The organism is Chromobacterium sp. CCUG 30098, assembly GCF_059916605.1.
In genome coordinates this window covers 113,139-167,968 of sequence record NZ_JAUCGS010000004.1, presented here as the reverse complement: position 1 = coordinate 167,968, position 54,830 = coordinate 113,139, and the positions used below count along the sequence as shown (strand labels likewise).

The 54,830-nt window shown below is 66.6% G+C and carries 56 protein-coding genes (2 of these 56 cut by a window edge); 15 read left to right on the top strand and 41 right to left on the bottom strand.

The features are described 5' to 3' along the window. The 4 genes in view from QUG03_RS11135 to QUG03_RS11120 are tightly spaced (at most 13 nt apart) and all read right to left on the bottom strand, a layout consistent with a single transcriptional unit that may run on beyond the window. Positions 1 to 77: the 5' portion of a fumarate reductase subunit C gene (locus QUG03_RS11135; RefSeq protein WP_500820000.1), read on the bottom strand. The gene continues 322 nt to the left of window position 1, outside the view; 77 of the gene's 399 nt are visible here — the first part of the coding sequence; its start codon is at positions 75 to 77; its stop codon lies beyond the left edge, outside the window. Continuing rightward, positions 74 to 820: a succinate dehydrogenase/fumarate reductase iron-sulfur subunit gene (locus QUG03_RS11130; protein ID WP_500819999.1), complete on the bottom strand. Its 747-nt coding sequence runs from the start codon at positions 818 to 820 to the stop codon at positions 74 to 76. Before QUG03_RS11130 ends, QUG03_RS11135 begins: the two co-directional genes overlap by 4 nt. Next, complete coding sequence (gene frdA, locus QUG03_RS11125; RefSeq protein WP_500819998.1) at positions 817 to 2,601, bottom strand: fumarate reductase (quinol) flavoprotein subunit; 1,785 nt, start codon at positions 2,599 to 2,601, stop codon at positions 817 to 819. The genes QUG03_RS11130 and frdA overlap by 4 nt, the downstream gene beginning before the upstream one ends. A 13-nt stretch (positions 2,602 to 2,614) precedes the next feature. Next, a complete protein-coding gene (locus tag QUG03_RS11120; RefSeq protein WP_107799876.1) occupies positions 2,615 to 3,940 on the bottom strand; it encodes an anaerobic C4-dicarboxylate transporter in 1,326 nt (441 codons plus the stop codon). A gap of 295 nt (positions 3,941 to 4,235) precedes the next feature. On the opposite strand from QUG03_RS11120, the gene QUG03_RS11115 reads away from it, so the two are divergent. After that, positions 4,236 to 5,699, top strand: coding sequence for a hypothetical protein (locus QUG03_RS11115; protein WP_500819997.1), 1,464 nt, complete (start codon positions 4,236 to 4,238; stop codon positions 5,697 to 5,699). 223 nt (positions 5,700 to 5,922) lie between these two features. On the opposite strand, the gene QUG03_RS11110 is transcribed toward QUG03_RS11115, so the two are convergent. The 3 genes from QUG03_RS11110 to QUG03_RS11100 all read right to left on the bottom strand — a co-directional run bounded on the left by QUG03_RS11110 (position 5,923) and on the right by QUG03_RS11100 (position 8,475). Beyond that, positions 5,923 to 7,248: a methyl-accepting chemotaxis protein gene (locus QUG03_RS11110; RefSeq protein WP_474454088.1), complete on the bottom strand. Its 1,326-nt coding sequence runs from the start codon at positions 7,246 to 7,248 to the stop codon at positions 5,923 to 5,925. A gap of 187 nt (positions 7,249 to 7,435) precedes the next feature. Beyond that, a complete protein-coding gene (locus QUG03_RS11105) occupies positions 7,436 to 7,987 on the bottom strand; it encodes a GNAT family N-acetyltransferase (RefSeq protein ID WP_107799879.1) in 552 nt (183 codons plus the stop codon). Between the two features lie 188 nt (positions 7,988 to 8,175). After that, positions 8,176 to 8,475 carry a hypothetical protein gene (locus QUG03_RS11100; RefSeq protein WP_107799880.1) on the bottom strand — a complete coding sequence of 100 codons (300 nt, stop codon included), beginning with the start codon at positions 8,473 to 8,475 and terminating at the stop codon, positions 8,176 to 8,178. A gap of 441 nt (positions 8,476 to 8,916) precedes the next feature. Between QUG03_RS11100 and QUG03_RS11095 the strand changes: the two genes are divergently transcribed. From QUG03_RS11095 to QUG03_RS11085, 3 genes are all read left to right on the top strand, one after another. Continuing rightward, positions 8,917 to 9,651 (top strand): hypothetical protein, encoded by a 735-nt coding sequence (locus QUG03_RS11095; RefSeq protein ID WP_107799881.1) that lies wholly within the window; start codon positions 8,917 to 8,919, stop codon positions 9,649 to 9,651. Between the two features lie 15 nt (positions 9,652 to 9,666). Next, positions 9,667 to 10,845 (top strand): MFS transporter, encoded by a 1,179-nt coding sequence (locus QUG03_RS11090; protein WP_227104198.1) that lies wholly within the window; start codon positions 9,667 to 9,669, stop codon positions 10,843 to 10,845. 122 nt (positions 10,846 to 10,967) lie between these two features. Beyond that, positions 10,968 to 11,375 carry a VOC family protein gene (locus tag QUG03_RS11085; RefSeq protein WP_107799882.1) on the top strand — a complete coding sequence of 136 codons (408 nt, stop codon included), beginning with the start codon at positions 10,968 to 10,970 and terminating at the stop codon, positions 11,373 to 11,375. 507 nt (positions 11,376 to 11,882) lie between these two features. Here QUG03_RS11085 and QUG03_RS11080 read toward each other — a convergent pair. From QUG03_RS11080 to fliE, 18 genes are all read right to left on the bottom strand, one after another. Next, on the bottom strand, positions 11,883 to 12,599 hold the full coding sequence (locus QUG03_RS11080; RefSeq protein WP_227104199.1) for a glucosaminidase domain-containing protein: 717 nt from the start codon (positions 12,597 to 12,599) through the stop codon (positions 11,883 to 11,885). Then, complete coding sequence (flgN, locus tag QUG03_RS11075) at positions 12,580 to 13,005, bottom strand: flagellar export chaperone FlgN (protein WP_107799884.1); 426 nt, start codon at positions 13,003 to 13,005, stop codon at positions 12,580 to 12,582. Before flgN ends, QUG03_RS11080 begins: the two co-directional genes overlap by 20 nt. Further along, entirely contained in the window at positions 13,006 to 13,275 is a 270-nt protein-coding gene (flgM, locus tag QUG03_RS11070; RefSeq protein WP_048415766.1) for a flagellar biosynthesis anti-sigma factor FlgM, read from the bottom strand. A 102-nt stretch (positions 13,276 to 13,377) separates the two neighbouring features. Further along, complete coding sequence (locus QUG03_RS11065; protein WP_107799885.1) at positions 13,378 to 14,070, bottom strand: Crp/Fnr family transcriptional regulator; 693 nt, start codon at positions 14,068 to 14,070, stop codon at positions 13,378 to 13,380. A gap of 223 nt (positions 14,071 to 14,293) precedes the next feature. Further along, complete coding sequence (locus QUG03_RS11060; RefSeq protein ID WP_227104202.1) at positions 14,294 to 15,277, bottom strand: flagellar motor protein MotB; 984 nt, start codon at positions 15,275 to 15,277, stop codon at positions 14,294 to 14,296. Positions 15,278 to 15,290: 13 nt separating this feature from the next. After that, entirely contained in the window at positions 15,291 to 16,157 is an 867-nt protein-coding gene (gene motA / locus QUG03_RS11055; protein ID WP_107799887.1) for a flagellar motor stator protein MotA, read from the bottom strand. Between the two features lie 17 nt (positions 16,158 to 16,174). Next, positions 16,175 to 16,867: an RNA polymerase sigma factor FliA gene (locus QUG03_RS11050; RefSeq protein WP_107799888.1), complete on the bottom strand. Its 693-nt coding sequence runs from the start codon at positions 16,865 to 16,867 to the stop codon at positions 16,175 to 16,177. Between the two features lie 6 nt (positions 16,868 to 16,873). Next, a complete protein-coding gene (locus QUG03_RS11045; RefSeq protein WP_107799889.1) occupies positions 16,874 to 17,317 on the bottom strand; it encodes a flagellar basal body-associated FliL family protein in 444 nt (147 codons plus the stop codon). 17 nt (positions 17,318 to 17,334) lie between these two features. Then, complete coding sequence (locus QUG03_RS11040; RefSeq protein WP_500819996.1) at positions 17,335 to 18,342, bottom strand: flagellar hook-length control protein FliK; 1,008 nt, start codon at positions 18,340 to 18,342, stop codon at positions 17,335 to 17,337. Further along, the gene (locus QUG03_RS11035; protein WP_235087531.1) at positions 18,339 to 18,626 is read right to left on the bottom strand and encodes an ABC transporter substrate-binding protein; all 288 of its coding nucleotides are present in this window, start codon (positions 18,624 to 18,626) and stop codon (positions 18,339 to 18,341) included. Before QUG03_RS11035 ends, QUG03_RS11040 begins: the two co-directional genes overlap by 4 nt. Beyond that, the gene (gene fliS, locus QUG03_RS11030; RefSeq protein ID WP_048407819.1) at positions 18,613 to 19,005 is read right to left on the bottom strand and encodes a flagellar export chaperone FliS; all 393 of its coding nucleotides are present in this window, start codon (positions 19,003 to 19,005) and stop codon (positions 18,613 to 18,615) included. Before fliS ends, QUG03_RS11035 begins: the two co-directional genes overlap by 14 nt. Before the next feature lie 85 nt (positions 19,006 to 19,090). Next, on the bottom strand, positions 19,091 to 20,434 hold the full coding sequence (gene fliD / locus QUG03_RS11025; RefSeq protein ID WP_500819995.1) for a flagellar filament capping protein FliD: 1,344 nt from the start codon (positions 20,432 to 20,434) through the stop codon (positions 19,091 to 19,093). Between the two features lie 131 nt (positions 20,435 to 20,565). Further along, positions 20,566 to 21,000, bottom strand: coding sequence for a flagellar export protein FliJ (gene fliJ, locus QUG03_RS11020; RefSeq protein WP_081575891.1), 435 nt, complete (start codon positions 20,998 to 21,000; stop codon positions 20,566 to 20,568). Next, positions 20,997 to 22,310, bottom strand: coding sequence for a flagellar protein export ATPase FliI (fliI, locus tag QUG03_RS11015; RefSeq protein ID WP_500819994.1), 1,314 nt, complete (start codon positions 22,308 to 22,310; stop codon positions 20,997 to 20,999). Before fliI ends, fliJ begins: the two co-directional genes overlap by 4 nt. Before the next feature lie 3 nt (positions 22,311 to 22,313). Continuing rightward, positions 22,314 to 23,021: a flagellar assembly protein FliH gene (gene fliH / locus QUG03_RS11010; RefSeq protein WP_500819993.1), complete on the bottom strand. Its 708-nt coding sequence runs from the start codon at positions 23,019 to 23,021 to the stop codon at positions 22,314 to 22,316. Further along, the gene (locus QUG03_RS11005) at positions 23,018 to 24,070 is read right to left on the bottom strand and encodes a flagellar motor switch protein FliG (RefSeq protein ID WP_048415757.1); all 1,053 of its coding nucleotides are present in this window, start codon (positions 24,068 to 24,070) and stop codon (positions 23,018 to 23,020) included. The genes fliH and QUG03_RS11005 overlap by 4 nt, the downstream gene beginning before the upstream one ends. Then, positions 24,054 to 25,757: a flagellar basal-body MS-ring/collar protein FliF gene (gene fliF / locus QUG03_RS11000; RefSeq protein WP_500819992.1), complete on the bottom strand. Its 1,704-nt coding sequence runs from the start codon at positions 25,755 to 25,757 to the stop codon at positions 24,054 to 24,056. The genes QUG03_RS11005 and fliF overlap by 17 nt, the downstream gene beginning before the upstream one ends. Before the next feature lie 12 nt (positions 25,758 to 25,769). Beyond that, positions 25,770 to 26,111 carry a flagellar hook-basal body complex protein FliE gene (gene fliE / locus QUG03_RS10995; RefSeq protein ID WP_500819991.1) on the bottom strand — a complete coding sequence of 114 codons (342 nt, stop codon included), beginning with the start codon at positions 26,109 to 26,111 and terminating at the stop codon, positions 25,770 to 25,772. A gap of 469 nt (positions 26,112 to 26,580) precedes the next feature. Here fliE and QUG03_RS10990 point away from each other — a divergent pair, with 469 nt between their 5' ends. From QUG03_RS10990 to QUG03_RS10955, 8 genes are all read left to right on the top strand, one after another. Continuing rightward, on the top strand, positions 26,581 to 27,447 hold the full coding sequence (locus QUG03_RS10990) for a FliM/FliN family flagellar motor C-terminal domain-containing protein (protein ID WP_474454095.1): 867 nt from the start codon (positions 26,581 to 26,583) through the stop codon (positions 27,445 to 27,447). Between the two features lie 31 nt (positions 27,448 to 27,478). Then, on the top strand, positions 27,479 to 27,841 hold the full coding sequence (gene fliN / locus QUG03_RS10985) for a flagellar motor switch protein FliN (protein WP_107798657.1): 363 nt from the start codon (positions 27,479 to 27,481) through the stop codon (positions 27,839 to 27,841). After that, positions 27,841 to 28,605, top strand: a complete 765-nt coding sequence (gene fliP, locus QUG03_RS10980; protein WP_233246655.1) for a flagellar type III secretion system pore protein FliP — start codon at positions 27,841 to 27,843, stop codon at positions 28,603 to 28,605. Before fliN ends, fliP begins: the two co-directional genes overlap by 1 nt. Before the next feature lie 25 nt (positions 28,606 to 28,630). After that, on the top strand, positions 28,631 to 28,903 hold the full coding sequence (gene fliQ / locus QUG03_RS10975; RefSeq protein ID WP_043590304.1) for a flagellar biosynthesis protein FliQ: 273 nt from the start codon (positions 28,631 to 28,633) through the stop codon (positions 28,901 to 28,903). Between the two features lie 2 nt (positions 28,904 to 28,905). After that, positions 28,906 to 29,685: a flagellar biosynthetic protein FliR gene (gene fliR, locus QUG03_RS10970; protein WP_227104215.1), complete on the top strand. Its 780-nt coding sequence runs from the start codon at positions 28,906 to 28,908 to the stop codon at positions 29,683 to 29,685. Then, positions 29,678 to 30,820 (top strand): flagellar type III secretion system protein FlhB, encoded by a 1,143-nt coding sequence (flhB, locus tag QUG03_RS10965; protein ID WP_500819990.1) that lies wholly within the window; start codon positions 29,678 to 29,680, stop codon positions 30,818 to 30,820. The genes fliR and flhB overlap by 8 nt, the downstream gene beginning before the upstream one ends. Next, positions 30,817 to 32,907 (top strand): flagellar biosynthesis protein FlhA, encoded by a 2,091-nt coding sequence (locus QUG03_RS10960; RefSeq protein WP_235087524.1) that lies wholly within the window; start codon positions 30,817 to 30,819, stop codon positions 32,905 to 32,907. Before flhB ends, QUG03_RS10960 begins: the two co-directional genes overlap by 4 nt. Positions 32,908 to 33,381: 474 nt before the next feature. Continuing rightward, positions 33,382 to 34,245: a helix-turn-helix domain-containing protein gene (locus tag QUG03_RS10955; RefSeq protein ID WP_158274251.1), complete on the top strand. Its 864-nt coding sequence runs from the start codon at positions 33,382 to 33,384 to the stop codon at positions 34,243 to 34,245. A gap of 83 nt (positions 34,246 to 34,328) precedes the next feature. Here QUG03_RS10955 and QUG03_RS10950 read toward each other — a convergent pair whose 3' ends face one another. The 16 genes from QUG03_RS10950 to QUG03_RS10875 all read right to left on the bottom strand — a co-directional run bounded on the left by QUG03_RS10950 (position 34,329) and on the right by QUG03_RS10875 (position 52,482). Then, positions 34,329 to 36,131 carry an ATP-binding response regulator gene (locus tag QUG03_RS10950; RefSeq protein WP_500819989.1) on the bottom strand — a complete coding sequence of 601 codons (1,803 nt, stop codon included), beginning with the start codon at positions 36,129 to 36,131 and terminating at the stop codon, positions 34,329 to 34,331. Continuing rightward, the gene (locus QUG03_RS10945; RefSeq protein WP_158274250.1) at positions 36,131 to 36,601 is read right to left on the bottom strand and encodes a putative pterin-binding protein; all 471 of its coding nucleotides are present in this window, start codon (positions 36,599 to 36,601) and stop codon (positions 36,131 to 36,133) included. Before QUG03_RS10945 ends, QUG03_RS10950 begins: the two co-directional genes overlap by 1 nt. 253 nt (positions 36,602 to 36,854) lie before the next feature. Then, a complete protein-coding gene (locus tag QUG03_RS10940) occupies positions 36,855 to 37,115 on the bottom strand; it encodes an acyl-CoA-binding protein (protein WP_019101840.1) in 261 nt (86 codons plus the stop codon). Between the two features lie 341 nt (positions 37,116 to 37,456). Next, entirely contained in the window at positions 37,457 to 38,176 is a 720-nt protein-coding gene (locus tag QUG03_RS10935; protein WP_500819988.1) for an energy transducer TonB, read from the bottom strand. A gap of 96 nt (positions 38,177 to 38,272) precedes the next feature. Next, a complete protein-coding gene (locus QUG03_RS10930) occupies positions 38,273 to 39,007 on the bottom strand; it encodes a thioredoxin fold domain-containing protein (protein ID WP_107800060.1) in 735 nt (244 codons plus the stop codon). Positions 39,008 to 39,031: 24 nt separating this feature from the next. After that, complete coding sequence (locus QUG03_RS10925; RefSeq protein ID WP_227104223.1) at positions 39,032 to 40,183, bottom strand: UbiH/UbiF family hydroxylase; 1,152 nt, start codon at positions 40,181 to 40,183, stop codon at positions 39,032 to 39,034. 11 nt (positions 40,184 to 40,194) lie between these two features. After that, positions 40,195 to 41,358, bottom strand: a complete 1,164-nt coding sequence (locus tag QUG03_RS10920; protein WP_500819987.1) for an FAD-dependent oxidoreductase — start codon at positions 41,356 to 41,358, stop codon at positions 40,195 to 40,197. Between the two features lie 50 nt (positions 41,359 to 41,408). Continuing rightward, on the bottom strand, positions 41,409 to 42,704 hold the full coding sequence (locus QUG03_RS10915; RefSeq protein ID WP_500819986.1) for an aminopeptidase P N-terminal domain-containing protein: 1,296 nt from the start codon (positions 42,702 to 42,704) through the stop codon (positions 41,409 to 41,411). A gap of 87 nt (positions 42,705 to 42,791) precedes the next feature. Further along, entirely contained in the window at positions 42,792 to 43,601 is an 810-nt protein-coding gene (gene iolB / locus QUG03_RS10910) for a 5-deoxy-glucuronate isomerase (protein ID WP_500819985.1), read from the bottom strand. After that, complete coding sequence (gene iolE, locus QUG03_RS10905) at positions 43,598 to 44,518, bottom strand: myo-inosose-2 dehydratase (RefSeq protein ID WP_500819984.1); 921 nt, start codon at positions 44,516 to 44,518, stop codon at positions 43,598 to 43,600. Before iolE ends, iolB begins: the two co-directional genes overlap by 4 nt. Before the next feature lie 14 nt (positions 44,519 to 44,532). Then, the gene (gene iolD / locus QUG03_RS10900; protein WP_500819983.1) at positions 44,533 to 46,398 is read right to left on the bottom strand and encodes a 3D-(3,5/4)-trihydroxycyclohexane-1,2-dione acylhydrolase (decyclizing); all 1,866 of its coding nucleotides are present in this window, start codon (positions 46,396 to 46,398) and stop codon (positions 44,533 to 44,535) included. A gap of 493 nt (positions 46,399 to 46,891) precedes the next feature. Further along, positions 46,892 to 48,853, bottom strand: coding sequence for a bifunctional 5-dehydro-2-deoxygluconokinase/5-dehydro-2-deoxyphosphogluconate aldolase (locus tag QUG03_RS10895; protein ID WP_500819982.1), 1,962 nt, complete (start codon positions 48,851 to 48,853; stop codon positions 46,892 to 46,894). Positions 48,854 to 49,182: 329 nt separating this feature from the next. Then, positions 49,183 to 49,977, bottom strand: a complete 795-nt coding sequence (locus tag QUG03_RS10890) for an ATP-binding cassette domain-containing protein (protein ID WP_486635573.1) — start codon at positions 49,975 to 49,977, stop codon at positions 49,183 to 49,185. Then, the gene (locus QUG03_RS10885; RefSeq protein ID WP_500819981.1) at positions 49,964 to 50,233 is read right to left on the bottom strand and encodes a hypothetical protein; all 270 of its coding nucleotides are present in this window, start codon (positions 50,231 to 50,233) and stop codon (positions 49,964 to 49,966) included. The genes QUG03_RS10890 and QUG03_RS10885 overlap by 14 nt, the downstream gene beginning before the upstream one ends. Continuing rightward, positions 50,230 to 51,375 carry an ABC transporter permease gene (locus QUG03_RS10880; RefSeq protein WP_082150805.1) on the bottom strand — a complete coding sequence of 382 codons (1,146 nt, stop codon included), beginning with the start codon at positions 51,373 to 51,375 and terminating at the stop codon, positions 50,230 to 50,232. Before QUG03_RS10880 ends, QUG03_RS10885 begins: the two co-directional genes overlap by 4 nt. 63 nt (positions 51,376 to 51,438) lie before the next feature. After that, complete coding sequence (locus QUG03_RS10875; RefSeq protein WP_253313953.1) at positions 51,439 to 52,482, bottom strand: sugar ABC transporter substrate-binding protein; 1,044 nt, start codon at positions 52,480 to 52,482, stop codon at positions 51,439 to 51,441. 205 nt (positions 52,483 to 52,687) lie between these two features. Between QUG03_RS10875 and QUG03_RS10870 the strand changes: the two genes are divergently transcribed. The 3 genes from QUG03_RS10870 to QUG03_RS10860 all read left to right on the top strand — a co-directional run. Further along, positions 52,688 to 53,554, top strand: a complete 867-nt coding sequence (locus QUG03_RS10870) for a MurR/RpiR family transcriptional regulator (protein ID WP_235087486.1) — start codon at positions 52,688 to 52,690, stop codon at positions 53,552 to 53,554. Further along, entirely contained in the window at positions 53,544 to 54,542 is a 999-nt protein-coding gene (iolG, locus tag QUG03_RS10865) for an inositol 2-dehydrogenase (protein WP_500819980.1), read from the top strand. The genes QUG03_RS10870 and iolG overlap by 11 nt, the downstream gene beginning before the upstream one ends. A gap of 161 nt (positions 54,543 to 54,703) precedes the next feature. Beyond that, positions 54,704 to 54,830, top strand: the beginning of a protein-coding gene (locus QUG03_RS10860) for a Gfo/Idh/MocA family oxidoreductase (protein WP_235087481.1). Its footprint extends 890 nt past the window's final position; 127 of the gene's 1,017 nt are visible here — the first part of the coding sequence; it begins with the start codon at positions 54,704 to 54,706; its stop codon lies beyond the right edge, outside the window.

The window sequence follows — 54,830 nt, the reverse complement described above, 5'->3', positions numbered from 1 at the left end:
ACCATGTACTCGATGAAGTAAGGGTTCTTGCGCCACCAGCCGTCCATTGGCCGGACATACGGTTTGCGCTTGCTCATTTGCAACCCCCTTTGGGCCGGGCGAAGCGCAGGAAGTAATCCCTGGCCACCGCCGTCTTGTTGAGGTTGACCGCATTGGCCGGGTCCACCATTTTGGGGCAGACCTCGGAGCAATAACCGACCGCGGTGCAGTTGAACACGCCCTCCTGCGCGGCCAGCAGTTCCATCCGCTCTTCGGCCGCGCCGTCGCGCGTGTCCATATTGTAGCGGTGCAGCAGCGCGATGGCGCCGGGCCCCAGGAACGTGTCGTCCAGGCCGTACTGCGGGCAGGCGGCGTAGCACAGCAGGCAGTTGATGCAGCTGCTGAACTGGGCGTACCAGTCCATCTGCGCCGGGGTTTGCAGGGTTTCGCCCTCGGACAAGGGCTTGTCTTCCTTGGGCACGATATAGGGCTGGATGCTTTCCAGCTTGGCGATGAAGTCGTCCAGCACCACCACCAGATCGCGTTCTATCGGGAAGTGATTCAGCGCCTCGATGCGCACCACGCCGGGGTAATCGCGCAGGAAGGTCTTGCAGGCCAGCTTGGGCACCCCGTCCACCATCATGCCGCAGCTGCCGCAAATCGCCTGGCGACAGGACCAGCGGAAAGCCAGGCCGCCGTCCAGATAATCGCGGATGTATTGCAGCGCCTGCAGCACCGACATGTCGTCGCGGTACGGCACTTCAAAGCTTTGCAGCCACGGCTCGCTGTCCTGCTCCGGACGGTAGCGCATCACGGCTATGGTCTTGGTCTGTTCGCTCATGCCTTGCCCTCCTTGGCCGCGGCTTCCGCCGCCAGGCCGGCGGCGCCGTAGGCGCGCACCGCCGGCTGCGATTTGGTGATCTTCACCGCGCCGTAGTCTATGCGCGGCGCGTCCGCGCCCTGGTAGACGGCGAGACTGTGCTTGAGGAAGTTGGCGTCGTCGCGCTGCTCGCAGCCGTCCAGCCGTTGGTGGGCGCCGCGCGATTCGCGGCGTTGCAGCGCGGAATGCGCCATCGCCTCGGCCACGTCCAGCTGGTAGCCCAGCTCGATGGCCAGCAGCCAGTCGCTGTTCCAGACGCTGGATTTGTCTTCCACGTGCACATTGCGGAAGCGCTGTTTCAGTTCCGCCAGCTTGTCGCAGGTGGCCTGCATCGACGCTTCCAGCCGATAAATGCCGCAGCCGGCCTCCATGGTTTCCGCCATTTCGCGGCGCAGTTCTGCGATGCGTTCGCCGCCTTCGCGCGCGCGCAGCGCGTGCAGGCGCGCCTCGGCGGCCTCGGCCTGCCGTTGCAGCGCCTCGCGCCGCGCCGGACGGCGCGATCGCGCGCAGCGGGCGGCTTCTTCGCCGGCCACCTTGCCGAACACCGACAGCTCCGCCAACGAGTTGGAGCCCAGGCGGTTGGCGCCGTGGATGCCGACGCTGGAGCATTCGCCGGCGGCGAACAGGCCGGGCATGGGCGCGGCGCAGCGGCCGTCCACCAGGATGCCGCCCATGGTGTAGTGCACCGCCGGCCGCACCGGAATCGGCGCCTTGGCCGGGTCTATGCCCAGGAATTCCTCGGCCAGCTCGCAGATTTGCGGCAGCCGTTCGCGCAGCTTGGCGTGGCCCAGGTGGCGCAGGTCCAGGTACACCGCGGAGCCCCACGGGCCTTCCACGGTGCGGCCCTGCTGCTGCTCGTACCAGAAGGCCTGGCTCAGGCGGTCGCGCGGGCCCAGTTCCATGAATTTATTGCGCGGCTGGTCCTCGGCCGGCCCCAGGCCGTAGTCCTGCAGATAGCGGTAGCCGTCCTTGTTGACCAGCAGGCCGCCTTCGCCGCGGCAGGCCTCGGTGAACAACAGCCCGGTGCCGGGCATGCAGGTGGGGTGATATTGGACGAACTCCATATCGCGCAGCGGCACGCCGTGCCGGTAAGCCAGGGCCATGCCGTCGCCGGTGACGATGCCGCCGTTGGTGTTCTCGCGGAACACCCGGCCGGCGCCGCCGGTGGCCATCACCACCGCGCCGGCCTCGATCAGCAGGCTGTCGCCGCTGGCGATGTCGATGGCCAGCACCCCGCGCGCCTCGCCGTCTTCCACGATCAGGTCCGCGCAGAAGTATTCGTCGAAACGGCGGATGGACGGGAAGCGGATCGAGGTCTGGAACAGAGTGTGCAGCATGTGGAAGCCGGTCTTGTCGGCGGCGAACCAGGTGCGTTCTATCTTCATGCCGCCAAAGGCGCGCACATTGACGCTGCCGTCCTCCTTGCGGCTCCACGGGCAGCCCCAGCGTTCCAGTTGCACCATTTCCTCCGGGCATTGGGCGACGAAGTACTCCACCACGTCCTGCTCGCACAGCCAGTCGCCGCCGGACACGGTGTCGTTGAAATGGGCGTCGAAGCTGTCGTGCGCCTGCTTGACCCCGGCGGAGCCGCCCTCGGCCGCCACGGTGTGGCTGCGCATCGGGTAGACCTTGGACACCAGCGCGATGCGCAAGGCCGGGTCCGCCTGGGCGGCGGCGATGGCGGCGCGCAAGCCCGCGCCCCCCGCTCCCACGATCACAATGTCTGCTTGGTAAGTTTCCACAAGCTTTCCTCACTTAGAAGTACAAATGCGTCAATCCGTACGCCGCCAGCGTGGACACCCCCACCCCTATCAGCCCCGGCATCATGAAGCTGTGGTTGAGCAGGTATTTGCCGATGCGGGTGGTGCCGCTGCGGTCCATATTGATGGCCGCCAGGTCGCTGGGATAAAAGGCGAAGAAGAAATAGGCGTAGCAGGAGGGCATGATGGCCAGCAGCTGATGCGGGCTCAGGCCCAGCGCCAGACCGAAGGGCACCATGATGGTGAGCGTGGCGGCCTGGCTCTTGACGAAGGCGGACACGGCGAACATCGCCAGCGCGAAGGTCCACGGCGCGTAGGCCACCATGGCCTTGATATTGGCCACCAGCAGCGGCTCGTTGGCCTTGACGAAGGTGTCGCTCATCCAGGCGATGCCGAAGATGGACACCACGGCGATCATGCCGGCGGTGAACACCTCGGAACGGGCGATCACCGCGGCCTTGGCGTTGGAACGGAACAGGATGAAGGCGCCGAAGGCCAGCATCACGAACTGCACCACCGTGGTCATCGGCACCGGCTTGCCCTGGCTGACCGGCAGCCATTGCGGAAACAAGGCCAGCAGCACGATGACGAGGATGCCGGAGAAGAACAGCGCCACCGATTGCCGCGCCGCCGCCGGCAGGGTCTTGTCCAGGGTGGTGACGGATTTTTCCACCGAGGCGCGGAAGTCCGGGTCTTGCATCCGGGCCAGGAATTCCGGATCGCGGTCCAGTTCCACGCCGCGGCGCAGGCTCCAGCAGGCGGCGGCCAGCACGCCCAGCAGGCCGGACGGCGCGGTCACCATCAGGATTTGCCACAGGGTCAGCGGCTGGCCGCTGTGGGCGGTCATCGCCAGCAGCGAGGTCACCGCCGCCGCCGCCGGGCTGGCGGTGATGCCCATTTGCGAGGCCACGCTGGCCATGGCCATCGGCCGTTCCGGGCGGATGCGGGTTTTCAGCGAGACGTCGGCGATCACCGGCAGCAGCGAATACACCGCGTGACCAGTACCCACGCACATGGTGAGCAGGAAGGTGGACAGCGGCGCCAGGAAGGTGATTTGCTGCGGATGGCGGCGCATCAGCCGTTCCGCCTGCTGCACCAGGAAGTCCAGGCCGCCGGCCACTTGCAGCGTGGCCGAGGCGGTGACCACCGCCAGAATGATCAGCATCACGGTGATGGGCGGCTCCGCCGGCGCCACGCGGAACACGAAGCACAGCACCGCCACGCCCAGCCCGCCTATCATGCCCAGGGCCACGCCGCCGCGGCGTATGCCCATCAGTATCGCCGTCAGCAGCAGCGCGAATTGTATCCAGAAAACCCACATGATCTTGTCCCTATTAGCCATTGTTTTTCGCTGTTATAGGGGATTAACAGCATCGGCTAATAGACCTTGATCAAGTCCGGATCACAACGATTTCAAAACAGACCATTGGCATTGAAAACCGGCTGTTTTCAAGCCCTCCAGCCTGCTCCACTGACCTTAATAACGGCTAACCATGATATTCCGTATGGCTATAACTGGGCAGCATGCGGCTTGCGCATGCCCAATTGACGCCAACACCAGGGCAGAGGCCCGCGGCCTTCCCGCCCAGTTGAAGACCCCGTTTGGAGATCTCGTGATGAAACGCCATGAATTGTCCCTGCTCGCCGGCCTGCTGCTGACAGGCTACGCCGCCGCGCAGCCGGTGCCGCTGCCCAATCCCGGCATCCCCGGCTACCAGTTCCCGGAACCGGAATCCACGCTGATGCAGTGGATCAATCAGCCCAGCGCCGCCCATGCCCGCAATATCCACCGCCACGGCTGGGGCATGTGGGCCGCGCTGACCATGCCCAGCGGCCAGACCGAATACGGGCTCGCCAACGCGCCGGTCTATCTGACCTGGCTGACGCCGAACGAGGTGGCCGCCCTGCCCGCGGACGCGGCCGCCAACGCGACGTCGGCCTTGGCGGCGGCTCCGCGCCAGATGCGGCTGCGCGTGCCGCGCCAGTTCATGCGCATTCCCGGCTTCATGGAAAAGCTGCAGGCGCGGCTGGCGGCGCTGAGCCAAAGCCAGGACCAATCCGCCCGCGGCGTGCGCGACACCTCCTCGTTTGAAATGGTGGGCTACGATCCGAGCGCCGCCGCCTTCGCCAGCAAGAACCAGCTGTTTTCCAAGGCGGCGCTGAACAAGCTCTACCAGGCCGGCAACGCGTCGATTCCGGCCTTCCCAAGCACCGCCGTCACCATCAAGCCGGTATACAAGCTGGTCAACAAGGCCAATATGATTCCGGGCACCTCCTTGTATGTGATGCCGGCCTGGCCCGGCACGCCCAAGCCGACGCCGGCGATGCAAAGCGGCGGCTTTCCGGAGGAGGCCTGGCCCGGCTGCGTCTACATCGACGCCAAGAACCCGGGCCGCTCCGCGGCTCAGAGCGTGGATGCTTCCTGTAGCAGCCCCAGCGCCGCCAATACCTTCGGCCTGGGCGACTTCATCCGCATCCCGATCACCGCCGCCAACGCCGCCCTGTTTTCCAGCCTGGCGCAAAACCAGTTGAAACAGCCGGTGGAGCCCGGCGACACCCTGATCCTGATGGCGATGCACGTCACTTCGCGCGAGATGACGGAATGGACCTGGCAAACCTTCTTCTGGACGCCAGCCCCGGCCAAGCCGCCGCTGCCCAGCTCCGTCGCCGTGGCCCAGGCGCGTCCCGCGCAACTGCCCTGGCCGGCGGCGCATTACGCGATGTCCATCGGCTACCAGATGGTGGCGCCCAACCAGCCGGTGAACGGCGGCAAGAGCGTCGGCTCGCCGGTCACGGTGTACAACCCCTACTTGGAGGCCAGCTTCGGCAGCAGCGTCTTCCAGCCCCCGCCGCCGGTGAACGTGGGCATTTACAACCCCAAGACCAAGACCACCTTCCGGGGCACCCTGGGCATACAGAGCAATTGCATGACCTGCCACTCCGGCGCCTCGGTGAAGATGGACAGCACGGTCAAGCCGATAGGCTACGCCACCAATTTCTACATCCCGCGCAATGCGCCCATGTTCAAGGGCAATCTGCAAACCGACTTCCTGTGGTCCATCGCGGACGGCGCGGAATAAGCGGCATGGCCTGAAGACGAACGCCCATCCTCCGGACGGGGGATGGGCGCAGGATACGGCACGCGGTTTCGAGCAGGTTTTTAGAAGCTGTTCAAAGTCTCGCGAGCTAAGACGAGGCAAGGCGAAAACAGCTGAGAAAGCGGAATGTACACGTAGTACATGAGCGCTTCGAAGCCGTTTTCAACGCCGCATCGACGACGCGCAGCAGACATTGAATAGGTTCTTAAGGCGTTTTCTGCGCCTGCACCGCCGAAAAATGGCTGACCACCTCGCTCAGCTGGGCGGTGCTGCTGCGGATCTGGTCGATGGAGGTGCTGGCCACGCCGGCGTGCTCCTCGCCCATCCGCGCCTTGACCTGCATCTCATGGATGCTCTCGCTGGCGGACGAGGTGCCGTTGCGGATGTCGTCTATCATGCCGGCCACTTCCTTGGTGGAGGCGTTGGTGCGCTCGGCCAGCTTGCGCACCTCGTCCGCCACCACCGCGAAGCCGCGGCCCTGTTCGCCGGCCCGCGCCGCCTCGATCGCCGCGTTCAGCGCCAAGAGATTGGTCTGATCGGCGATCTCGTGGATGGTGTTGACGATGGAGGTGATGCGCATGGTTTTGGAGTCCAGATCCTCGATGATCTTGACCGAGCGCTCGGCGCTGTCCGCGATCAGGCTCATCTCGCCTATGGTGTCCTTGATCACCGCCAGGCCGTCGGACGAGGCCGCGTCGGACGCGGCGGACAAGCGGTGCGCCTCCTTCACCAGGTGCAGGTCGTGCTGCGCCGCTTCTTCTTCCTCGGTGATGTCCAGCGCGAACTTGATCACTTTGTAGACTTCCCCCTCGTCGTTGACGATGGGGTTGTAGCTGGCCTCCAGCCAGATGGGCCGGCCCTGCTTGTCGCGGCGCTCGAACTTGCCGGCGATGAAGGTGCCCTGGTTCAGCCGCTGCCACAGCTCGGCGTAGGCCGGGCTGTGCACATAATCGGGAGAACAGAAGATCCGGTGATGCTGGCCGATGATTTCCTGCTCGGTGTAGCCCACCGTGCTCAGGAAGTTGCCGTTGGCGCGCAGCACAATGCCGTCGATGGAGAATTCGATCACCGCCATGGAGCGGCTGACCGCCTTCATGGTGTTGCGGGCCTCCAGCTCGGCTTGCACCGACTTGGTCACGTCCAGCGCGAACTTGACCACCGCCGTCACCTGGCCGGCTTCGTCGCGCACCGGATTGTAACTGGCCTCCAGCCACACGATCTCGCCGTCCTTGGTCACTCGCTTGAAGCGGTCGCTGACGAAATGCCCCTGCTTCAGCCGGCTCCAGAAGGTGGCGTACTCGGCGCTGCTCACGTAGTCGGCCGGACAAAACAGCCGGTGATGCTGGCCTATCACCTCGCTGGCGCGGTAGCCCATCACTTCTTCGAAATTGGCGTTGGCGGAACGCACCACGCCGTCCGGCGAAAACTCGATCACCGCCATCGAGCGGTCTATCGCCTGCAACACGCCCTGCTGTTTATGCAGCTCCGCCACCGTATCCCGCAATTTGCGTTTCAACGCCATATTGAACATGCAGCAACCTTTCCGCTCGAGTCATCGTCCTTGCCGTCAGCGCTCCTCTTCCACTCTTTATTTACAAAGCCGGCCATGCCAATGTCAAACCGTAAAAACACCTACCGCCCCCCGGTGGCCAAAATGCCGGGGCGCGCAAAAAAACAAGCCGCCTTGCGGCGGCGTGACCAGGGCGCTCGCGCGCCGCTCAAGCTTCAGCGTCCGGATCGGTGACCAGCCGCGAGAACATCTTGAAATTGCCCGGCTCGCCGCGCACCTGGCGATAGCCGCGCAGCAAACCCTCGTATTGAAAACCGCTGCCGCGCAGCAATTGCTCGGCGCGCCGGTTGCCGTCGCGCGCCACCGCCTGTACCCGGTACAAGCCGCAACCGACAAAGGCCCAGACCGTGACCGCCTTGCAGGCGGCCTGCCCCAGACCGCGCCCCCAATAGGCCGGCGCCAGGTCGAAATCGATCTCCGCCTTGCGATCCTCCGGCCAGACGGCGTCGAAACCAACCGAACCGGCCAGATTCCCCGATTCGTCGTCCACGATGGCCAGCCGCAACGGCGCGCCCGGCTCGTCGGAGCGATAGGCCTGCACCAGCGGCGCCAGATCCGCCGCCGATTGCAGCTCCCAGCGCAGATGCTGCGCCACCTCGGGCAGGCGCAGATAGTCGTACCAGTCCGGAATATCCAGCATTTCCATGGGACGCAGGCTGAAACCCTGCAGATCGATAGACGGCGGGGTTATCACATTCATCACGAGCACCAGAATGAGGCGGCCGGCCCCCGCGCTTGCAAGCGAGTGGACCCGGCCGCGCTTTATTGTGTACAGCGGGAGACCGCACTCCATTCTAGAAGATCGCTCGCCAATAGAAAGCCTATCTAGGCCCGCTCAAGGTCTTGCGAACAAGAGCGGGACAAGGCGCAAACGGCTGAAGAAGCGGATCAGGCGGTCAAGGCCGGGCTGCCGGCCGGCGCGGCGGGCGCAGGCTGGGGGGCCTGGGCCTGCGCGTTGGCGGCCTGGATTTGCGGGCTATCGCCGGGGCTGAAGCTTTGCGTCACTTTGCCGGTCATCAGAATGCCCAGCACCACGATCACCGAATTGTCTATCGGCAAGGACGGCGAGCCTTTCTGGATCGAGGTGTAGGCCCAGACCAGCAGCACGCCCAGCGCCCACAGCAGGAAAGCCAGCCGCGTGGCGGAAAAGCTGCCGAAACCATCCTGCAAGAATTCAGAAACCTTCATCTTCCATCCTTTCCCGTTGAACCGGCGGGCAGGCCGCCTGCTATTTAGCGATATAGCGCCGCGGCCAAGGGCCGGCAAAACCGGAAAACACTTAGAACCGGTTCGAAAGCCTACTGCGCGTCAGCGATACGGCGTTGAAAACCCCTTCGAAACGCTCATATACCCTTGCACATTCCGCGCTCTCAGCTGTCTTCGCCTTGCCTCGCTCTCCAGGCGTGAAAGCTAGTCTTTAGGCCGGCGCCTTCTCCGCCGGGCTTGGCCATAATACGGAAGGACAAGCGCTCCGCCGCCGCAGAAGCATTCCGTCGCCTGTTTCAAGACGGCCGCCGCGGCGGCCATCCGCCTTCATGCCCGCTCCATATCAACAAGCCGCCGCGCCCACGGGCCGAGCGGCGGTCCGGCTCGCTCTTTGATTGACCCTAACTTGGAAGGAGTCTCGCCATGAGCCTAGACCAAGCCGTATTGGACAGCCCCGTTGTCGAAGACATCGACGCTCAGATCGAAAAAGTGCTGGCCATGATGTCCGCCCGGGACCTGCAGCAGCTGCAAGCCAAGCTGCGGCAGCTGTATCAATTGGAGTATTCCGAAACCGACGCGCATCCCTTCAATATCAAGACCATCATCAAGGGACGCGACATCCGCTTTGCGCGCGGGGTGTCGCCGGCTTCCCGCGCCTTCATGATTCTGCACAGCCTGGGGCATTATTTTTTCATCTGCGCGGCCAGGCGCAAGAACATCGAGCGTTATGACTATATTTACGACCTGCGCGGGGTGCAGACGGCGCTGCACTATTACGAAACCGCCGGCCAGGGCAGCGGCCTGGATCAGCCGCCGCCGATGACGGAGCAGAAACGCAAGGACCGGGTGTCCTTCGAGGTGGGCGCCAACCGCTTTGCCGCCGATCTGCTGGCCGACATCGGCTTTGGCCAGGCGGCGGCGCTGATTCAGCGCTATCAGGTGGGCGACATCAACTACATCCTCGACGTGTCGCGCGGCGGCAAGGCCGCCATCGTGCCCAGCGACCACGACTATCTGCGCCGCTACATCTGCGCCGGCTTGTCCATAGACCCCGACGACGCTTACGATGACGGCGTCTACGATCCGGACGCCTACCGCCGGGACGGCATAGATTGGCAACATATCGAGGATATCCGGCTTGAGATCCATTTCTTCTGATTCTTCCGGCCGCGCATGGGCGGCATAAGCCGTCGCCAGCTGGCCGCCCTGTTCTGCTGCATGTTCATCATCGGATCGGCCGAAGTGGCGGCCGGCCCGATGATGGCCATGATGGGCCGCCATTTCGGCGTGCCCTCCAGCGCCATCGCCTATCTGCCCGCCGCTTACGGCCTGTGCTACGGCGTGTTCGCGCTGCTGGCCGGCCCGCTGTCCGACCGCTTTGGCCGCAGGCCGCCCTTGCAGCTGGGCCTGCTCGGCTTCGCCCTGTGCTGCGCGCTGCTGCCCTCCGCCCCCGGCCTGAACGCGGCCGTCGCGCTGTCCGCGCTGAGCGGGCTGTGCGCGGCGGTGATCCAGCCCAATGCGCTGGCGCTGGTGGCGGACCTGGCCCCGCGCGCCCAGCTGGGCCAAAGGCTGGGCCAGGTCTTCATCGGGCTGATGCTGGCCTTCGTGCTGACGCCGGCGCTGGCCGGACGGCTGGCGGACACCGCCGGCTGGCAGGCCAGTTATTACGCGCTGGCGGCGGCCGGCCTGCTGGCCTGGGCCGCGGTGCGGCGCTGGTTCCGCGCCGACGGCGGCCGCCTGACGGCGGGCGGCGGCTTCCTGGCCACCCTGGCCGGCGCCTGGCGCACGCCCGGCGCGCGGCGCCGGCTATGCGTCAGCTATCTGTGGCTGGGTTGGGTGGCCGGCTTCGGCGCGGTGGTGGCCGAGGTGGCCGCGCGCAAGCTGGCGCTCAGCTCCACCGGCGGCGGCCTGCTGGCCGGCGGCTTGGGGCTGGTGGTCATCGCGGGCAATCTCTGCGGTCCGCCGTTGCAAAGGCGGCTGGGCGAGGCCGCCCTGCCGGCCGCGGCGCTGGCGGCGGCGCTGGGCATCCTGGCCTTCCTGCTGCCCCTGAGCGCGCTGTGGCAACTGGCGCTGGCCGGCTGTCTGTGGGCCTTCGGCTACGGCTGCGCCGGGCCCTTGCACCACGCCCGCTTGAGCACCCTGTCCGAACGCTATCGCGGCACCCTCAATTCCTATCACGCCAGCTTGCTGAACCTGGGCATTTTTTCCGCCGCCCTGTTGCTGGGCCTGAGCAGCGAGCCAAGACCGGTGGCCTGGTTCTGCGCCGCGGCCGGGCTATTGACCCTGGCCGGCGCGCTCTTGCTGCTGCCCTTCGGGCCGGGCTTGCGGCCGGCGGACGCCAAACAGGCCTAAGAAGCTGTTCGAAGGCTATCGTTGGCATTAAGAAATACAATTCCGGCATCCGCTTGCAAATCCGCGCGCCGGACGCATCATGACAAATACAAAACAAAATGCCATGCAACTAAGGAAACGTCATGATTGCCATTCGGGAGATCGACCATATCGTGCTGCGGGTCAGCGACCTGGCCAAGATGGAGCGCTTTTACCGCGAGGTGCTGGGCTGCACGGTGGAGCGCCGGCGCGAGGACTTGGGGCTGTTGCAGTTGCGCGCCGGGCATTCGCTGCTGGACCTGGTGCCGGTGGACGGGCCGCTGGGCCGGGCCGGCGGCCGCGCGCCGGCCGCGGAAGGCCGCAATCTGGATCACTTCTGTTTCCGCGTCGAGCCTTTCGACGAGGAGGCGATACGCGCCCACCTCGCAAGCCACGGCCTCAGCGCCGGGGAAACCGCCCAGCGCTACGGCGCCGAGGGCGACGGCCCCTCCTTGTACTTGCAGGACCCGGAGGGCAATGTCGTGGAGCTGAAAGGCCCGCCCTCCCCTTAGAAGCTGTTTACGATCTGCTGCGCTGCGGCGATACCATAGAACCTGTTCAATGCCTGCCGCGCTTCCTGACGGCGCGGCGAGCGCCGCTTCGGCCCTCTGAGCCGCCTCCGCGGCCGCAAGGCCTGGGCTCCAAGACCCCAAACCGCTGTTGAATCCGGCGTCGCCGCGTCCCCCGTGAGCGGCGTCTTTCGGCGCTAAGCACCGGTTCACAGGCCGCTCCGGCAAACTGGGTCTGGCGGTTTTAAATATTACTGGTTTTGATTTTTTTATTTAGACATAAATACTCTAGTCTAAACCGCTTCGATAATAGGGGGTTTAATCCGCCCGCCCTAATCGCGTTAATTCAAACAACCGTTTGGAGTAAATGCCGAAATTCAAACTGGCATTGAATTGGTATTAAATATCGTCAATGACGCTTATTCGCCGCGCCGGCGGCCGCGCGCGGCGGATATAAAAAACCCCTGAAGCGGACTGCGCCTTCAGGGCTTGTGTCGCGTGAGTCCGCGTTCAAGGCTGTCTGCGAGCCTGAATGCCCGCCGCCACCTTTTGCAGCTTGTCCGCATAGCCCGGATCGGTGGCGTAGCCGCCCTGCGCCAGCGCCTGAGCGAAGGCCTGGGCGTTGCCGCCCACGCCCAGCGCGCCGCGATAACGCGGATTGCCGGCCAGCAGCTGCGCGTAATCGGCGAAGGCGTCTTGCAGGCCGGAGTAAGCTCGGAAGCTTTCCGTCCGCTTCACGTCGCGGCCGTCCACATGCTCGGTGGTCAAGGCGCGGCTGACTTCGCCCTGCCAGCCTTTGCCGGCCTTGATGCCGAACAGATTGTGGTTGCTGCCGCCGTCGGCGCGGGTCAGCGGACGCTGGCCCCAGCCGGACTCCAGCGCCGCGTGAGCGGCCACCAGTTCCGGCGCCACGCCCAGTTTGGCGGCGGCCTGTTGCGCGTAGGGCGCGATGCTGTCGAGAAAGGCTTGCTGGTCCGCGCCGTAGGGCATGCTGCCGCCCAGGGTGGCGTCCTGGACGCGCTGACGCGCCCAAGCGCCTTCCGGCGACAGGCTGGACCAGCTCTCCGAACCGTTTTCGATGAAGTCGCGCACTTCGCTGCGCAGCTGACCGCTCCATTGGTCGGCGAAACGCTCGCCGTCCCCGCCGCCCTGGCCGATCAACGGCAAGGCGATGGCGTCGGCGCCGAAGTCCGGCCCGGCGCCGATGTCATTGCGCACAGTAAACATCGCTGTCTCCATTCAGCACGCGGTTCATCAGGTCTTGCTGCTGTTGCAGCAGCTGGCCGTTGCGCAGGTTCAGGGTCTGGCACAAACGGATCTGCTCCACCAGCGCGTTCCAGCGCTGGCGGCAGGCTTGTTCCGCGGCGGCGGGCAAAAGCTTGAGCACCGCGTCCATCGAGGCGGCGCGGCCGCGGCCCAGCAATTGGCCGGCCAGTTGCAGGCGCTGGTCGCGGCTGGCCTGCAAGGCGTCGCATTGGGCGACGATGTCGGCCCCCAACTGCCGCAGCTCGTCGGCCTGATGCGCCAGCGCGGCGGCGAACTGCTGTTCCAGCAGTTGCTCCAAGCGGCCGTAGCCTTGCAGATCCTGCTGCACGGTGGCCAGCAGTTGTTTGAAGGCTTGCTCGCGATTCATTCAGCGGCTCCGGTGGTATTGCTCCACCAGATCGGCCAGGCGGGCGGCGTCGAAGCGCACTTCGCCGCGCGCCAAGGCGGCGCGCACTTCTTCCACCCGCTTCATGTCGATGTCCGGCAGCGCGCGCAGTTCCGCCACCGCCGGCGCCATGTCCTGGCTCGCGGCGGGCGCGGCGACGGCGGCGGGCGCGCGGGCCGGCGTTTCCGCGGCGGCGCTCTGGCCGCCGACCGCCAGTTCGCGGCGTTGCGACGAGGTCGAATTGATTTGCATAGTTTGGAATCCGTCTGGTTAGGCTGTGCGAGCGGCGCGGCCGCTCGGAGCGGGCCCTGCGGCCCGCCCTTACCCTTTCAAGGCGACAGTCTGAAAAAAAACTTAAAAATTTACCGGTAACATTTTCAGAACGACAATGCGCCGGTTTTCCAGACGGATATAGCGGCCGAACACCAGTTCCTTCAGGATGCGCGCCACCATCTCGCGGGAGGAGCCGATCTGGTCGGCGATTTCCTGCTGGGTCAGTTGCTTTTTCAGCACCATTTCCTCGCCGTCCTGCTCTTCCAGCATTTGATTGATCAGGATGCGCACGCGGCCGTACACGTCCATCAGCGCCAGGTTCTTGGCCTTGGTGGACATGCGGCGCACCACTTGCACCAGATGGCACATGATGCGGGTGCGGGCCTCCGGGCTGTGCGGCAGGCCGTCTTCGGTATCGAACAACTGCATCAGGCTGTCGCGGCTGAACACCAGCAGGTGGCTGTCCTCGTCCGCCGCGCAATTGGAGCTGCGCTCGCCGCTGTCGATGAAGCCGACCATGCCGATCAGCTCCCCGGAAGCGCAGATTTGCAGAATGTATTTCTTGCTGAGTCCATCCGAAACAAAGACTTGCATGCAACCGCTGGCCAGCAGATAGACCTCGTTGGCGCTATCGCCCTCGTTGTACAGCACCTCGCCCTTGTTCAGGCGGCGGCTTTCGGCCAGTTCCAGCGCTTTGTCCAGTTTGTCGTTGTCCAGATGTCCGAACAGATGTGTGCCTCTTAACAAGGCTTTGATATTGTGGTTTTCATTCATGACCACGTCGTCCCCGATAGTCTTGCGATTGAATCGACTTTCCCGCAGATGTTTGCCGCCTTTTGGCGTCTTTTTTTGTCAACATCATCCGAGTCTTTCGCTCGGATTTTTATTAATCAGGTGCGGATTATAATATTAGCGGTTAACAAAAGTGTGAAAAAACACACATAAAAAAAGCCTGAAACGAATCAGGCTTTTGTTTTGAACCCAAAAAAATAAAAGTTCAGCGGGGAGTTAGGCCATCTTGCAGCGCGCTATCCAGATCGGATTTCTGTAGTGGCGAACTTACAACACTGGTCTCGCGATTGCCGCTCTGTCCCGGCGGTCCGAACATGGCCACCACCGCCTGCGCCTGCTTGCTGGTCATCACCAAGAGCTCGATGCGGCGGTTGTAGGCGGCCAGCGGGTGCTCGGCGTCCAGCGGCGCCCGGTCCGCCATGCCCACCACTTGCAAAATGCCGGCGGCGTTCATGCCGCCTTCCAGCAGATGCAGCCGCGCCGCCATCGCGCGGTTGCTGGACAGACCCCAGTTCGAAAACGAACCGAAGCCGGCGGTCCGGTATTGCGCGGCGTCCGTGTGTCCGACAATCAGCAATTGATTGTCGATATGGCCGAACATCTCGCCCATATCGTGCAACAGCCGCTTGAAGCGCGGCTCGACGATGGCGCTGCCGCGCTCGAACATGCCCTGGTTGTCGGTGTCGTGCAGCATCACCCGCAAGCCGTAAGGCGTGACCACGGTCTGCAGATTGCTGGCCAGGCCGGCGTCGCGGCTCATCTTGGCCAGCAGGCCGGCCAGCTTTTCCAGATCCGCCACGCTGTCCAGGCTGCGCTGGCCCTGTCCGTCGAAGGTTTTCTTGGCCACCTTGTTGCTCTCCTGCAGCAGGGAGTCGGCCTTGGTGGTGGTGGTGGGCTGGCCCGGAATCGGGTCGCGCGGGATCAGGCTGCCCGGCGGCGTGCCGGTATGCTCGATGCTGCGCGAGCCGCCGGCCTTCAGCGGGCTGCCGCCGCCGGCGGTCAGCAATTGCTGCAGGTTTTCCTGGTCGCGCGCGGCCAGCACCCATAGCACCAGGAACAAGCACATCAGCGCCAGCACGAAGTCGGCGAACGCCACTTTCCACGCGCCGCCGTGCCCTTCGGAATCCTGACGGCGCGACACCTTCTTGATCACCGCGGCTTCATGCTCGCGATTGGGTTTATTCGCCATGCCGGCCATCCGCTCAGTTCACGCCTTCCAGCGCGTTGATCCAGGTTTCCAGCTGGGAGAAGCTGGGCTTGGTGTTCAGCTGCACCAGGCGGCGGCCGGCGTCGATGGCCAGCAGCGGCGGCTTGCCGGACACATGGGTGGTCAACACCACTTTCACCGATTCGTAGTTGGACAGCTCCTGCTTGACCAGCTGGTGCATCATATTGGACAGCGGGTCCAGCACGCCGTAGCAGAAGAAGATGCCGATGAAGGTGCCCACCATGGCGGCGGCCACTTTCTCGCTGATCTCGCCGGCGGTGGCGCCCTGGCTGACGCTGTTCATCGCCATCACGATGCCCAGCACCGCGGCCAGGATGCCGAAGCCCGGCATCGCCTCGGCGATTTTGTGCAGCGATTTGGACGGCTGGTTCAATTCTTCGTGAATGGCGTCCAACTCCTGGTCCAGCACGCCCTCCAGTTCATGGGCGCTGATCTTGCCCATGGCCATCAGACGGAAGTTGTCGACGATGAAGGCCAGCAGCTTGGGTTCTTCCAGCACCAGCGGGTAGCGGTTGAACAAGGCGCTCTGACGCGGGGCCTCCACGTGTTCGTCCAGCGCCTTCAGGCCCTGGCTGGCGGTGATCAGCAGTTCGTACATCAGCAGCAACAACTGGCGCTGAAATTCCGCGTCGTACTTCTTGCGCATGCCGACGCGCTTGATCTGGCCGCCCATTTCCGTCAGCACGTGCTGCGGGTTGCCCAGCACGATGGCGCCGACGGCGGCGCCGCAGATGATCAGCAGCTCCACCGGCTGCCAGATCACGGACAGGATGCCGCCATGCAGCATGAAGCCGCCAAAGACACAAACCAGCACGATCAGAATGCCGAATAATTGCTGCATGTTTTCTTTCCTCGGGCTCAGGCCGCTTGTAGGCAGGCCTGCATTTTTTTGAGAGCGCTCTTGTTGATCTGGCAGACGCGCGCTTCGGTCAGCGCCAGCACCGCCGCGATCTCCTTGAGACTCAGTTCAAATTCGTAATACAGCTGGATCACTTGCTGTTCGCGCGGGTTCAGCGCCTGCAAGGCCACGGTCAAGGCGCTTTTCAGCGCCAGCCGCTGTTCCGGATTGTCTTCCGCCGCCGGCTCCAGGCCCTGGGCCATCAGTTCGTCGAAGCTGGACAGCGCTTCCGCGTTGTCGGCCAGCAGCGCCTCCTGATAGGCCTCGGCGCTGAGGCCCAGCAGCTGCATCGCCTCGGCTTCGCTGGGTTCGCGCCCCAGCTTGCGGCTGAGCAGGCGCAGGCCGTCGCGCACGCGGTGGGCTTCCTGGCGCACCGAGCGCGGCCGCCAGTCCAGCCGGCGCAATTCGTCCAGGATGGCGCCGCGAATGCGCAAAATGGCGAAGCCGGCGAACTTGTCGTCCGGCTCGCCGTAGCGACGCAGGCTTTCCAGCAAGGCCATCAGCCCCACCTGCTCCATGTCTTCGCGGTCGAACACGCCGCCGGCCTGAGACGACAGCTGGCGCGCCACCCGCTTGACCAGATGGGCGTACTGACGCAGCGCCTCGGCTTCGCCGCCGGCGCTGGCCGGGGCTTCGGCGTAACTGGCGTACATGGCGGCTTACTCGATGATCAATTTGCTGACCATCACCTCGCTGAACGGCGCGTCGCGTCGCTCGCGCAGAAAACCGCCGGCATAGGCCTTGGCCAGCAAGCGCTGGTAGTCGTCTATGCTCATCGTCAGCGCCTTGTCCGCCGGCAGCTCCGACAGCGCGCGCACGGCGATGCTCTTCAGGAAGGGCAGCTGGGACTTGACCTCGGCCTCCTGCTTTTCATTGCTGCGGAACACCAGGTCCACCGCCATGAAGCGGGTGGCGGATTCCCCGCCGCGCAGCATCACGATCACCTTGTCCATGCTGACGAAGCGCGCGTCCAGCGCCGCCGCCGGCTTGGGCGCTTCCGCGGCCTGCGGCGCGCGCGAACTCAACCACCACCAGGCGCCGCCGCCTGCGGCCAGCGCCGTCACGATGGCCACGATCAAAATCACTACGATGTTTCGATTCATTCTTGTGCTTCCGCTGCTCAGCCCTGGCCCAGCCAGAAGCCTTGTCCATCACCCTGCCCCGCTTCCGCCAGCGCCCGTCCCGGCGCGCGTTGCGGCTGCTGTTGCCCCTGGCGTTCCTGACGCTGCTGGCCGCCCTGCCCCGGCGCGCCTTCGCGCACCTCCACCGCCACCTGGGTGTATTGGCGGTTGGACAGGTCCTGGCGCAGCGCGTCGCCGATGGCTTGCAACTGGCGCACCACTTCGCCGTGCGAGGCGGTCAACTGCACTTGCAGCGCGCCGGCTTCGTGGCGGATGGAGATTTCCAGCGAGCCCAGCGAGGGCGGGTCCAGCCGGATCAGCGCGCGGTCCATGCCGTGGCTGCTTTGCACTTGCAGGCGCTCGCCCAGCGCGGCGCTGAGCTTGTCGCCCCATTTGGCCGCTTGTTCCGCGGGCAGCTTGATCGGCGCCCATTCCGGCAGCGGCGCGCCGGCCTTGTCCTGCGGCTGCGGCGCGATGGCGGCCAATAAGGGCGCGGCGGCTTGCGCCGGCGCCGGCGTTTCGCGGCCGGCCTGAGCCTCGCCGGCCGCGGCCGGCTTGGCCGGCAACGGCGCCAGGGTGTTGAGCGCGGCGGACAGCGCGTCCGCCGGCAGCGCCGTCTCGGCGCTCCGGCGCGGCGTCGCGGCGCTGGCGACGAGCGCGGCCGCGTCCATCCCGGGCTGCGCCGGCGCGCCGGCCTGCGGCGTCGGAGCCAGCGGCTGCGGCATGGCCGGCGTCGCCGGCAACGGCGGCGCGGCCAGGGCGAGCGGCTGCGCCGCCGGCGTCCCGGCCTTGGCCTCGTCGCCCGCGGGGGCCTCGGCGTCTGCGTCTGCGTCCGCCGCCGGCGCGGGGTTCTGCCCGTCCATCAGGCTGGCCAGCAAGGCGCTGGCGAAGTCGCCGCCGGACGCCGGCGCCGCCGCGTTCGGGTCCAGCAGGGGATCGGCCGGCGCGGCGTCGGCGGGCGTTGACGCGCCGCCGGCGAGAAGATTGGGGGGCAAGGATACGTTCATGCTTGATTCCAGTCGCTGACTTCGGCGTAGGCGATTTGCGCGTCGCGCTGATGGCTCAGCGCGGCGATTTTGTCTTGTAGTTCCGCGGAGTCGGCGCGGCAGACTTCCAGCGCGTCGCGGTAGGCGGCGCGCAGAGCGGCGCGCGCGGCGGCGTCCAGCGCCTGAGGCTGGGTGCGCAGCAGCTCGGCCAAGAGTTGGTCCAACGCGGCCAGGCGCTCCCAGTCGCGCTCGGCGCAGGCGCGGCGGATGGCGGCTTCCAGCGCGGCCGGATCAGGCGGCTTCATGCTGGTCCCGCACGCCTATCCAGCCGCCCTTGAGCTTGATCAGCAGCTGTTCCGCCTCGTCCAGCGCCGCCACGTCCAGATTGACGCTGGCGTGGTAGAGCCGGTAGGCGCAGTAGTCGTAAAGCCGCGCCAGATTGGTGACCACCTCGCCGCCGGAATCGAAGTCCAGCGCGCTGGACAGGCCGTTGAGGATGTTGATGCACTTGCTGATGCTCTCGCCCTTTTGCTCGTAGCGCTGGTTTTCCAGATGGCCGCGCGCGCGCGCCATTTCTTCCAGCAGGCCGTCGAACAGCACCAGCACCAATTGCACCGGCGAGGCGGCGTGGGTCTGCGCTTCCAGATTGACCGCGTGATAGCTGCGGTAGGCGTCGTATTCCACGTTGTCGTGCTCCTGTTCTAATTCAATAGGCGGGAGGGGGTCCCTCCCGCCGAATTCTGTGCGGCCAAGCAAACCCGGGCTGGATTCAGAAGGACAGCATGCCCAGAGTCTTCTGCATGTCTTCCTGCATCTTCTGCAGCTGGGTGAACTGCGTCAGGTAGCGCTTATAGCTCTGGTCGTACTGGGTCTTCAGCCGCAGCTGGCGGCTATCCAGATCTTTCTGGATGCGGGATTCGGAATCCTTGCGCAGCTTGAGCAGGCCGCTGCTGCCGTTCAGCCATTTGTCCAGGTAGTCGCTGCTTTGCTTGACCACGCCGTTCTTGTTGTCGCCGTTGACGAAACGGTCCAGCGCGTCCGGCTTGTCCTTCAGGGTGTCGTTCAGCTTCTTGCTGTCCAGGCTCAGGGTGCCGTCGCGGTTGGCCTTGATGCCCAGCTGGTTCAAGGTGATGCCGTCGTATTCCTGACGCAGCAGGCCGTTGATGCCGTCTTTCAGGCTGCGGATGCCGGAGTCGCTGGCGAAGGGGCCGCCGGTCTTGCCTTCCTTGCCCGGAGCGGACAGGTCGGAGATGGCGCTGGCCAGCTTGTTGTAGCTGTCGACAAAGCCTTGCACATTGCCGACGGTGTCGGCCTCGTTGCGCGACACCGACAATTGCAGCGGGGTGTCGCCGGTTTTCATCGCCTTGCTGATGGTCAGGTTGACCCCGTCGATGCTGTCGAAGGTGTTGGACGCCTGCTTCATCTGCACGCCGGTGTCTTTATTGCCCAGCCAGACGATGGCGTCCTGCCCCTTGGTCAGCTCCTTGGGGCTGGCGAGTCCGCTCTTCAGGCCGGCGTCGCTGACCTGGCTCAGGTCCAGCGTGACGACGCCGCTCTCGCCGGTCTTGCCGGAGGACATCACCAGCTGGCTGGCGCCGCCGTTGTTCAACACCATGGCGTTGACCTTGCCGCTGTTGCCGCTGGCGCGGTTGATGGCCAAAGCCAGCTCCGACGGAGACAGGTTGCCGTCGCCGTCGCGGTCCGCGCTGCTGAGGTCCACTTCAAAGCTGTCGCCGCCCTGGCGGATGGTGATCTTGTCGCCGGCCTGGGCCTTGGCGCCGGACAGGCTGCCGAAGGACAGCTGATGGGCGGTGGCCACTTGTTCGATGAACAGCGAGTAGTTGCCCGGCTGGGCGTTGCCCTTGGCGCTGACGCTGCCGAAGCCTTCCTGGCTGATGCTGGCGCTCATCGCCACCAGGCTCTTCTTGGTGGTGATGCCGCTCAGCGCGCTGCGATAGTCTTGCAAGGCCTTTTGCAGCTTGTTCAGCGCGTCGCCGCGCGCCTGCGCCGCCTTGCTCTGATTGTCCAGCTGGTTCTGGGCGTCTTGCAGATACAGGCTGGCGGCGTTCTGGGCCAGCGCCGAGGGCGGGGTCTTGCTGAAATCGATAGCCATTTAGAATCCTTTCGCTGTACGCGGGCCGGAGCGCGGTCGGCGCGCCGAGATGAGATCGCCGGTATTGAGATCGACGCTAATGACTATCCCTTGCGACCGCCGGCCGGCTTTTCTTGAGCCGCCGTGAATAATCACGCTCCGCGCAGCCAGGCTTGCCCGGCCAGTTCGTCGGTTTGCTTCTGTTCTTTCTTCAGCCGCAGGCGCAGCAGGCTTTCCGCCGCCTGGTCGCGCACCTGGACCATCACTTCGCGGCGCAGGCTGGCTTGCAGCAGCGCGCGCTGGCTGACCGCGGCGTCCGCCTCGGCCAGTTGTAGATCCTGCTGCTGCGAGGCCATCAGGCCCAGCAGCGCGCCCTTGTAGTCCGCGCAGTTGCGCGCCAAAGCCGGGTGGCCGGCGTCGGCGCTGGCGCCGCTCTGGCCGCAGAGCTCGCCCATGCGCAGGATGTTGCGGCGGTAGCGTTCCTGCAGCTGGCGCTTGCCTTCCACCTCGCTTTGCAAGCGGTCCACGTCCTGCTGCCGCAATTGGACCATCAGGCCCAGGCGGCGCACGTCTTCGGGCTGGCTCATGTCGCGATCATCTCCATCAAACCGTTGCGGCTGTCTTCATAGCTCGCGGCCTCGGCCGCGCCCTGGCGCAAAAAGGCTTCCAGCCTGGGCATCAGCCGCACCGCGTGGTCGGTGTCCGCGTCGGCGCCGGCGACATAGCCGCCCAAGGGGATCAGGCTGCGCACTTCCTGGTAACGGGACCAGGCGCCGCGCGCGCCGCGCGCCGCCTCCGCGTGTTCCGCCGCGGTCAGCTGGCTCATGCAGCGGCTGACCGAGCGACCGATGTCGATGGCCGGATAATGGCCGCGCTCGGCCAGTTCCCGCGACAGCACGATGTGACCGTCCAGGATGGCGCGCGCGGTGTCCACCACCGGGTCTTGCTGATCGTCGCCTTCGGCCAGCACGGTGTAGATGGCGCTCATGCTGCCGGCGCCGCCCTCGCCGTTGCCCGCGCTCTCCGCCAGCGAGGGCAGGAGGCCGAACACCGACGGCGGATAACCGCGGGTGGCCGGCGGTTCGCCCAGCGCCAGCGCCACTTCGCGCTGAGCCATCGCGTAGCGGGTCAGCGAATCCACCAGCAGCAGCACATTGCGGCCCTGGTCGCGGAAATGGGCGGCGATGGTGTGGGTCAGTTCGGTGGCCTTCAGCCGCATCAGCGGCGATTCGTCGGCCGGCGCCACCACCAGCACCGCCTTGGCCAGGCCGGCTTCGCCCAGCGAGTGCTCGACGAACTCCCGCACTTCGCGGCCGCGCTCGCCGATCAGCCCCACCACCACCACGTCGGCTTCGGTGTGGCGGGTGATCATGCCCAGCAACACGCTTTTGCCGACGCCGGAACCCGCGAACAGGCCGACGCGCTGGCCGCGGCCTAGGGTGAGCAGGCTGTTGATCGCGCGCACGCCCACGTCCAGCGGCGCGGACACCGGCTGTTTTTTCAAGGGATTGACTTGCGGCGGGTGGGCGGCCAGCGGCTGTTCGCCGCCAAGTCGGCCCAGGCCGTCCAGCGGCTCGCCCAGGCCGTTGACGATGCGGCCCAGCCAGGACGGGCCTATCATCAGGCCGCCGCCGTCGGCGGCGGGCAGCACCCGCGCGCCGGTGGTCAGACCCACCGGCTTCTTGAACGGCATCAGGTAGGAGACTTCGCGCTTGAAGCCCACCACCTGGGCTTGCAGCCAGCCGCCGCCGGTGGTTTCGATCACGCAGCGCTGGCCGGTTTCCAGCGGACAGCCCACGCTTTCCAGCAGCAGGCCGGACGCGCCCACCAGGCGGCCGCTGACGGTGGCCACCGGCACCTCGGGCAGTTCCAGCCGTCCCAACGCCTGGCGCAGCATGGCTTAAGCCTCCGCCTCGGCCGCCGCCGGCTCGTCGGCGTCGTGTTGCAGTTGTTCGCGCACGGTGGCGATGCAGGCCTCCAGCCGCTGCTGACAGCCGACGTCGGCCTCGGACTCCGGCGTGCGGATCCGGCATTCGCCGTGCGGCAGCTGCGCGTCGGCCACCAGCCGCCAGCGCGCGGCGCGCTCCGGCGCCAGTTCGCGGATGCGCTGGCATTCCTCGGCGTTGAGCAGGATTTCCACCTCGTCCTGCTGGTATTGGCCCGGCGGCAGCGCGGCCAGGGTTTCGTCCACCAGGTCCAGGATCTGCACCGGCTTGAGCGCCAATTCGCAGCGGATCACCTGGCGCGCCACCTTGGCCACCAGTTCCACCACCTCGTCGCGCATCGCCGCCTGGTATTCCTCGCTGACGCGGCGCAGTTCGGCCAGCGCGGCCTCCAGCGGCCGGCCCAGGTCGGCCAGCTCGGCCAGGGCTTCGCGGCGCGCCGCCGCCTGCCCTTCCTGGCGGCCCTGCTCCAGGCCCGCGGCGTAGCCGGCCTCGCGGCCGGCGGCTTCCCCGCTGGCCAGGCCTTCGTTGTAACCGGCGTCCATGCCCTGACGGAAGCCGTCGGCGGCGGAGGCCTGAATCTGGGCGGAGTCCTGCGCGTTCAGCGGCAGGTCCAGCGCGCTGTGGATCAGCGGCGGGAAACGGAAGGGGCGCCAGGCCTTCACTCGACCACTTCCTCTGGGAACAGCTGCAGGTCGATTTCGCCGGCCTGGGCCAGCTGTTTGACCTGAGCCATGATGTCGGCGCGCACTTCTTCCACGCGGCTCAGCGGCACCGGGCCGGAGCGGCGCATCATCGCGTCGAAGTTTTGCGCCTGACGGCGCGGCATGGTCTGGACGATGGCCTCGCGCACCGCCGGCTCCGCGCCCTTGAGCGCGATCGCCCATTGCTCCAGCGGAATGTCTTCGCTGATGCGCATCAGCACGGCCTCGGTCTGACGCGACAGGATGAAGAAGTCGTACATGCGGGTTTCGATTTCCTCGACGATGTCCGGATCGTGGGCGCGCAGCAGTTCCATCATGCGCTGGCGGTCGCCCGGCAGGCGGTTGAGGATGTCGGCGGTCTGCTGCATGCCTTCCACCGCGGTGCTCTGGGTGTGCAGGCTTTCCAGACAGCGGTTGACCAGTTCTTCCAGCTCTTCCAGGAGTTCGCGGTCCACGTCCTTGAGCCGGGCCACGTTGACCAGCACGCTGTCGCGGCTGTCCGCCGGCAGCGCGTCCACCACCTGGCCGGCCAAGGCCGGCGGCAGGAAGGCGAGGAACACCGCCTGCATGCGCACGTGTTCGCCGGCGATGCGGTCCGCCAGCCATTGCGGCGACACCCATTGCAGCCGCGCCATCTTGGGACGGATGGCGTCGCCGTAAATGGTGTCCAGCACGCTGTTGGCGATGTCGCTGCCCAGCGCCAGATCCAGCGAGCGCTTGAGGAAGGCGCGGCTGGCGCCGTGCACCCCGCTCTGCTCGCGGTATTCGTCGAAGAATTTCTGAATCGTGGTCTTGACCGCGTCCACCTTGATGCCGCTCATGCCGGACATCGCCTGGGTCACTTGCAGCAGTTCTTCGCGGCTCAGGCAGCGCAGCACGGCGGCGGCGGGCTCCTCGCCCATGCACAGCAAGAGCACGGCGGCCTGCTCGATGGTGTTCATCGCTTCGGCGGCGGGCGCGGCGGCGGCCGGCGGCAGGGCCGGCGCTACGGCGTTATTGGTTTCGTCCATTTTTCTGCACCCATTGTTTGACGACTTCGGCGACGCGTTCCGGCTCTTTGGCGGCCAGGCCCTTCAGATGGTCGACCAAGACGTCGACGCTGGAGCCGGCCGGCGGCAGATCGTAATTTTCCAGCAGCGGCACCACCGGGCTGGCGCCGGCGCCGGCCGCGGCCAAGGCCGCCGGCTGCGGCGCGGAGGACAGCTGCGCCTGGCGCGCGGCGCGCAGGTCGGCGCCGTCCATCAGCGGATCGGGTTTCAGTTCCAGCGCTTCCGGCTGCTGGTATTCGCGCAGCTGGCGGTCGGTCAGCTGACGCAGCATCTTCAGCAGCGGACGCGCCAGCAGCAGGTAGGCCAGCAGCAGGCCGAAGGCGTAAACGGCCCAGCGCGCGGCTTCGAACCAGGTGTCCTGCTGCATCCAGATCGGCTCCGGCTCGGACAGCGCGGAGAAGTTGAGCGTGGACACCGCCAGGGTGTCGCCGCGCTCGGCGTGTATGCCCAGGCCGTTGCGCAGCACCTTGTCGACATTGGCCAGTTCGGCCGGCTTCCAGCCGCCCTTGGCCGGCGCGGCGGCCTGGTTCAGCACCACGGCCACGCTGAGGCGGCGCAGCGTGCCGCGCGCCTTCTTGATCTGGGTGACGCTGCGGTCGTAGGCGTATTGGCGGGTGACGGCGTTCTTGCTGTTGCCGGCTTTTTCCGAGGCCGGGCCGGAGGCGTCGGTGTTGACCGGGCGGTTGCTCAGCGAGCCGGGCACGCCCAGCGCCATTTTCTCGGTGGAGGTTTCCTCGCGCGAGGCCTCGTTGGTGACCTTGGGCGCCTCGCCGTATTTCTCGCGGGTTTCCTCGACGCGGTCGTTGTCCACGTCGGCGGTGACGCTGACCTTGAAATTGTCCTTGCCCAGCACCGGGGTCAGCAGATCGCGGACGTTTTGCAGCGCTTCCTCGCGGAAGCGGCGCGCGGCGTCGCTCTCATTGCCGCCCAACACCCCGTCGTCGCTCAGGTCCACGCGCGAGGACAGCAGATTGCCGGCCTGGTCCACCAGGGTGACCTGGGACGGCGACAGCGTGGACACGCTGCCGGCCACCAGCTTGATCACCGCGGCCACTTGCTCGTTGCTCAGTTGCTGGCCGGGCTTGAGGGTGACCACCACCGAGGCGGAGCCCTTGTCGTTGACGGCGCCGACAAAAGACGTGGCGCGCGGCAGCGACAGATGCACGCGCGCGGTGGACACCGGCTCCAGCGCCAGAATGCTTTGCACCAGCTCGCCTTCCAGGCCGCGGCGGAAGCGCACGTCCTGGACGAACTGGCTGACGCCCAGCGGGTCGTTCTTGTCCAGCAGCTCCAGGCCGGACGGCAGCTGCGCCACCACGCCCTTGGCCGCCAGCTGCATGCGCACGCGGCCCAGCTGGCTGTCCGGCACCAGCACCTGGCCGGTTTGCGGATGGATGCGATAAGGGATTTTCTCGGCGTCCAGCACCGCCATCATGTCGGCGGCCACCACTTTTTCCTGGGCGCCGAACACCGGCTTGTAGCTGGCGTCGTCGCGCCACAGCCACAGGCTGATCATCACGGTGAGGCCGATGGCCAGCGCGACGATGGGCAGCGCCAGGCGCAGGGAGGGTCCGGAAACGGGCCAACGGCCGCCCAGACGGGTTTGCACGGCCGCGACGCCGCTGCGAAAACGATTCAACACGGGCATGGTCCTCGCGGCTTACAGCTGCATCTTGATCAAGTCGTCCACGGCGCCCACCACCTTATTGCGCACTTGCATCAGCATGGAGAACGACAGGCTGGCTTCCTGGCTCATCAGCATGGCGCCGACCAGGTCGTCGCTCTTGCCGCTGTCCACATCGGCCATTTTTTCGGAGGCGGCGCGGTTCTGTGCGTCCACATCGCGGACGGCGGCGCCCATGGCGTCGGAGAAGCTGGCGGCGGAGGCCAGCTCTTCGCTGTGTTGCGGCGGCGCAATCGGCGCGCCGCGCGCCATCCCGGCCATTTCGCCGAGCATTTGCTTGCGGTCGGCATGAATCATCAAACCCAGGTTGGTCGCCATCGGAAATCCTTGTCGGGCGGTGCCCGTTATTATTGAGTGGCCAATCAAGGCCGGTTTCACGTCTGCGGCCCGCCGCGCGGCGGCGAGCGTATCGAAGCGGCAGCCCCGAGATGAGGACTTGTAACCATGCCATCATCCTGACGCCAGGATACGAGCGGCGATTTTAAACTTTATGCTTAAACCAACAGCCGTGAATTTTCACAAACTCTGACGTGAATTTTCCCCCTTTACCCAACGGCGGCAGCCAGTAAGATGCACACTCCATAAGGTTTAGCCTGCCGTTTGCCTCCGTCCGCGAGCCGCGAATTTAGTACCTTCTAGTACAGTTCGTATCCAGCGCCGCAGAGGGCGGGCCGGCCTTGATGAACACCAGGACGCCGCGGTTTAAGCGCCGCGCCCCTGCCGTCGCCCGCGCGCGCCGGCCGGGCGCGCCGGCGGCGCCAAGCCCACGCCTTCACCGAGAATCGAGATGCCAAGAGCCAGAATCATTTCGCAGCATGACGGCGCCCAATTGCCGGCTCTCGACCTGCGCACGCTGGGACGACCGTTCCATCTGCTGCCCGTCTTCGGCAAAGCCCTGCAAGAAGAGCTGGCGGATTTCCTGCAGCAAGAATTGAACCGCCGCTACCACGCGCGTTTCCACATCCGCGCGCTGGAACAGGCGCAACCGGCCGCCGACGAGCGCCGCTGGCTGTGGCACGCGCTGGACGGCTGCCAGCTGGGCAGCCATATCGAACGGCCATTGTTGCTGCGCTTGCTGGATTACCGCTTCGGCGCGCCGACGGCGCAGCCGGACGCCGACGCCGCCGCGCCGGCGGAAACCGAAACCGAACGCCGGCTGGCGCGCAGCCTGGCGGAACGGCTGCTGCCGCGGCTGCTGCAATGCGTTTTGCGCCTGGACCGCCAGGCCGGCGGCCTGCCGCCCGGCCCGGCCGACTGCGCGCCGCTGCCCTTCGTGCCCCCCGGCACCGGGGTCTGGGAGATACGCCTGGACATCGGCGACGGCGAGCACGCCGTCGGCGCGCTGCGCCTGCAACTGGACGCCGCCTGCTTCGAACGGCTGCTGAAAAACCTGTCCGGCCGCCGCGACAGCGCCGATGCCCAGGCCGCGCCGGCGGACACCTTCCGCGACCGGCTGCGGGTGCGGCTGCAAGCGCGGCTGCTGGACCGCGAAATGGCGCTGGGCGACATCATGGACCTGCGCCCCGGCAGCGTGCTGCCGGTGACGCTGCAGGCCAGGAGCGAAGTGCTGGTCGGCGCTTCGCGGCTGTTCGACGCCGAAGTGGCCGAGCAGCACGGCAAGCTGTGCCTGACCGGCTTTGTCGCCAGCGAATGACTCCACAAACACAGAACAAGCAAGGATTAGCATGGACTTGAACGACGATTTCGACCTGGGCGGCGTGCTGGACGGCCTGGACGGTCAGAACGACGCGGACGCCAAGCCGGCGGACGACGCCGCGGCGCGCCGGCCGCAACGCGACATGACCCAGTTCCTGCGCAAGATCCCGGTCCGGCTGACGCTGGAAGTGGGCGGCGCCGACATCTCGCTGGCCGATCTGGTCAATATCGAAAACGGCTCGGTGGTGGAGCTGGACAAGCTGGCCGGCGAACCGCTGGACATCAAGGTCAACGGCACGGTGATCGGCCGCGGCGAAGTGGTGGTGGCCGGCGAGAACTACGGCCTGCGGGTGGTGGAGCTGAACGATCTGGAACTGGACAGCCTGGCCTGATGGGACTCTTGAAGAAGCTGCGCCCCCTGCTGCGACCCGGCCTCATCGCTGCGGGGCTTTGGGCGCTGGCCGCCGCCTGTCAGGCCGAGCCGCTGAAGCTGCTGTCGGCCAACGCCGGCGGCACGCCGGTGGATTTCACCATCAAGACTCAGATCCTGATCCTGATGACCTTGCTCGGGCTCTTGCCCGTGCTGGTGCTGATGATGACCAGCTTCACCCGCTTCATCATCGTGCTGTCCCTGCTGCGCCAGGCGCTGGGCCTGCAGCAGGGCCTGCCCAACCGCATCGTCACCGGCGTGTCCTTGATCCTGACCCTGCTGGTGATGCGGCCGGTGGGCCTGGAGGTGTGGAACCATGCCTTGCAGCCCTTCGATCAGGACAAGATCACCATGCAGCAGGCGCTGGAGATCGCGCAGAAGCCGATCAGCCGCTTCATGCTGGCGCAAACCAGCAAGACCGCGCTGGCGCAGATCGCCAGGCTGTCCGGCGAGGAAAAGATCAGCAATCCGCAGGACCACGCCTTTGCGGTCAAGCTGGCCGCCTTCGTGCTGTCGGAGTTGAAGACCGCGTTCCAGATCGGCTGCATGCTGTTCATCCCCTTCCTGGTGATAGACCTGGTGGTGTCCAGCGTGCTGATGGCGATGGGCATGATGATGCTGTCGCCGCTGGTGATTTCGCTGCCGCTCAAGCTGCTGCTGTTCGTGCTGGTGGACGGCTGGTCGCTGACGGTGAACACCCTGGTCACCTCGATACAGGCTTATTGACCGCGCTCTTGAGAATGGACTTCCCATGCTGACTCCCGACATCGCCGTCGACATCGTCAACGACAGCCTGCGCGTCGTCGTCACCCTGGTGGTGTTGCTGATCCTGCCCAGCCTGATCGTCGGCGTCATCGTCAGCCTGATCCAGGCCGCCACCCAGATCAACGAGCAGACGCTGTCCTTCCTGCCGCGGTTGCTGGTGACCTTGCTCACCATCGCCATCGCCGGCCACTGGATCACCGGCTTCCTGATGGATTTCTGCGTGGCGATGTTCCAGCGCGCCGCCGGTCTGGTCGGATAGCCGTGACCGGCCTCTACGCCCAGCTGCTGGACCTGATCCCGGCCTTCTGGTGGCCGTTCTGCCGGCTGATGGCCGCCTTCAGCGTGGCGCCCTTCATCGGCGAGGGCATGGTGCCGGTGCGGGTGCGCATCGGCCTGGCGCTAGCCTTGTCCGCCGCCACGCTGCCGGCCACCCTGCCGCTGCCCAAGCTGGACCTGTTCTCGCTGGCCGGCGTCGCCGCCAGCATCGAGCAGGCGGTGATCGGCCTCGTCTTCGGCCTCGCCTTTCAGCTGGTGCTGGCGGTGCTGGCCGTGCTCGGCTTCCTGGTGTCCTCGCAGATGGCGCTGTCCATGGCGGTGATGAACGACCCCGGCAACGGCAATTCTTCCGATGTGGTGTCCAGCCTGCTCTACCTGCTGGGCGCCATGATCTTCTTCTCGCTGGACGGCCATTTGCTGCTGATCCAGGTGGTTTACGCCAGCTTCCAGGCCTGGCCGGTGGGCGGCGGCGTGCCGGCCGCCTCGCTGTCCATGCTGGCCGGCGGCGTGGCCTGGGTCTTGTCCGCCGCCATGCTGCTGGCGCTGCCGGCGGTGTTCGCCACCTTCGTGGTGCAGGCCGGCGTGGGCATGATCAACCGGGTGGCGCCGTCGCTGAACCTGTTCTCGCTGGGCTTCCCGCTGATTACTCTGTTCGGCCTGGGCACGCTGGGCCTGGTGGCGCGCTTCATCCCCCAGCAATACCTGAACCTGAACGAACAGATGCTGCGCCTGCTGGACGGCATGCTGAGGGCCGGCCATGGCTGAGGGGCGCGGCGGCGACAAAACCGAAAAGGCCACGCCGCACAAGCTGCGGCAGGCGCGCAAGCAAGGCCAGGTGCCGCGCTCGCGCGATCTGGCCGCCGCGCTGGGCCTGTTGTTGGCGCTGAAACTGGCTTTCTGGCTGATGCCGCAGTGGCTGGACGAATTCCGGGAATTGTTCGCGCTGGCCTTCGCCCCGCTCTCCGGCAGCGGCGCGCTGGACAACAGCTGGTCCAAGCTGTTCGCCGGCACCTTGCTGCTGCTGGTCAAGATGGTGCTGCCGCTGGCGGTGATTCCGCTGTGCATGATCGTGGTTTCGCTCTATCCAGGCGGCTGGGTGTTCAGCCTCAACCATCTGCAGCCCAAGCTGGAGCGCTTCAATCCGCTGGCCCACTTCGGCCGCATCGCCTCGGCGCGGCACGCCAGCGAGATCGGCAAATCCATCGCCAAGGCGCTGTTGCTGGGCTGGGTGCTGTACCGGCTGAGCCAGAGCGCGCTGGAAGACTTCTTCGCCTTGCAAGGCGCGCCCTTCGCCACCGCGCTCGCCGGCAGCGCCGAGCTGCTGATCAACGCGCTGCTGACCCTGACCGCGGTGTTCATGCTGTTCGCGCTGATCGACCTGCCGCTGCAAATCCTGCTGTTCATGAAGCAGCAGAAGATGAGCAAGCAGGAAATCAAGGAAGAGTACAAGAGCACCGAGGGCCGGCCGGAGATCAAGCAGCGCATCCGCCAGATCCAGATGCAGATGGCCCAGCGCGGCATGCGCAAGGCGGTGCCCACCGCCGACGTGGTCATCGTCAACCCGGAGCACTACGCGGTGGCGCTGAAATACGATGAGGAGCGCGCCGAGGCGCCCTTCATCATCGCCAAGGGCCTGGACGAGATGGCGCTCTACATCCGCCAGGTGGCTCAAGAGCATCAGGTGGACATCGTGCCGCTGCCGCCGCTGGCGCGCGCCGTCTACCACACCACCCAGGTCAACCAACAGATTCCCGCGCCGCTGTACCGAGCGGTGGCGCAAGTCCTGACCTATGTCATGCAACTCAAGGCCTTCCGCAACGGATCGCGCCGCAGCCAGCCGCGGCTGCCGGACGATTTGCCGATCCCGCGCGATATGGCCGATCCCAGAACCGCATCATGAACGCTTTCACTCGACTGCTGGCCGACATCGGCCGCCACAAGATCGCCGCCCCGCTGTTTTTGCTGGCCATACTGGCCATGGTGATGCTGCCCTTGCCGCCGATGGCGCTGGACATGCTGTTCACCTTCAACATCGTGCTGGCCATCATCGTCATCCTGGTCAGCGTCTCCGCCAAGCGGCCGCTGGACTTCTCCGCCTTCCCCACCATCATCCTGGCCACCACCCTGCTCAGGCTGTCGCTGAACGTGGCGTCCACCCGGGTGGTGCTGCTGCACGGCCATGAGGGCACCCACGCCGCCGGCCGGGTGATCGAGGCCTTCGGCCAGGTGGTGATAGGCGGCAACTTCGTCGTCGGCATGGTGGTCTTCGTCATCCTGATGATCATCAACTTCATGGTGGTGACCAAGGGCGCGGAACGGATCTCGGAAGTATCCGCCCGCTTCACCCTGGACGCGCTGCCCGGCAAGCAGATGGCCATCGACGCCGACCTCAACGCCGGCCTGATCAATCAGGAGCAGGCGCAGCAGCGCCGCCGCGACATCGCCACCGAGGCCGATTTCTACGGCGCGATGGACGGCGCGTCCAAGTTCGTGCGCGGCGACGCCATCGCCGGCATCCTGATCCTGATCATCAATCTCTTCGGCGGCGTGGCCATCGGCGCGCTGATGCACGGCCTGTCCGCCGGCGACGCCTTCCGCCAGTACGCGCTGATGACCATAGGCGACGGCCTGGTGGCGCAGATCCCGGCCCTGCTGCTGTCCTCCGCCGCCGCCATCATCGTCACCCGCATCAGCGACGACGGCGATATGCAGGAGCAGGTGGGCAAGCAGATGCTGGCCTCCCCCACCGTGCTGATGAGCGCCGCCGGCATGATGCTGGTGCTGGCCGCCATCCCCGGCATGCCCTGGCCCACTTTCCTGGGCTTCGCGCTGCTGCTGGGCTTCGTCGCCTGGCGGATGCACCGCCGCCAGCAAGTGCTGCCGAACCAGCCGGACCCGGCGCTGGCGAAAAGCGCGCTGGCCGGCGACGCCGACATCGAACTGGAATGGGGCGCCCTGCCCTATGTGGACACGCTGGGCGTCAATCTGGGCTACAAGCTGGTGTCGCTGCTGGACAAGAGCCAGGGCGCGCCGCTGGCCAAGCGCGTGCGCGGTGTGCGCCAGAGCCTGAGCGAGGGCATGGGCGTGCTGATGCCGCAAGTGAACCTGCGCGACGACCTGCGCCTCAAGCCCTCGCAATACGCCATCCTGCTCAGCGGCAACACCGTGGCCGAGGGCGAGGTCTACGCCGACCGCCTGATGGCCATCCCCTCGCCGGAGCTGTACGGCGAAGTGGACGGCATGCCCGGCGTGGACCCGGCCTACGCGATGCCGGTGACCTGGATCCTGCCCGACGACAAGAGCAAGGCCTTGGGCCTGGGCTATCAGGTGGTGGACTGCGCCAGCGTGGTGGCCACCCATCTGAACAAGGTGATGCGCGAGCATCTGGCCGAGCTGTTCCGCCACGACGACGTGGCCGCCATCAACGAGCGGCTGTCGGCGCTGGCGCCCAAGCTCGCCTCCGCGCTGAACCAGGCGCTGCCGGCGCCCTTGCAGCTCAAGGCCTACCGCCAGCTGCTGACCGACAATGTGTCGCTGAAAGACATCGGCCCCATCGCCAACGCCCTGCTGGACGCCAGCGAAAGCAGCAAGGACCCCATCATGCTGGCGGCCGAGGTGCGCTGCGCGCTGAAACGCCAGATCGTGCAATCCATCCTGGGGCCGCGCGGCGAGATGAAGGCCTTCAATCTGTCCGCCGATCTGGAAAACCTGCTGCTGGGCGCGCTGAGCCAGGCGCAGCAAACCGGCAAGCCGCAGCTGGACAGCTTCCCCATCGACCCCAACGTGCTGCAGCAGCTGCAGGCCAATATGCCGGTGGTGCGCGACCAGATGAAACAGCTGGGCCACGCGCCCATCCTGCTGGTGATGCCGCAGATCCGCCCGCTGCTGGCGCGCTACGCGCGCTTGTTCGCGCCCGGCCTGCACGTGCTGTCCTACAACGAAGTGCCGGAAACCCGCGAAGTCAGCCTGACCGGCACCCTGGGCTGAGCGCCCGCCCACGATCAACCCCGCCGCGGGCGCGCGTCGCCGCGCCCGCACGCTCTTCGCATGATATGCGAAATTACAACACCCTCCGCCTCAAGCCGTCCGCCTCCGCCCAAGCCGCCATCCGCCCAATAAAATCAAACATCTAGCCGCCCTTCACCGGCCAAGCCTTACTAGTCCACAGGCATAACACAGCTCGAATCTGTACCAAGGAACAGGTTTCAATCTGTATGCCCAATTTTAAAATGAAAACCTTTTTTGCATTTTCAGCGAAAAATTTTCGCAAATTTTGCAAAAGCTGACTAATATCGGCTAAGTAGAAACCCCAGCGTCGACGTGCCCGCCCCTGCCCGGAAGGCCATCCGCCCTCCGCTCGCCGCCGCCGATAATGAAGAAAGACAGCAGCCCTCCGCCCGCGCCGGCGGCAAGCTGCGGATCAGAACGACCCGATAGTCGCCCTACTCCAAAGACATGCAAATGACACAGAACAAGCCAACCACTGAAATCATCAACGCCAATATCCGCACGCATCTGGAACAGCGCGGCCTGGCGGAGTCGCAACAGGTCAGCCTGATCGAGGAAGTGCTGGGCCTGAGCGCGTCGCAAACCTACCGCAAGCTCAACGGCAGCAGCCAGTGGCAGTTGGGTCAATTGGAGAAGCTGGCGCAATACCTGGGCCTGCCCACCTCCGAGCTGCTGGTGTCGCAAGACAACCGCCGGCCGGTGCGGGTGCCGGACGCCGACCTGATCCCGGCCATCCTCCACCTGACCGACCACACCGAGGAAGCCCATTGCTGGATACAGCTGGGCGACGTGGTCCAGGACGACTCCATCTCGCCGCTCTTGCTGGCGCGCCGCCAGGGTGACAGCTGGCACGTGTATCCGGGCAGCCACGACCGCTGCATCAACGGCCACGAAGTCACCTATCTGGCGGTGCAGCCGCCCAAGCGCGCCAATAACAAACGGCTGCTGGTGGCGGTGCTGGACGATATGGACGCCGACATCCTGGCGGCGGTGCTGGTGCGCCAGGGCCTGTTCGCCCTGCCCTACGAGTCCCCGTCCGAGCTGCTGGCCGCGCTGCCGCACGAGGAGTTCGACGCCTTCGTGCTGGACTGGGTGCTGGGCGACGACGATTGCATGAAAGTGATAGAAACCATACGCCAGCGCTCGGCCACCGTGCCCATCATCGTGCTGACCGGCCACGCCGAGGAATACGAATCCGCCTTGCAGCAGGCGCTGCGCATCCAGGGCGTTTACTACATCGGCAAGCCCACGCCGGGCTCCATCCTGGCGCTGCAGATCACCAATGTGGTGACCGCGGCCCATGATCTGGAAGTCTGAGCAGACCCGCTCCAGCCGCCGAGCGACATGAAAAAGCCCTGGATCTCCAGGGCTTTTTTCTGTCCGGCCATGCGCCGCCGCGTTCAGCCGCGTCTGGCCACCACGTCCAGCATCTGCCGCAGCTGGCCGGCGTCGAAGGGTTTGGCCAGGATGCCGGCGAAACGCTGGGCGCGCGGATCCTGAAACGCCTCCGGGTAAGCGCTCATGCCGACGACGGCGGTCTGTTCGGCGCGCCGGCCGCTCCAGGCCCGCTCCGCCACCTGATAGCCGCTGTCCGCGCCCAGATGCATGTCCAGCAGCACGGTATCGAAATCGGCCCGCTCCAGCGCCTGCTCGGCCAGCGCCGCCGTCTCCGCGGTGGCCACTTGGTAACCCTCGCGCTGCAGCAGCTCGGCCAGGGTGTCGCGGATGTCGGCGTCGTCGTCCACGATCAGCACCGACTGCGGACCGGCCGACTCCAGCGCCTGCACCGGCAGGCGCACGGTGAAGCAGGCGCCCTTGCCCTCGGCGCTGTCCAGCTCGATGCAGCCGCCGAACAGATTGACCAACTCCTTGACGATGGACAGGCCCAGGCCGCAACTGCCGGCGCGGCGGTGCTTGCCCTGGATGAAGGGCTGGAAAATGCGCTGCTGATACTCCAGCGGAATGCCCACGCCGGTGTCGCGCACCTGCAGCACCAGTTCATGGTGGCCGGTGGCGCGCAGGCAGGACACGCTGACCGTCACCGCGCCGCTGTCGGTGTAGCGGATGGCGTTGGACACCAGATTGCCCACCACCTGGCGCAGCCTGACCTCGTCCAGCACCACCTTGGCCGGCAGCGGCCCGGCCTGGTAGTTCAGCGCCAGGCCCTTGGCGTCGGCCAGCGGCCGCATCACGTCCATGGTGGCTTGCAGCACCTCGGCCAAGGGCATGGGCTGCGGATTCATCCGCAGCTTCATATTGCGGATGGCGCTGATGTCCATGATGTCGTGCACCTGGGCCGACAAATGCGACACGCTGGTTTTCAAACGTTGCAAGGCGGTGCGCGCGGTCTTCTGGCCGTCCGCCACCGGCTCCAGCAGCTCGATGCACACCTGCATGGACTGCAAGGGCGAGCGGATCTCGTGGCTCAGCGTGGCCAGGAAGGTGGTGCGGTCCAGCTCCATCGCCACCGTGGCCTGATGCGCGGACTGCTCCTTCTCCAGCAAGGCCTGTTTGGCGCTGGCCAAACGCTTGACCGAGCTGTAGCGCGACAACAGCAGGATGACCGCGCAGATCACGCCCCACAGCACCGATTGCAGATACAGCACATTGCTGCGCTGGCGGTCCAGGTCCTCCAGCCGCTCGGTGCGGCTCTTGACCTCGGCCACCCTCGCCTCCACGGCGAAGGCCATCAGTTGCGGCCGCAGCAGATCGATGCGCTCCAGCAGCGCCGGCGCCGAGTCCAGCGCCGGGCGGCTGAAGGCGGGGTCGTTGAACAATTGCTGGTAATCCGCCACCAGGGTGTCGAAGCCCTTCACCTGGCGCAGCAACATCTGCACCCGCACCGGCGCCGGTTCGGCAAACACGTGGAAACGGCTATTGGCCACTTCCAGCCGCCGCAACAACTCGTCTTGCTTGATGCGGCCGGCCTGGAAACCCACCAGCGCGGACTTGGCGCGCTCCATTTCCAGCTGGAACTGCGCCACCGACCAATACAAATCCTCGCTGCTATTGGCCACGGAATTGACCTTGCCCAGCTGGCTGATGCTGTAATACATGCCGCCGGCGGCGGTGATCAGCACCAGCAAGCCCACCCACAGCATGCGCCGGCCCTCCGGCCAGCCGCCCCAGCCGGAAATCAGCCGCCGCAGGCGACTGAGCCAGCCCGGCGCGGCGGCGGACGACGCTTGATTGTCCTGGTCCATCAGTTCACCACCAAACCGTCTATCTGCCAGATCAGCTTGGCGTCCAGCGCCGGCCCCTTGGCCGAATCCGGCATCTGCTCCAGCGGATACATCAACCACAAGGGCCCGTAGCGGGCCACGTTCATCGGCTGCTGATTGAAGCGGCGCGCCAGGATGGCGCGATACTTGACCAGCTCGCTGACCGGAATGGAATAGGTATAGTCGTTGAGCGCCACGAACTGGGCCTGGTGGCCGTAGGCGCCCACTTTATTCAGAATGTCCCGCACCAGCGGCCCGCTGAAGGTGGCCTTGGGCGTCCAGCTGGTGGCGGTGACCAGCGAAGTTTGCGGCAAGGCCATCAGCGCGCTCTCGCGGAACTCGTACACGCCGCGCGCCGAATCGGTGAAATGGCTGATCTTGCCCGACACCACCAGCAAAACCGGATCGTCGCCGGCCCGGCACGCTTGCGCCAGCAGGGCGAAAACCAGCAAGCAAAAGACTCTCTTCATCTTGGCCAACGCTTCACTTGATTGAAAAACCGTACCGCCGCGCGCTGCTGGGCAACAGCCGGCGGCAGTTGAGAACCCGTTCGCGATCCGCGGGCCGCTTCGGCCGCGGCGCCCGTTTCGCGGGCTTGCCCCGCGGGATGGCGAACAACTTCTAAAAAAAATCGGCACGCGGGACCGGTGCCGCTTCGCCGCCGCAAACGGCGCCGCCCGCGGGCGGCCCGTTCTGGCGGCCGGCTTACTCTTCCAGCAGACGCTTCACCACGTCCACGTATTCCTGCTTGGCCTCGTCGCTGCCCTTGCCTTTCAGCTTTTCCCAGGCGTCGAATTTGGCGCGGTTGATGAAGTCCATCATGCCCGGGCGCTCGCCGGCGGCGTCGCCTTCGGTCGCCTGCTTGAACAGCGCGTACAGCTGCAACAGGGTCTGGTTGTCCGGACGCTCGGACAGGGTCTTGACATCGGCCTGAGCCTGGGTGAACAGAGTCTGCAGATCAGACATGGGAATTCCTTTGTTGAAGACCGGGACGTTCGTACGCCCCTGATTGGAGATGTTAGCCTCCGGCAAGCAGCGCCGGAGAGCGGAATTTACCACGAACCCGCGCCCTTGGTCAGCCGCCGGCCCGGCGTCCGGCCTCAATTTTGTTCCACCGGCCCGCTCCAAGGCCGCCCTGGCCCGGGAGAGCCTTGAACAGGCTTGAGAATGTGTTCTCGATCTCGCGAGCTAAGGCGAGACAAGGCGAAAACGTCTGAGAAAGCGGAGTGCGCACGCGGCGCATGAGCCTTTCGAAGGGGCGCTCACCATGCAACGCCCCGCGACGCGCGGCAGATCGTAAACACGTTCTAAGGCCGGCCCGGCGCCGCCGTTTCCGTCAACGGCGCCGTCTCCAGCAGAATTCGTTTATAGCTCTTCACCGCAATGCCGTCTTTGCGCGCAGGCAAGAAGCGCGCGCGCCGGAACGGCTCCAGCTGCGCGTCGCCGTCCGCCGGCGCCGCGCCCGCCCATTGCGCCGCGTCCACCCCGCCCTGCTCATTGATATAGACGCGCAGCTCGAACACCGGCGGATCCCCAGGCATATCGGCCAGTATCGGCGGCACGATGGGCTCCAGCGGCTCCGCCAGGCGCTCCAGCTGTCCGGCCGGATAATAAAGGTCCAGGCCCAGCCGCTGCGGCAGCCCCTCATCGGCGGCGGCGGCTTGCTCGCCGTTTGCCGCCGGCGCGGAGGCTTCCGGCGCGGGGACGGACGCGGCCGCCGGCAGCGTCTCCTGCCTCGGCGCCGACGCCTCCGCCAAGGCTTGCGACGCCCCGGGCCCGGTCATGGCCGGCGGCAGGGCGGCCGGCTCCGCGGCAAGGCCGGAAGCCGCGGGCCGGACGGCTTCCCGCGCCGCGCTGGCAGGCGGCGGCGCGGCGGACAGACGCACGCTCAGGCCGGAAACCGCGCCCTGCGCGCCGCCGGCCGGCCACGGCGCGAACAAGGCCAGCCCGTGCAAGGCCAGCGACAGCGACAGGCCCAGCAACAGGCGGTCGCCGTCGGACAAGCGCCGGCCCGGCCGCGCCGTCATCGCCGTCCGCCAGGCGCGACAACGGCCTGCCCCGGCGTCGCGCGGACGCAGGGGCAGGCCGTGGAATTCCGCTTAGCGGCGCCTGCCTTCATGCGCTCACTTGGCGTTGAGCAGCTTCTCGATATCGTCGCCATCGATCGCGCCCGGCACCAGCTGGCCGTTGGCGAAGATCAGGCCCGGCGTGCCGGTGATGCCCAGCTTCTCGCCCAGCTGCTGAATCTTCTCCAGCGGAGTGTCGCAATTGTCCGGACCGGTCAGCGGCTTGCCGTCGCGCATGAAGCCGGACCAGGCCGCCACTTTGTCGGGCGAGCACCAGATCTGCTTGGACTTGCGCATCGCGTCCGGGTGCAACTGGGACAGCGGGTAGAGGAAGGTGTAGATGGTCACGTTGTCCAGATTCTTCAGGCCTTCGCGCTCCAGCTTCTTGCAGAACGGGCAGTCCGGATCGGAGAACACCGCCAGCTTGCGCTCGCCCTTGCCGCGCACTTCCTTCAGCGCGTATTCAAACGGCAGCGACTTGAAGTCCACCTTGTTCAGCTCGGCCATTTTCTTCTCTGTCAGGCTTTCCTTCTTCACCGCGTCGATCAGATCGCCGACAAACAGATAGCTGGCGTCGGCGTTGGTGTACACCACCTGCTTATTGTCCACCACCACCTCGAAAATCCCTTTCACCGGGGTGGCGCTCACCGCCTTGACCGGCTTGCCGGGGAAACGGCCTTCAAACGCCTTCTTCACGTCGCCGGCGTTGCCGCTGCCGGCGGCTTGCGAGCAAGCGGCCAGCGCCATCATCAGGGAGGCGCCCAGCGCCAGGGACTTCAGGTTCTTCTTCATCAATCTTTATCCTTGAAAGGAGGTTCAGTAACCAATCGCCTGCCGAGCGAATTGCCGCTTCAAAGGCTTCAGGCAATTGGTCAGGTTCAAGCCGGTGTTGCGCAGCCAGGACAGGCCCGGCCCTTGGGCGTGAAACAGCTGGAACAAGCCGTCGCAGCCCAATTGCATGGTTTTCACCGCTTCGCGCCGCCGGCGCTCGTAACGGCGCAGCAGCATCCAGTCTCCGGCGTCGCGTTCGCCGGCCAACAGCGCGGCCAATTGCGCCGCGTCCTGGAAGCCCAGGTTCACCCCCTGGCCGGCCAGGGGATGCACGGTGTGGGCCGCGTCGCCCACCAGGACCACGCGCTCCGCCGCCACCCGCTCCGGCTGGATCAAGCGCAGCGGAAACGCCGCCGCGGGGGTGAGGCAGGTCAACTCGCCCAGCTCCCGTCCTCCGGCCGCCGCCACCGTCGCCGCCAGTTGCTCCGGCGGCAGCTCCAGCAAGCGCGAGGGATCAGAAGTTGACCACACCATGGAAATTCGGTTCCCGGCCATGGGCAGCCAGGCCAGGATGCTGTCGCCGGTGAACCATTGCCGCGCCACGCCGCCGTGCGGGCGTTCGCAGTCGAAATTGGCCACCACCCCGCTCTGGCCGTAGGGTTTGACGCTGGCGTTCAAGCCGGCCTGCTCGCGCACCCAGGAGTTGGCGCCGTCGGCGCCGGCCAGCAGCGCGGCGCTCAAGCGGCGGCCGTCTTCCAGCGTCAGCTCCGCGCCCAGCGCGTCGGCGCGCAGCGCCTGCGGCTTGATGCCCGCCAGGCAATCCACGCCGGACGCCGCCAGCCGCCGCCACAAGGCGGCCAGCAGCCAGCGGTTCTCTGCGATCCAGGCCAGCGCCGGCTCGCCGGCGTCGCTGGCGGCGAACTCGATGCGGCCGCCAGCGTCGCCGCGCACGTCCATAGCCTCGATCGCGCCCAGGCGCTCGGCGCCGGGCCAGGCGTCCAGGCTCTCCAGGAAACGGCGATTGGCCGGGCTCACCGCGTAGATGCGCGCGTCCCAGCCCTGGTCCAGGTCCTGAAGCTCGGGCGGCCGTCCTTCGAGCAAGGCCACCCGCTTGCCCGCGCGGTCCAGCGCCAGCGCCAGGCTGGCGCCCACCAGGCCGCCGCCGACCACGATCACGTCGTACTGCAATGCTTTCACATCCGCTCCCATCAGACGCCGAACACCAAATGGCTGGCGAACTTGCGCCGCAGCGGCGGCAGCGCGTCCAGCGCGCTGAGGCCGACGCTGCGCATGGCGCTGACCACCGGATGGTGGCCGTCGAACAATTTGATCAAACCGTGGGTGAAGCCCACCACCGCGTGGCTGTCCACCCGCCGCGACGCCGCGTAGGCCGCCAGCGCGGCGGCGTCGCCGGGATCGGCCGCGCCGGCCAGCGCCGCGCTGAGGCCGGCGGCGTCGCGCAGGCCCAGGTTCAGGCCCTGCGCCGCCACCGGATGCATGGTTTGCGCGGCGTTGCCTATCATCGCCACCCGGCCGCTGACCACGCGGTTGAGCTGCTTCAACGCCAGCGGAAACGCCGCGCGCGGCCCCACGCTCAGAATGCGGCCTTGCCGCTCGCCGAAGGCCTGCTGCAAGGCGGCGGCCACCTCGGCGTCGTCGGCCGCCTGCAAGCGGGCGGCGTCCTCGGCGCTGCGGGTCCACACCAACATATAAGCGTCGCCGTGCGGCAGCAGGGCCAGCGGCCCGTCATGGGCGAAGCGCTCATAGGCCACGCCCTTGGGCGGCAATTCGGTGCGCACCTCGGCCAACACCGCGCACTGGCGGTAATCGTGGCTCAGGCGCTTGATGCCGGGCAGGCTCTCCGCCAACGCGCCGCCCTCGGCCATCACCGCTAGCCGACAGGTCAACACGCTCTCGCCGGCGTCGGACGTCACCGTCACCACCGCGTAATGGCTGAGGCTTTTGACCGCCCGCACCCGGTGCCGCCACAGCACGCGCACGCCGGCGCGCTCCAGCGCGCCGCCCAGCGCCGCCACCAGCGCCGGATAATCCACCACCGCGCCCAGGTGCGGCAGGCCCACGTCCTCGCCCCGCAACAGGGTGCGGCCGCAAGCGCCTTGCTGCGACACGTGCACGCTGTCGATCACGGATGCCGGCAAATCCTCCGGCCAGGCGCCAGCTTCGCGCAGCAGTTCGCGGCTGTGCCAGGACAGCGCCAGCGCGCGCGCGTCGCGCACCGCCTCGTCGCGGCCGCGGGCTTCCACCAGCGTCACCTCGCGGCCGGCGCGCGCCAGCCGCAAGGCGGCCAGCGCCCCCACCGGGCCGCCGCCTATGATCACCACATCCGCATGTTCATTTATCTGTTGCTGCATTCTGTTTCCTCCTGTTTCCTCCTGTTTCCTCGGGACACAGGCTCCGGAATTCAATCCTGATTCATCAGCGCCTCGATCTCGTCGATGCGCTTGGGCACGCCGCCGGTATAGACCTCGCAGCCCTGCTCGGTGATCAGCACATCGTCCTCGATGCGCACGCCGATATGGTGCAGCGCGGCCGGCACTCCGTCCGCCGGGCGGATGTACAAGCCCGGCTCCACCGTCACGCACATGCCGGGCTGATAGGCGCGCCACAGGCCGTTGCGCTTGCGCGCGCCCACATCGTGCACGTCCAGGCCGATCAGATGGCCGATGCCGTGCATGTAAAACTGGCGGTAGGCGCCGGATTCGATCACCCCGTCCACGCTGCCTTGCAGCAGCCCCAGGTCCAGCATGCCCTGGGCCAGCACCGCCAGCGCGGTGTCGCCGGACGCGTTCCAGGGCACATTCGGCCCCAAGGCGGCGATGGCCGCCGCCTGCGCCGCCAGCACCACTTCGTAGACGTCGCGCTGCGGGCCGCTGAAACGGCCGTTGATCGGGAAACTGCGGGTGATGTCGCCGGCGTAGCCTTCCAGCTCGCAGCCGGCGTCGATCAACAGCATCTCGCCGTCGCGCAGCAAGCCGTTGTTGGCGCAGTAATGCAGGGTGCAGGCATGGGCGCCGCCGGCGACGATGCTTTCGTAGGAAGGCTGGCGCGCGCCGCGGCTGACGAAGGCGTGCAGGATTTCCGCCTCGATCTGGTATTCATGCAGGCCGGGCCGGGTGGCGCGCATCGCCTGCACATGACCGGCGGCGGAAATCTCGCCGGCGCGGCGCAGCAGCGCGATCTCGCTGTCGTCCTTGATCAGGCGCATCTCGTCCAGCAGCGCGTGCACGTCGCCGTAGCAGCTGGGCGCCGGCGCGCCGTGGTAGGCGCGCTGGCGCAGGCTGTCCAGCCAGCCGTTGACGCGCACGTCGAATTTGGCGTCGCGGCCCAGACTCCAGCACAGCCGGCCGCAACCGGACAGCAGCTCCAGCATCCGCGCGTCCAGCTCGGCGACGGGATAAGCCTCGTCGAAGCCGAAAGCCTCCGCCGCCGCCTGCGGCCCGTGGCGGAAGCCTTCCCAGATTTCCATGTCCGGATTCTTGTCGCGGCAGAACAGGATGGACTTGCCGCTGCGCCCGTCCAGCACCAACACCGCTTCCGGCTCGGCGAAGCCGGTCAGGTACAGGAAATGGCTGTCCGGGCGATAGGGATAGAAATTATCGGCGTTGCGCACCGCTTCCGGCGCGGTGGGCAGCACCGCGACGGCGTCGCCCAGGGCGGACAGCAGGCGGGCGCGGCGTGCGGCATGAGGCGTGGGCATGGCGGAATCCAGGCAAGGGACCGACGCGGTCGTAAAAGCGGCAGTTTACACCGCCGCCCGCGCCAACCCAAGCCCCGCCGCCGCGCCTCAGGTCGCGGCGGACAGCATCCACTCATGCGCCGGGTCGTTGTGGAAGCGCCATTCGCGGCGCGGCCCGGCCATCACGTTGAGGTAGTAGGATTCATAACCGTGCGGCACGCACACCGGATGATAGCCGCGCGGCACCAGCACCACGTCGCCGTCCTCCACCGCGTGGGATTGGTCCAGATCGCGCTCGTCGGTGTAGACGCGCTGAAACACGAAGCCCTGCGCCGGGCTCACCCGGTGGTAATAGGTTTCCTCCAGCTGGCTTTCCGCCGGCAGCGCGTCGCGGTCGTGCTTGTGCGGCGGATAGCTGGACGAATGACCGGACGGGGTGCGTACTTCCACCACCAGCAGGCCGTCCGCCTCCGCCTGCTGCGGCAGGATGTCGGTGACGTAGCGGGTGTTGCTCCCCTGCCCGCGCACGCTCTGCGCCATGTCCTGCGGCCGGATCAGCCGCGGCGGCCGGATCAGCGGCCGGCCCGGCGCCGAACACAAAGCCACTTCCGCCGCGCCGCGGGCGACGATGCGCAACGCACAGCCGGCGGGAATATAAGCCGCCCACGGCGCTTGCCCGTCGAACACATCGGCGCGGCCGCCCACGCCCGGCCAGTGTTGGTCGCCGGCGATGAGGTCGACGACGCCGGCCAGCACCACCACGCAGCATTCCCGCTCCGCTTGCAGCCAGTCCTCGGCCTCGCCGTCGGCCAGGCGCAAGGCGCGGAAACCGACATGGTGCCAGCCGGCGGAGGCCGGGGTGATGTCGGCGGCGACGCGGCCGGCCGTCGCCTTGACGCGCAAATCAGGCTGATTCATGCGCAGCTCCTTTCCGGCGCGCCGGCGCGGATGGCGGCCACCAGCCCCGCCAGGGTGCGGAAGCCCAGCTCGGCGTAGCGGTAGCTGGGCGCCACCACCGGGTCCTGCTCCGCCTCCACCACCAGCCAGCCGCGATAGCCGTGCTCGGCCAGCATGCGCAGCAGGGCTTCGAAATCGATGACGCCGTCGCCGGGCACGGTGAACACGCCGTTGAGCACTGCCTCCAGAAAACTCCAGCCGCGGTTGCGCGCCAGCCGCGCCACCTGCGGGCGGATATCCTTGCAATGGACGTGGACCACGCGGCCGATATGGCGGCGCAGCACCGCCAGCGGTTCGCCACCGGCAAAGGCGATGTGGCCGCTGTCGAACAGCAGGCCCACTTCCGGGCCGGTGACCGCCATCAGCGCGTCCACATCGTCCGGGGTTTCGACGTAGGCGCCCATATGGTGATGGTAGGCCAGCGTCAGGCCGTGGCTTTGCAGATGGCGGCCGAAGGCGTTCAGCCGCTCGCCGTAGTCGCGCCATTGCCGCTCCGAGCCAAAGCGCGGACGCTGGCTCAAGGGCCGCGGCTGGCCCTGTATCGCCTGGGCCACTTCGCCGTAGACCATCACCCGGCAGCCGCTGGCGGCCAACAGCCGCAGATGCGGCTCCACGGCGGCGATTTCCTCATCCACGCCGCGCTCGGCCAGACGGCCGGAATGCCAGCCGGACACGCATTGCAGGCCGTGCGGCGCCAGCGCCGCCGCCAGCGCCTCCGGCTGACGCGGAAACTTATTGCCCAGCTCAAAACCGCGGTAGCCTATGGCCGCGCCTTCGGCCAGCGCCTGCTGCAGCGAGATTTCGCCGCCCAGCGACGGCAGGTCGTCATTGCTCCAGGAAATCGGATTGATGCCGATTTTCACGTCGAATGCATGCATTGCGCTGTTCCCCGCTATTCGTATTGACGCCGGCGCAGCCGGTCTTCGTACGCCTGGCGCGCGGCGCGCACCTCGGCCCGTTCCGATACCTCCGGCACCGCCACTTCCCACCAGCAGCCGCCGGCCTCGGTGGTGCGCGCCGGATCGGTGTCGATCACGATCAGATAACTGCGTTCCGCGGCGCGGGCGCGGACCAGCGCCGCCTCCAGGCCGGCGATGTCGGCCACGTGCTCGGCCTCGGCGCCCAGCGCGCGGGCATGGGCGGCGAAATCCACCCGCGGCGCGCCGTGGCGGCCCTGGCGGCAGTCGTCCAGCAAATTGTTGAACGGCGCGCCGCCGCAGGCCTGCTGCAAGCGGTTGATGCAGCCGTAGCCGCGGTTGTCCAACAGCACCACGATCAGTTTCTGGTCCAGCATCACCGAGGTGGCCAACTCGCTGTTCATCATCAGATAGCTGCCGTCGCCCACCATCACGATGACTTCGCGCTCCGGCCGCGCCATCTTCACGCCCAGGCCGCCGGCGATTTCATAGCCCATGCAGGAATAGCCGTATTCCAGGTGGTAGCCGCCCGGCGTCGCCGCGCGCCACAGCTTGTGCAGCTCGGCCGGCAGGGTGCCGGCGGCGCAGACCACGATGTCGTCGCGCTCGGAGCCGGGGTGGCGCTGTACCGCGCCGATCACCTCGCCTTCATAAGGAAGACAAGGCAGGCCGTGAGGCTGTCGCTGGCCGGTGACGCGCGCCGTCTCCGCGCGCCAGTCATCGGCCAGCGCGCGCGCCTCGGCGCTCCAGCCGGCGTCGGCGCTCCAGCCGTCCAGCCGCGCCGACAGCGCGTCCAGGCACAGCGCGGCGTCGCCGCTCAGGGCCACGGCGTCGGCCTTGATCCCGTCCAGCGCGTTGACGTTGACGCTGAGCAGCCGCGCCTGGCGGAACAGCTGCCCGGAGCCGGTGCTGAAGTCCTGCAAGCGGCTGCCCAGCGCCAGTACCAAGTCAGCCCGTTCCGCCAGCCGGTTGGCGGCCGGCGAGCCGGTGACGCCGATCGCCCCCAATTGCAGCGGGTGGTCCCAGGGCAAGGCGCTCTTGCCGGCCTGGGTCTCGGCCACCGGCGCGCCGTGGCGCTCGGCGAAGGCGCGCAAGGCCGCCGCGCCGCCGGCGCTGTAGAGCACGCCGCCGCCGGCCACGATCAGCGGCCGCCGCGCGGCGGCCAGCGCCCGCGCCGCCCGCTCCAGCGCGTTCGGTTCCGGCGGCGGCGCGGCGATGCGCCACAGCCGCGGCCGGAACCAGTCGGCCGGATAATCCCAGGCCATGGTCTGCACGTCCTGCGGCAGCGCCAGCGTGGCCGGCCCGCATTGCGCCGGATCGGTCAGCACCGCCAGCGCGCGCGGCAAGGCCGTGAGCAGCTGCGCCGGGTGGACGATGCGGTCGAAATAGCGCGACACCGGCCGCAGGCAGTCGTTGACCGACAGCGTGCCGTCCTGCGGCGCTTCCAGTTGCTGCAGCACCGGGTCCGGCGCGCGCGACACGAACACGTCGCCGGGCAAGAGCAGCAAGGGCAGCCGGTTGACGTGGGCCAACGCCGCGGCGGTAACCAGATTGGTGGCGCCGGGACCGATGGAGCTGGTCACCGCCATCATCCGGCGGCGGAAATGGGCTTTGGCGTAGGCGATGGCGGCGTGGGCCATGCCCTGCTCATTGTGAGCGCGCCAGGTGGGCAGGCTGTCGCCGGCCTGTTGCAGCGCCTCGCCCAGGCCGGCGACGTTGCCGTGGCCGAAGATGGCCCACACCCCGGCGAACAGCGGCAGCTCCTCGCCGTCCAGTTCCACCCGCTGCGCGGCCAGGTAGCGCACCAACGCCTGGGCCATGGTCAAACGGATCGTGCTCATGCTCATTCCTTATAAAATCAGCGCGGCTTTTCTTGCCACGGAACCCACGAAACCATTTTTATTAGCCACGGAAACACACGGAAGCACACCGACAAAGCCAAAAACGATGACTGCATTTGTGTCACTTCCTGAGCTGCATGACAAAAATCGGGTCAAACACGGCGTTCTTCCTTGTGTTTCCGTGGCTCGAAATCCAAAACGCCAACCGCGAAACCCACGGACAGCACGCAGGCCACGTTGGTATCTACGCTGTCTTTTTCCGTGTCCTTCCGTGTGTTTCCGTGGCTCAAAACCCAAAACGCCAACCGCGAAACCCACGAAACAGCACGCAAGCTACGTTTGTATCTACGCTGTCTTTTTCCGTGTCCTTCCGTGTGTTTCCGTGGCTCAAAACCCAAAACGCAAACCGCGAAACCCACGAGACAGCACGCAAGCCACGTTTGTATCTACGCTGTCTTTTTCCGTGTCCTTCCGTGTGTTTCCGTGGCAAGAATTAGTCGGCGTTTTTCCGTGGATGTTGTGACTCAAGCGCCAACGCCCTCTCCTCGCGCCACACCGCCACCAGCTCGGCGAATCGCGCGCCGGCCTCGGCCACCAGGCCGGCGTCGTCGATCTCGCCGGCCAGCCAGCGTTCGGCCGGCCGCTGGAACAGGCTGCGCCCCACCATGAAGCCGCGGCAGCTGCGGCTGGCGCGCGCGGCGGCGAAGCCCTGGCGCAGCGCGTCCAAGGGCGCGTTCAGCCCCAGCAGCACCACGCCGCGGCAATAGGGATCGCGCTCGGCGATCAGCGCATCCAGCGCCGGCCATTGCGCGGCGGCGGGCGGCTCCAGCTTCCACCAGTCTGGATAAACGCCCAGGTTGTACAGGCGCTTGAGCGCGCGGTAGACGGTGTCGGCGGCGCGCGGCAAATCCTTGGACGGGATGATTTCCAGCAGCAGCTCGTGACCGCTGGCCTGGGCGGCGTCGTAGAGCGCGCGGACCTGCGCCTCCTGTTCCAGCCGGTTGTCCAGCTCATCGTCCGGGTGGTACTGGACCAGGCATTTGATCACCTGCTCGCGCGGCCAGGCGTTCAAGGCGCCGGCCATCGCGCGGCCTTGCTCGAACACCAGCGGATTGGAGCCGGGCAGCTCCACCGGCCGGCCCACCCACCAGCCGCGGCCGGTGGCGGCGGACAGCGCGTCGGCGCCGTAGCGCTCGTCGATCAACACCCCCACCCGCCCGTGCAGATTCAGCCGCTGCTCGACGTCGGCCACCGCTTGCACCAGCAGTTGCTTCAAACGCGGCAGCCGCGCCTCGTCCGCGCCCGCCGCGCGCGCCAGTTCGAAGAACTGGCTGCGGTGGTCGAAGGCGAACACGCACAATTCGTCCCAGCGCGGCCGCGCCGCGCTGACCCGATGCAGCCGGCTCAAGGCCGCGTCCTCGCCCGGCCGCCGCATCGGCGCGGCGAGAAAGCGCTCCAGCTCGGCCGGGGTCGGCATCGCCGGCGCGCAGCCGTGGCGCGACACCACCAGCGCGCCGCAGGCGTTGGCGCGGCGGCAGCATTCAGCGTAGTCGCCGCCGCGCAGCCAGGCGGACAGGAAGCCGGCCAGGAAGGCGTCGCCGGCGCCCAGCACGTTCATCACCTCCACTGGCGCGCCGGCCACGCTGAAGGCGTCCTCGATGCGCGCCGGCACCGCGTCGGGAATCACCGCGCAGCCCAGCGGGCCCAGCTTGACCACCAGCACCGCCCGGCTCAGCGCGCGCACCCGGGCCAAGGCCGGCATCAGCTCGGTCGCGCCGCCGGCGATCAGGAACTCCTCCTCGGTGCCGACGATGAGGTCGAACTCGGGGAGCAGGCTCTGCAAATGAGCGCTGACCTCCTCGCTGGCGATGTAGCGGGTTTCGCCGTCGCCGCGGCTGGCCAGGCCCCACAGCACCGGCCGGTAATCGATGTCCAGTACCGTGCGCGCGTCGTGGCGGCGCGCGTATTGCAGCGCGCGGCGGCTGGCCGCCTCCACCCCGGGCCGGGACAGATGGGTGCCGGTGATCAGCAAGGCCTGGCTGCCGGCGATGAAGTCCTCGTCGATGTCCTCAACGCCGAGCGCCATGTCGGCGCAGTTTTCGCGGTAGAACAGCAGAGGAAAGGTGTCGCGGTCCTTGATGCCCAGCAGGGTCAGGGCGGTCAGCCGCTCCGGGTCCACCCTCACCTGGCTGACGTCGCAGCCTTCGGCGCTCAGGGTCTTGAGCAGGAAGCGTCCCATCTGCTCGTCGCCGACGCGGGACAGCATCGCCGATTTCAAACCCAGCCGGGCCGCGCCGAAGGCGATGTTGGCGGAGGAGCCGCCCAGGTATTTGGCGAAGCTGGCCGCGTCTTCCAGCGGCGCGCCCAGCTGCTGCGCGTACAGGTCCACCGCCAGCCGGCCCAGGCAGACCAGGTCGCGGTCGCGGCCGCTGGCGAAACGGGTGGTGTTTTGCATTCATCCTCCTTCGAAAGCTTGATTGGCCACGGAATACATAAAGAGACATCAGCAGGCATTTTTAGCCACGGAAACACACGGAAATACACTGACAAACCCAACAAAACCTTGGTGGTTCTTTAACTTGGGGGTCGTAGTTGGCGCTATTCGTTTTCCGCTTTTTTCCGTGTGCTTCCGTGTATTTCCGTGGCTCAAAATCCAAAACGCCAACCACGAAACCCACGAGACAGCACGCAAGCCACGTTTGTATCCACGCTGTCTTTTTCCGTGTCCTTCCGTGTGTTTCCGTGGCTAAAAATGGTTTCGCGGATTTCGTGGCGATACCGTTGTTAGATATGGACGCCGTCCAGCTCGGCCATCAGTTTCTGCATTTCCGCGCCGCCGGCCATCATGTCCAGCACCTCTTCCTTGCTGACCGCGTCCTTGGCGTAAGTGCCGAGCGAGCGGCCGCGATTGAGCAGGGTGAAGCGGTCGCCTATCGGGTAAGCGTGGTTGACGTTGTGGGTGATGAAGATCACCGAGATGCCCTTGTCGCGCGCCTTGGAAATCAGCTTGAGCACATTGACGCTCTGCTTGACGCCCAGCGCGGCGGTGGGCTCGTCCAGGATCAGCACCCGCGCGCCGAAGTAAATGGCGCGGGCGATGGCCAGGCATTGCTTCTCGCCGCCGGACAGGGTGCCTATCGCCTGATGCGGGTCGCGGATATGGATGCCCATTTCCGCCAGCTTGTCGCGCGCCACCTCGCCGGCTAGTTCCAGATCCAGCACCGGCAGCAGACCCAGCCATTTCTTCATCGGCTCGCGGCCCAGGAAGAAATTGCGCGCCACCGACATCAGCGGCACCAGGGCCAGGTCCTGGTAAACGGTGGCGATGCCCTGGTCTAGCGCCTGGCGCGGCGAGTCGAAGCGCACCGGCTGTCCGTCCACCCGGTATTCGCCGCCGCTGGGCCGGTGCACGCCGGCCAGGGTCTTGATCAGCGTGGATTTGCCGGCGCCGTTGTCGCCCAGCAAGCAATGCACCTCGCCGCGGCGCAGTTGCAGATCCACCTGCTGCAAGGCGATCACCGAACCGAAGGTCTTGCTGACCTGATCCAGCTCCAGGATGTAGTCGTCACACGGTTTCATCTTCGACTCCTTGCGGCCCGCGGCCGGGAAGGTTCAGCGCAACGGCCGCGGCAAGGCGCGCCGACGCGGGCAGTGCATTGAGTACGGCAAGGAAGCGCAAGGCCGCCACATCGTTTTGCCGGCTCGACCTCTGCCCGTCACGGCCGGAAAAATCCAGCGCAGCGGCTGCGGCAAGGCGCGCCGACGCGGACAGTACATTGAGTACGGCAAGGAGGCGCAACGCGGCCGCAGGGATTTTGCCGGTCGTGACCATCATTTGGCCTCCGTCACGCGGCGTCGGACATAGTGATTGAACAACACCGCCATCAGCAGCATCAGGCCGAGGAAAACGCGGAACCAGTCGGAATTGATATTGGTGTAGGTGATGCCGATCTGCACCACGCCGAAGATCAGCGCGCCAAAGCAGGCGCCCACCACCGAGCCGTAGCCGCCGGTGAGCAGACAGCCGCCTATCACCGCGGCGATGATGGCCTCGAACTCCTTTTGCAGGCCGCGGTCGGCGGCGGCGGAGCCCACATCGCACACTTGCAGCACCGCGAACAGGCAGGCGCAGAAGGCGGTGAACATGAACAGGCCTATCTTCACCTGCTTGACCGGCACCCCCACGTTCTTGGCGGCGTTGGCGTCGCCGCCGGCGGCGAAGATCCAGTTGCCGATCCGGGTGCGCGCCAGCACGAAGGCCGCGATCGCCGCCAGCGCCAGCCACCACAGCAGCACCTTGGGCACGCCGGCCGCCGCCGCGCCGCCGTCCGGCAAGGAAGCGATGGCGCCGATGCCGGCCAGCCAGTGGAACAGGCCGGCGCCGACATGGCCGACGAACAGCCATTGCGCCAGCGGGTCCGCCGCCGCCAGATCGCCGACGCCGCTGACGATGGTGCGGTTGGCGAACAGAATGGACAGCGCCAGCGTCAGGCCGCGCAGGATGAACAGAAAAGCCAGGGTGACGATGAAGGACGGCAGCCGGGTCTTGAGCACCAGATAGCCGTTGAGCCAGCCCACCGCCAGCGAACCGGCGAAGGCGAACAGGACGGCCAGCCAGAACGGCCAGCCGAAGTACAGCGGCGGGATCGCCACCATCATGCCGGCGAAGCCTATCATCGAGCCCAGGCTCAGATCGAACTCGCCGGCTATCATCAGCAGGCAGGCGCCGATGGCGATGATGCCGAGATAGGCCGCCACCTGCGACCAGTTGACGATGCCGTCCACGGCGAACATGCCGGAACCGCCGGCGCCGACGCCGAACACCGCGAACACCAGCGCCGCGCCGGCCACGGCGGCGAATTCCGGCCGTCCCATCAGCCGGTCGAACAGCGACAGCCGCCGCACTCTTTCATCATCGCCGGGCGGCGCCATGCGGATGCCCGCGGCCTTGCCCGGGCTGGCCTTGCTCATGCTCATAGCTATGCTCCTCGCCCCGCAGCCGTCGCGGCGCCGGGCGTCAGATCCATCGGGAAACGGCGGTCAGCGGAATTGCCCGGCGTACTTCTCCACCTTGGCGATATTGTCCTTGGTGACGAAGCCGGGGCCGGAGTTGATGTGACGGCCCTTGTAGAGGGGGGCCAGCCCGTACTCCCTCAGCCGGGCCTGGAATTTGGGATTGGCCTTGAGCGCCGCTTCCACCTTGACCGGGTCCGCGGTCTTGTCGCGTTTCATGATGGCCAGCGCCGCCACCGGGATATAGCCCTGCAGATAGGGTTGCTGGTCGATGGCGAACTTGATGGTGCCGTCCTTGATCGCCTTGGAAATGTCCTCGGACAGGTCGAAGGTGGCGAAGTAGAGCTTGCCGGCCAGGCCCATCTTCTTCACCGCCTTGATCGCCGGGCTGGCCGAGGTCGGCCCCAGCGTCAGCAGCGCCTGGGTGCCGGGATTGTTGCGCAGATAGGCGCTGACCTTGCTTTCGATGCCGGTGGGGTCGTCGCCGGCGTCCAGCGTGGATTTGCGCACATCGGCGCCGATGGCGTCGGCGAAGCCCTTGCAGCGCTCGAAGGAGGCCGGATTGGTGGCGTAGTGGTTGACGCAGAGGAAGCTCTTGATCCCGGCGGCCTTGGCCTGCTTGCCGGAATCGAAGCCGGCGTCGTACTCCGGCTGGCCGACGTGCAGCAAGGCACCCAGGCTTTCGCTTTGCTTGACGGTGCCGGAATTGATGGTGACCAGCGGAATCTTCTTGGCCACCACCTGGCCCAGCGGCCGCTTCAGCACATCGTAATCGGCGATGCTGGCGATCACGCCGTCGTAATTGCGCGCCGCCGCCTGCTCGATCAAGCGCGCCATATCGGCCAGGTCGCCATTGGGCGGATTGCGGTAATCCACCTGTACGTTGAAATCCTCGCCGGCCTGCTTGATGGCGTTCTTGATGGTGTTCCACCAGGCGTCGGAATCCGGCGCGTGGCTGACCAGCACGAAACGGGCATCGGCCGCCAAGGCCGGCTGGGCCAGCGCGCAGAGCGCCAGCGCCGCCGCGGGCAGTGCCCGCCTCCACTTACACTTCCAGGATCGCTGCTGCATCTCTCTCCTCCTTCTTCTCCGCCGGCCCATCGTGGGGCCCGCTATGGTGTCGGCCGCGGCCGCTGTCTGGCGTCGGGCGTGAAATCACCTTAAGAGCTTTCGCTCTATTCTGCAAATAATTTTCCAAATGTGTTTTTCAATAGAAAATTATTTTCGAACACAAGGACAAAACGTATACTGGTCAAAACCTTAGGAAAGCCCGCCCATGGCCAACACCGTCCCCGCTGAGGAATTGATGCAGCGCATCGCCGCCGAATACGACACGCTGAGCAAGCAGCTGAAAGTGATTGCCGGCTACGTGGAGCAGCACCGGGGCACGCTGATGCTGCAACGCATTACCGACATCGCCCAGGCTTGCGAGGTGCAGCCTTCGGCCATCGTCCGCTTCGCCCAGCGCTTCGGCTTTGCCGGCTTTTCCGATATGCAGGCCGTGTTCCGTGACGCATTTACGCCACAGGGCGCACCGCAGCCCAATTACCGCCAGCGCATTCAGAGCCTGATCGCCAGCCGCGACGAGCAGCGCTCCGCCGCCGGCATGACCCGGGACTTCATCGCCGCCTGCCAGCAAGGACTGCAGGAACTGGACGCCGCGCTGGACGAGGCGCAGCTGGAGGCGGCGGTGGAACTGCTGCTGAACGCCGACAACATCTACGTGACCGGGGTGCGGCGCATGTTTCCCATCGCCTCCTACATCGCCTACGCCTTGCAGCACACCGCCAAGAAAGTGCATCTGCTGTCCGGCCTGGGCGGCATGTTTCCGCAACAGATCCGCAGCATTGGAGAACAAGACGTGCTGATCGCCATCAGCTTCCAGCCCTATGGCAAGGAAAGCCGCTATTGCGCGCGGGTGGCGGCGCAGCACAAGGCCCGGCAATTGGTGATCACCGACAGCCAGCTCAGCCCGCTGGCGCGCGGGGCCGACGCGGTATTGACGGTCAGGGAAGGCTCGGCCTTCTCCTTCCGTTCGCTGACCAGCACCATCTGCCTGTGCCAGGCGCTGTTCATCGCGCTGGCCTGCCGGCTGGAGCTGAACATAGAAGAAACCAAGGAGACTGGAGGATATGATGATTGACGCAGCGCTGTTCGGAGCCGGCCGCATCGGCAAGATCCACGCCGCCAACCTAGCCCGCCTGCCGGGCATGCGGCTCAAATACGTGGTGGACAGCCACGCGCCGGCGGCGCGGGAGCTGGCCGCCGCCCACGGCGCCGAGGCCTGCGCCGCGGAACAAGCGCTGGACGATCCCGCGGTGCGCGCCGTGGTCATCGCCTCCAGCACCGACACCCACGCCGAGCTGATCCTGGCCGCCGCCGCGCGCGGCAAGGCCATCTTCTGCGAAAAACCGGTGGACCTGGAGCTGGAGCGCGCGCGCCAGTGCGCCCAGGCGGTGGCCGCGGCCGGCGTGCCCTGCCTGATCGGCTTCCAGCGCCGCTACGACCCCACCTTCGCCGCGCTCAAGGCCAGGCTGGCCGCCGACGAGATCGGCGCGCCGGAAATGCTGATCGTCACCAGCCGCGACCCCGGCGCGCCGCCGCTGGACTATATCCGCCGCTCCGGCGGCATCTTCAAGGACATGCTGATCCACGACTTCGACATCTGCCGCTGGATTCTGGACGACGAAGTCCTCAGCGTGCACGCCAGCGCCAGCGCGCTGAGCGACCCGGCCATCGCCGCCGCCGGCGACGCCGACAGCGCGGCGGTGACGCTGCGCACCCGCCAAGGCCGGCTGTGCCAGATCAACACCAGCCGCCGCGCCGCCTACGGCTACGACCAGCGCTTCGAAGTGCTGGGCAGCCGCGGCATGCTGCAGGCCGGCAATCACCGACCCACCGAGGTGATCGCCTACGGCGAGCGCGCCGTGGCCGCCGACCTGCCGGAGCCCTTCTTCCTGGAGCGCTACCGCCAGGCCTACGCCGCCGAGATGGCGCACTTTCTGGAGGTGATCCGCGACGGCGCCGCGCCGCGCACCACGGTGGAGGACGGCGTGCGCGCGCTGGAACTGGCCGACGCCGCCACCCGCTCCTGGCGCTCGGGTCAGGTCGTCGAATTGGATCAGGTCTAAGAGCCTGTTCACAATCTCGCGAGCAAGAGCGAGACAAGGCGTTGCGGCTGAGAAAGCGGAATGTACAAATGGTACATCAGCATTTCGAAGCGGTTTTCAACGCGGTATCGCCGCAGCGCAGCAGATCGTGAACAGGTTCCAACTCAACAGGGAGGCTTGTCATGTCAACATTAAACCTCGGCGTCGCCGGCCTGGGCCGGCTGGGCCGCCGCCACGCGCTCAATCTGCGCGAGCGCATCGTCGGCGCGCGCGTGATCGCCGTCTGCTCGCCGCTGCCGGAAGAACTGG

What these genes read in the sequence shown, in the direction of transcription:
- QUG03_RS10990 (WP_474454095.1), top strand. Translation starts at nt 26,581, where the DNA reads ATGCCAAGAGCCAGAATCATTTCGCAGCATGACGGCGCCCAATTGCCG.
- flgM (WP_048415766.1), bottom strand. Translation starts at nt 13,275, where the DNA reads ATGCAAATCAATTCGACCTCGTCGCAACGCCGCGAACTGGCGGTCGGC.
- QUG03_RS10955 (WP_158274251.1), top strand. Translation starts at nt 33,382, where the DNA reads ATGACACAGAACAAGCCAACCACTGAAATCATCAACGCCAATATCCGC.
- QUG03_RS10960 (WP_235087524.1), top strand. Translation starts at nt 30,817, where the DNA reads ATGAACGCTTTCACTCGACTGCTGGCCGACATCGGCCGCCACAAGATC.
- fliI (WP_500819994.1), bottom strand. Translation starts at nt 22,310, where the DNA reads ATGCTGCGCCAGGCGTTGGGACGGCTGGAACTGCCCGAGGTGCCGGTG.
- QUG03_RS11080 (WP_227104199.1), bottom strand. Translation starts at nt 12,599, where the DNA reads ATGTTTACTGTGCGCAATGACATCGGCGCCGGGCCGGACTTCGGCGCC.
- QUG03_RS11110 (WP_474454088.1), bottom strand. Translation starts at nt 7,248, where the DNA reads ATGTTCAATATGGCGTTGAAACGCAAATTGCGGGATACGGTGGCGGAG.
- fliQ (WP_043590304.1), top strand. Translation starts at nt 28,631, where the DNA reads ATGCTGACTCCCGACATCGCCGTCGACATCGTCAACGACAGCCTGCGC.
- QUG03_RS11045 (WP_107799889.1), bottom strand. Translation starts at nt 17,317, where the DNA reads ATGAATCGAAACATCGTAGTGATTTTGATCGTGGCCATCGTGACGGCG.
- QUG03_RS10940 (WP_019101840.1), bottom strand. Translation starts at nt 37,115, where the DNA reads ATGTCTGATCTGCAGACTCTGTTCACCCAGGCTCAGGCCGATGTCAAG.
- fliJ (WP_081575891.1), bottom strand. Translation starts at nt 21,000, where the DNA reads ATGAGCCAGCCCGAAGACGTGCGCCGCCTGGGCCTGATGGTCCAATTG.
- QUG03_RS11050 (WP_107799888.1), bottom strand. Translation starts at nt 16,867, where the DNA reads ATGTACGCCAGTTACGCCGAAGCCCCGGCCAGCGCCGGCGGCGAAGCC.
- QUG03_RS11105 (WP_107799879.1), bottom strand. Translation starts at nt 7,987, where the DNA reads ATGAATGTGATAACCCCGCCGTCTATCGATCTGCAGGGTTTCAGCCTG.
- QUG03_RS11130 (WP_500819999.1), bottom strand. Translation starts at nt 820, where the DNA reads ATGAGCGAACAGACCAAGACCATAGCCGTGATGCGCTACCGTCCGGAG.
- iolG (WP_500819980.1), top strand. Translation starts at nt 53,544, where the DNA reads ATGATGATTGACGCAGCGCTGTTCGGAGCCGGCCGCATCGGCAAGATC.
- QUG03_RS11095 (WP_107799881.1), top strand. Translation starts at nt 8,917, where the DNA reads ATGAGCCTAGACCAAGCCGTATTGGACAGCCCCGTTGTCGAAGACATC.
- fliP (WP_233246655.1), top strand. Translation starts at nt 27,841, where the DNA reads ATGGGACTCTTGAAGAAGCTGCGCCCCCTGCTGCGACCCGGCCTCATC.
- QUG03_RS10950 (WP_500819989.1), bottom strand. Translation starts at nt 36,131, where the DNA reads ATGGACCAGGACAATCAAGCGTCGTCCGCCGCCGCGCCGGGCTGGCTC.
- QUG03_RS11115 (WP_500819997.1), top strand. Translation starts at nt 4,236, where the DNA reads ATGAAACGCCATGAATTGTCCCTGCTCGCCGGCCTGCTGCTGACAGGC.
- QUG03_RS11005 (WP_048415757.1), bottom strand. Translation starts at nt 24,070, where the DNA reads ATGGACGAAACCAATAACGCCGTAGCGCCGGCCCTGCCGCCGGCCGCC.
- QUG03_RS10885 (WP_500819981.1), bottom strand. Translation starts at nt 50,233, where the DNA reads ATGATGGTCACGACCGGCAAAATCCCTGCGGCCGCGTTGCGCCTCCTT.
- fliF (WP_500819992.1), bottom strand. Translation starts at nt 25,757, where the DNA reads ATGCCCGTGTTGAATCGTTTTCGCAGCGGCGTCGCGGCCGTGCAAACC.
- QUG03_RS11100 (WP_107799880.1), bottom strand. Translation starts at nt 8,475, where the DNA reads ATGAAGGTTTCTGAATTCTTGCAGGATGGTTTCGGCAGCTTTTCCGCC.
- QUG03_RS10870 (WP_235087486.1), top strand. Translation starts at nt 52,688, where the DNA reads ATGGCCAACACCGTCCCCGCTGAGGAATTGATGCAGCGCATCGCCGCC.
- QUG03_RS11060 (WP_227104202.1), bottom strand. Translation starts at nt 15,277, where the DNA reads ATGGCGAATAAACCCAATCGCGAGCATGAAGCCGCGGTGATCAAGAAG.
- QUG03_RS10895 (WP_500819982.1), bottom strand. Translation starts at nt 48,853, where the DNA reads ATGCAAAACACCACCCGTTTCGCCAGCGGCCGCGACCGCGACCTGGTC.
- QUG03_RS10890 (WP_486635573.1), bottom strand. Translation starts at nt 49,977, where the DNA reads ATGAAACCGTGTGACGACTACATCCTGGAGCTGGATCAGGTCAGCAAG.
- iolD (WP_500819983.1), bottom strand. Translation starts at nt 46,398, where the DNA reads ATGAGCACGATCCGTTTGACCATGGCCCAGGCGTTGGTGCGCTACCTG.
- QUG03_RS11120 (WP_107799876.1), bottom strand. Translation starts at nt 3,940, where the DNA reads ATGTGGGTTTTCTGGATACAATTCGCGCTGCTGCTGACGGCGATACTG.
- flgN (WP_107799884.1), bottom strand. Translation starts at nt 13,005, where the DNA reads ATGAATCGCGAGCAAGCCTTCAAACAACTGCTGGCCACCGTGCAGCAG.
- QUG03_RS10930 (WP_107800060.1), bottom strand. Translation starts at nt 39,007, where the DNA reads ATGAAGAAGAACCTGAAGTCCCTGGCGCTGGGCGCCTCCCTGATGATG.
- QUG03_RS10915 (WP_500819986.1), bottom strand. Translation starts at nt 42,704, where the DNA reads ATGCCCACGCCTCATGCCGCACGCCGCGCCCGCCTGCTGTCCGCCCTG.
- QUG03_RS11085 (WP_107799882.1), top strand. Translation starts at nt 10,968, where the DNA reads ATGATTGCCATTCGGGAGATCGACCATATCGTGCTGCGGGTCAGCGAC.
- QUG03_RS11090 (WP_227104198.1), top strand. Translation starts at nt 9,667, where the DNA reads ATGGGCGGCATAAGCCGTCGCCAGCTGGCCGCCCTGTTCTGCTGCATG.
- flhB (WP_500819990.1), top strand. Translation starts at nt 29,678, where the DNA reads ATGGCTGAGGGGCGCGGCGGCGACAAAACCGAAAAGGCCACGCCGCAC.
- fliD (WP_500819995.1), bottom strand. Translation starts at nt 20,434, where the DNA reads ATGGCTATCGATTTCAGCAAGACCCCGCCCTCGGCGCTGGCCCAGAAC.
- iolB (WP_500819985.1), bottom strand. Translation starts at nt 43,601, where the DNA reads ATGAATCAGCCTGATTTGCGCGTCAAGGCGACGGCCGGCCGCGTCGCC.
- QUG03_RS10935 (WP_500819988.1), bottom strand. Translation starts at nt 38,176, where the DNA reads ATGACGGCGCGGCCGGGCCGGCGCTTGTCCGACGGCGACCGCCTGTTG.
- iolE (WP_500819984.1), bottom strand. Translation starts at nt 44,518, where the DNA reads ATGCATGCATTCGACGTGAAAATCGGCATCAATCCGATTTCCTGGAGC.
- QUG03_RS10920 (WP_500819987.1), bottom strand. Translation starts at nt 41,358, where the DNA reads ATGCAGCAACAGATAAATGAACATGCGGATGTGGTGATCATAGGCGGC.
- QUG03_RS10880 (WP_082150805.1), bottom strand. Translation starts at nt 51,375, where the DNA reads ATGAGCATGAGCAAGGCCAGCCCGGGCAAGGCCGCGGGCATCCGCATG.
- QUG03_RS11065 (WP_107799885.1), bottom strand. Translation starts at nt 14,070, where the DNA reads ATGAATGAAAACCACAATATCAAAGCCTTGTTAAGAGGCACACATCTG.
- fliE (WP_500819991.1), bottom strand. Translation starts at nt 26,111, where the DNA reads ATGGCGACCAACCTGGGTTTGATGATTCATGCCGACCGCAAGCAAATG.
- motA (WP_107799887.1), bottom strand. Translation starts at nt 16,157, where the DNA reads ATGCAGCAATTATTCGGCATTCTGATCGTGCTGGTTTGTGTCTTTGGC.
- QUG03_RS11040 (WP_500819996.1), bottom strand. Translation starts at nt 18,342, where the DNA reads ATGAACGTATCCTTGCCCCCCAATCTTCTCGCCGGCGGCGCGTCAACG.
- fliN (WP_107798657.1), top strand. Translation starts at nt 27,479, where the DNA reads ATGGACTTGAACGACGATTTCGACCTGGGCGGCGTGCTGGACGGCCTG.
- QUG03_RS10875 (WP_253313953.1), bottom strand. Translation starts at nt 52,482, where the DNA reads ATGCAGCAGCGATCCTGGAAGTGTAAGTGGAGGCGGGCACTGCCCGCG.
- QUG03_RS11035 (WP_235087531.1), bottom strand. Translation starts at nt 18,626, where the DNA reads ATGAAGCCGCCTGATCCGGCCGCGCTGGAAGCCGCCATCCGCCGCGCC.